The organism is Pseudomonas sp. 05L36, assembly GCF_056398125.1.
Genome location: NZ_JBFTOU010000028.1, coordinates 1 through 57,333, shown reverse-complemented (window position 1 = coordinate 57,333; position 57,333 = coordinate 1). Strand labels below are relative to the sequence as shown.

Annotated in this window: 53 protein-coding genes and 1 pseudogene (1 of these 54 only partly in view); 37 read left to right on the top strand and 17 right to left on the bottom strand. The window is 60.7% G+C overall.

Annotation, left to right across the window (positions count from 1 at the left end; translation table 11 throughout):
- The 8 genes from prmA to AC1DKH_RS24795 form a co-directional block, all read left to right on the top strand.
- Positions 1-193 carry the 3' portion of a 50S ribosomal protein L11 methyltransferase gene (gene prmA, locus AC1DKH_RS24830; protein WP_477799602.1) on the top strand. The gene continues 686 nt to the left of window position 1, outside the view, so only the last 193 of its 879 coding nucleotides appear in the window; its start codon lies beyond the left edge, outside the window; the stop codon is at positions 191-193.
- 30 nt (positions 194-223) lie between these two features.
- Positions 224-1,495, top strand: a complete 1,272-nt coding sequence (locus AC1DKH_RS24825) for a DUF3426 domain-containing protein (RefSeq protein ID WP_477799601.1) — start codon at positions 224-226, stop codon at positions 1,493-1,495.
- Positions 1,496-1,679: 184 nt separating this feature from the next.
- A complete protein-coding gene (dusB, locus tag AC1DKH_RS24820) occupies positions 1,680-2,690 on the top strand; it encodes a tRNA dihydrouridine synthase DusB (RefSeq protein ID WP_477799600.1) in 1,011 nt (336 codons plus the stop codon).
- Complete coding sequence (gene fis, locus AC1DKH_RS24815) at positions 2,687-3,007, top strand: DNA-binding transcriptional regulator Fis (protein WP_015093301.1); 321 nt, start codon at positions 2,687-2,689, stop codon at positions 3,005-3,007. The genes dusB and fis overlap by 4 nt, the downstream gene beginning before the upstream one ends.
- Before the next feature lie 81 nt (positions 3,008-3,088).
- Complete coding sequence (purH, locus tag AC1DKH_RS24810; protein ID WP_477799599.1) at positions 3,089-4,696, top strand: bifunctional phosphoribosylaminoimidazolecarboxamide formyltransferase/IMP cyclohydrolase; 1,608 nt, start codon at positions 3,089-3,091, stop codon at positions 4,694-4,696.
- Positions 4,697-4,846: 150 nt separating this feature from the next.
- Positions 4,847-6,142: a phosphoribosylamine--glycine ligase gene (gene purD / locus AC1DKH_RS24805; protein WP_477799598.1), complete on the top strand. Its 1,296-nt coding sequence runs from the start codon at positions 4,847-4,849 to the stop codon at positions 6,140-6,142.
- A 100-nt stretch (positions 6,143-6,242) separates the two neighbouring features.
- Positions 6,243-9,020 (top strand): hybrid sensor histidine kinase/response regulator, encoded by a 2,778-nt coding sequence (locus AC1DKH_RS24800; protein WP_477799597.1) that lies wholly within the window; start codon positions 6,243-6,245, stop codon positions 9,018-9,020.
- A 65-nt stretch (positions 9,021-9,085) separates the two neighbouring features.
- On the top strand, positions 9,086-9,682 hold the full coding sequence (locus AC1DKH_RS24795; protein ID WP_111284385.1) for a MarC family protein: 597 nt from the start codon (positions 9,086-9,088) through the stop codon (positions 9,680-9,682).
- 85 nt (positions 9,683-9,767) lie between these two features.
- On the opposite strand, the gene AC1DKH_RS24790 is transcribed toward AC1DKH_RS24795, so the two are convergent.
- From AC1DKH_RS24790 to cobG, 6 genes are all read right to left on the bottom strand, one after another.
- Entirely contained in the window at positions 9,768-10,418 is a 651-nt protein-coding gene (locus AC1DKH_RS24790; RefSeq protein WP_477799596.1) for a hypothetical protein, read from the bottom strand.
- Between the two features lie 57 nt (positions 10,419-10,475).
- On the bottom strand, positions 10,476-11,291 hold the full coding sequence (locus tag AC1DKH_RS24785) for a hypothetical protein (RefSeq protein ID WP_477799595.1): 816 nt from the start codon (positions 11,289-11,291) through the stop codon (positions 10,476-10,478).
- A gap of 206 nt (positions 11,292-11,497) precedes the next feature.
- Positions 11,498-13,201, bottom strand: coding sequence for a precorrin-3B C(17)-methyltransferase (gene cobJ / locus AC1DKH_RS24780; protein ID WP_477799594.1), 1,704 nt, complete (start codon positions 13,199-13,201; stop codon positions 11,498-11,500).
- Positions 13,201-13,932, bottom strand: a complete 732-nt coding sequence (locus AC1DKH_RS24775; protein ID WP_477763710.1) for a precorrin-2 C(20)-methyltransferase — start codon at positions 13,930-13,932, stop codon at positions 13,201-13,203. Before AC1DKH_RS24775 ends, cobJ begins: the two co-directional genes overlap by 1 nt.
- A complete protein-coding gene (locus tag AC1DKH_RS24770) occupies positions 13,932-14,558 on the bottom strand; it encodes a precorrin-8X methylmutase (protein WP_477753248.1) in 627 nt (208 codons plus the stop codon). Before AC1DKH_RS24770 ends, AC1DKH_RS24775 begins: the two co-directional genes overlap by 1 nt.
- Positions 14,551-15,873, bottom strand: a complete 1,323-nt coding sequence (gene cobG / locus AC1DKH_RS24765) for a precorrin-3B synthase (protein WP_477799593.1) — start codon at positions 15,871-15,873, stop codon at positions 14,551-14,553. Before cobG ends, AC1DKH_RS24770 begins: the two co-directional genes overlap by 8 nt.
- 168 nt (positions 15,874-16,041) lie before the next feature.
- On the opposite strand from cobG, the gene cbiE reads away from it, so the two are divergent.
- The 24 genes from cbiE (at position 16,042) to ureC (ending at position 38,539) form a co-directional block, all read left to right on the top strand.
- Positions 16,042-17,253 carry a precorrin-6y C5,15-methyltransferase (decarboxylating) subunit CbiE gene (cbiE, locus tag AC1DKH_RS24760; protein WP_477799592.1) on the top strand — a complete coding sequence of 404 codons (1,212 nt, stop codon included), beginning with the start codon at positions 16,042-16,044 and terminating at the stop codon, positions 17,251-17,253.
- Positions 17,246-18,343, top strand: coding sequence for a cobalt-precorrin-5B (C(1))-methyltransferase (locus AC1DKH_RS24755; protein ID WP_477799591.1), 1,098 nt, complete (start codon positions 17,246-17,248; stop codon positions 18,341-18,343). The genes cbiE and AC1DKH_RS24755 overlap by 8 nt, the downstream gene beginning before the upstream one ends.
- Entirely contained in the window at positions 18,340-19,056 is a 717-nt protein-coding gene (locus AC1DKH_RS24750; protein ID WP_477799590.1) for a cobalt-precorrin-6A reductase, read from the top strand. The genes AC1DKH_RS24755 and AC1DKH_RS24750 overlap by 4 nt, the downstream gene beginning before the upstream one ends.
- A 202-nt stretch (positions 19,057-19,258) precedes the next feature.
- On the top strand, positions 19,259-19,561 hold the full coding sequence (locus AC1DKH_RS24745) for a type II toxin-antitoxin system RelE/ParE family toxin (RefSeq protein WP_477753253.1): 303 nt from the start codon (positions 19,259-19,261) through the stop codon (positions 19,559-19,561).
- A 3-nt stretch (positions 19,562-19,564) separates the two neighbouring features.
- Positions 19,565-19,855 carry an addiction module antidote protein gene (locus AC1DKH_RS24740; protein ID WP_007994260.1) on the top strand — a complete coding sequence of 97 codons (291 nt, stop codon included), beginning with the start codon at positions 19,565-19,567 and terminating at the stop codon, positions 19,853-19,855.
- A 100-nt stretch (positions 19,856-19,955) separates the two neighbouring features.
- The gene (locus AC1DKH_RS24735) at positions 19,956-20,354 is read left to right on the top strand and encodes a DUF2946 domain-containing protein (protein ID WP_477799589.1); all 399 of its coding nucleotides are present in this window, start codon (positions 19,956-19,958) and stop codon (positions 20,352-20,354) included.
- A 47-nt stretch (positions 20,355-20,401) separates the two neighbouring features.
- A complete protein-coding gene (locus tag AC1DKH_RS24730; protein ID WP_477753255.1) occupies positions 20,402-20,881 on the top strand; it encodes a copper chaperone PCu(A)C in 480 nt (159 codons plus the stop codon).
- A 21-nt stretch (positions 20,882-20,902) separates the two neighbouring features.
- Positions 20,903-21,352, top strand: coding sequence for a DUF2946 domain-containing protein (locus AC1DKH_RS24725; RefSeq protein ID WP_477799588.1), 450 nt, complete (start codon positions 20,903-20,905; stop codon positions 21,350-21,352).
- Between the two features lie 108 nt (positions 21,353-21,460).
- The gene (locus tag AC1DKH_RS24720) at positions 21,461-23,578 is read left to right on the top strand and encodes a TonB-dependent copper receptor (RefSeq protein ID WP_477799587.1); all 2,118 of its coding nucleotides are present in this window, start codon (positions 21,461-21,463) and stop codon (positions 23,576-23,578) included.
- 130 nt (positions 23,579-23,708) lie between these two features.
- Positions 23,709-25,088, top strand: a complete 1,380-nt coding sequence (locus AC1DKH_RS24715; protein ID WP_477799586.1) for a PepSY-associated TM helix domain-containing protein — start codon at positions 23,709-23,711, stop codon at positions 25,086-25,088.
- A 156-nt stretch (positions 25,089-25,244) separates the two neighbouring features.
- Entirely contained in the window at positions 25,245-26,033 is a 789-nt protein-coding gene (locus tag AC1DKH_RS24710) for an ABC transporter ATP-binding protein (RefSeq protein WP_477799585.1), read from the top strand.
- Entirely contained in the window at positions 26,030-26,989 is a 960-nt protein-coding gene (locus tag AC1DKH_RS24705) for an ABC transporter substrate-binding protein (protein ID WP_477799584.1), read from the top strand. The genes AC1DKH_RS24710 and AC1DKH_RS24705 overlap by 4 nt, the downstream gene beginning before the upstream one ends.
- Positions 26,986-27,996, top strand: a complete 1,011-nt coding sequence (locus AC1DKH_RS24700) for a FecCD family ABC transporter permease (protein WP_477753261.1) — start codon at positions 26,986-26,988, stop codon at positions 27,994-27,996. Before AC1DKH_RS24705 ends, AC1DKH_RS24700 begins: the two co-directional genes overlap by 4 nt.
- Before the next feature lie 248 nt (positions 27,997-28,244).
- Positions 28,245-29,510 carry an urea ABC transporter substrate-binding protein gene (gene urtA / locus AC1DKH_RS24695; protein ID WP_477753262.1) on the top strand — a complete coding sequence of 422 codons (1,266 nt, stop codon included), beginning with the start codon at positions 28,245-28,247 and terminating at the stop codon, positions 29,508-29,510.
- A 148-nt stretch (positions 29,511-29,658) separates the two neighbouring features.
- Positions 29,659-31,161, top strand: coding sequence for an urea ABC transporter permease subunit UrtB (gene urtB, locus AC1DKH_RS24690; RefSeq protein ID WP_477799583.1), 1,503 nt, complete (start codon positions 29,659-29,661; stop codon positions 31,159-31,161).
- Entirely contained in the window at positions 31,161-32,240 is a 1,080-nt protein-coding gene (gene urtC, locus AC1DKH_RS24685; protein WP_477799582.1) for an urea ABC transporter permease subunit UrtC, read from the top strand. Before urtB ends, urtC begins: the two co-directional genes overlap by 1 nt.
- Positions 32,237-33,106: an urea ABC transporter ATP-binding protein UrtD gene (urtD, locus tag AC1DKH_RS24680; protein WP_477763633.1), complete on the top strand. Its 870-nt coding sequence runs from the start codon at positions 32,237-32,239 to the stop codon at positions 33,104-33,106. The genes urtC and urtD overlap by 4 nt, the downstream gene beginning before the upstream one ends.
- Positions 33,107-33,226: 120 nt before the next feature.
- Entirely contained in the window at positions 33,227-33,925 is a 699-nt protein-coding gene (gene urtE / locus AC1DKH_RS24675; RefSeq protein ID WP_477799581.1) for an urea ABC transporter ATP-binding subunit UrtE, read from the top strand.
- Between the two features lie 30 nt (positions 33,926-33,955).
- Positions 33,956-34,795 carry an urease accessory protein UreD gene (locus tag AC1DKH_RS24670; protein WP_477799580.1) on the top strand — a complete coding sequence of 280 codons (840 nt, stop codon included), beginning with the start codon at positions 33,956-33,958 and terminating at the stop codon, positions 34,793-34,795.
- Positions 34,796-34,975: 180 nt separating this feature from the next.
- On the top strand, positions 34,976-35,278 hold the full coding sequence (ureA, locus tag AC1DKH_RS24665) for an urease subunit gamma (protein WP_477753268.1): 303 nt from the start codon (positions 34,976-34,978) through the stop codon (positions 35,276-35,278).
- 9 nt (positions 35,279-35,287) lie between these two features.
- Positions 35,288-35,821 carry an N-acetyltransferase family protein gene (locus tag AC1DKH_RS24660; protein ID WP_477753269.1) on the top strand — a complete coding sequence of 178 codons (534 nt, stop codon included), beginning with the start codon at positions 35,288-35,290 and terminating at the stop codon, positions 35,819-35,821.
- 6 nt (positions 35,822-35,827) lie between these two features.
- Positions 35,828-36,361, top strand: coding sequence for a GNAT family N-acetyltransferase (locus AC1DKH_RS24655; RefSeq protein ID WP_477759993.1), 534 nt, complete (start codon positions 35,828-35,830; stop codon positions 36,359-36,361).
- Positions 36,361-36,669, top strand: a complete 309-nt coding sequence (locus AC1DKH_RS24650) for an urease subunit beta (protein ID WP_477753484.1) — start codon at positions 36,361-36,363, stop codon at positions 36,667-36,669. Before AC1DKH_RS24655 ends, AC1DKH_RS24650 begins: the two co-directional genes overlap by 1 nt.
- 169 nt (positions 36,670-36,838) lie before the next feature.
- The gene (ureC, locus tag AC1DKH_RS24645; protein ID WP_477799579.1) at positions 36,839-38,539 is read left to right on the top strand and encodes an urease subunit alpha; all 1,701 of its coding nucleotides are present in this window, start codon (positions 36,839-36,841) and stop codon (positions 38,537-38,539) included.
- Positions 38,540-38,583: 44 nt separating this feature from the next.
- Here ureC and AC1DKH_RS24640 read toward each other — a convergent pair whose 3' ends face one another.
- From AC1DKH_RS24640 to AC1DKH_RS24630, 3 genes are all read right to left on the bottom strand, one after another.
- On the bottom strand, positions 38,584-43,671 hold the full coding sequence (locus tag AC1DKH_RS24640; protein WP_477799578.1) for an NEL-type E3 ubiquitin ligase domain-containing protein: 5,088 nt from the start codon (positions 43,669-43,671) through the stop codon (positions 38,584-38,586).
- Positions 43,672-44,013: 342 nt separating this feature from the next.
- On the bottom strand, positions 44,014-44,319 hold the full coding sequence (locus AC1DKH_RS24635; protein ID WP_477799577.1) for a chaperone modulator CbpM: 306 nt from the start codon (positions 44,317-44,319) through the stop codon (positions 44,014-44,016).
- A 23-nt stretch (positions 44,320-44,342) separates the two neighbouring features.
- Positions 44,343-45,290, bottom strand: a complete 948-nt coding sequence (locus AC1DKH_RS24630; RefSeq protein WP_111284472.1) for a DnaJ C-terminal domain-containing protein — start codon at positions 45,288-45,290, stop codon at positions 44,343-44,345.
- A gap of 298 nt (positions 45,291-45,588) precedes the next feature.
- Between AC1DKH_RS24630 and AC1DKH_RS24625 the strand changes: the two genes are divergently transcribed.
- A complete protein-coding gene (locus AC1DKH_RS24625) occupies positions 45,589-46,863 on the top strand; it encodes an Hsp70 family protein (protein ID WP_477753460.1) in 1,275 nt (424 codons plus the stop codon).
- Between the two features lie 114 nt (positions 46,864-46,977).
- On the opposite strand, the gene AC1DKH_RS24620 is transcribed toward AC1DKH_RS24625, so the two are convergent.
- From AC1DKH_RS24620 to AC1DKH_RS24610, 3 genes are all read right to left on the bottom strand, one after another.
- Positions 46,978-47,991, bottom strand: coding sequence for an AI-2E family transporter (locus AC1DKH_RS24620; RefSeq protein WP_477759994.1), 1,014 nt, complete (start codon positions 47,989-47,991; stop codon positions 46,978-46,980).
- Between the two features lie 238 nt (positions 47,992-48,229).
- A complete protein-coding gene (locus AC1DKH_RS24615) occupies positions 48,230-48,538 on the bottom strand; it encodes a PsiF family protein (RefSeq protein WP_477759995.1) in 309 nt (102 codons plus the stop codon).
- Positions 48,539-48,602: 64 nt separating this feature from the next.
- Positions 48,603-49,397: an AraC family transcriptional regulator gene (locus AC1DKH_RS24610; protein WP_477799576.1), complete on the bottom strand. Its 795-nt coding sequence runs from the start codon at positions 49,395-49,397 to the stop codon at positions 48,603-48,605.
- Between the two features lie 97 nt (positions 49,398-49,494).
- Here AC1DKH_RS24610 and AC1DKH_RS24605 point away from each other — a divergent pair, with 97 nt between their 5' ends.
- Entirely contained in the window at positions 49,495-50,370 is an 876-nt protein-coding gene (locus tag AC1DKH_RS24605; protein ID WP_477799575.1) for a DMT family transporter, read from the top strand.
- A 15-nt stretch (positions 50,371-50,385) separates the two neighbouring features.
- On the opposite strand, the gene AC1DKH_RS24600 is transcribed toward AC1DKH_RS24605, so the two are convergent.
- The 3 genes from AC1DKH_RS24600 to AC1DKH_RS24590 all read right to left on the bottom strand — a co-directional run bounded on the left by AC1DKH_RS24600 (position 50,386) and on the right by AC1DKH_RS24590 (position 52,317).
- A complete protein-coding gene (locus AC1DKH_RS24600) occupies positions 50,386-51,276 on the bottom strand; it encodes an esterase/lipase family protein (protein WP_477759996.1) in 891 nt (296 codons plus the stop codon).
- A gap of 96 nt (positions 51,277-51,372) precedes the next feature.
- The gene (locus tag AC1DKH_RS24595; protein WP_477799574.1) at positions 51,373-51,678 is read right to left on the bottom strand and encodes a DMT family transporter; all 306 of its coding nucleotides are present in this window, start codon (positions 51,676-51,678) and stop codon (positions 51,373-51,375) included.
- Positions 51,679-52,317, bottom strand: coding sequence for an FMN-dependent NADH-azoreductase (locus tag AC1DKH_RS24590; RefSeq protein ID WP_477799573.1), 639 nt, complete (start codon positions 52,315-52,317; stop codon positions 51,679-51,681).
- 109 nt (positions 52,318-52,426) lie between these two features.
- Between AC1DKH_RS24590 and AC1DKH_RS24585 the strand changes: the two genes are divergently transcribed.
- Positions 52,427-53,341, top strand: coding sequence for a LysR substrate-binding domain-containing protein (locus AC1DKH_RS24585; protein ID WP_477799572.1), 915 nt, complete (start codon positions 52,427-52,429; stop codon positions 53,339-53,341).
- 131 nt (positions 53,342-53,472) lie between these two features.
- Here the strand turns inward: AC1DKH_RS24585 and AC1DKH_RS24580 are convergent, their stop codons facing one another.
- On the bottom strand, positions 53,473-55,548 hold the full coding sequence (locus AC1DKH_RS24580) for an AsmA family protein (protein WP_477799571.1): 2,076 nt from the start codon (positions 55,546-55,548) through the stop codon (positions 53,473-53,475).
- 387 nt (positions 55,549-55,935) lie between these two features.
- On the opposite strand from AC1DKH_RS24580, the gene AC1DKH_RS24575 reads away from it, so the two are divergent.
- Together AC1DKH_RS24575 and AC1DKH_RS24570 are read left to right on the top strand one after the other, a co-directional pair.
- Positions 55,936-56,364, top strand: coding sequence for a hypothetical protein (locus AC1DKH_RS24575; protein WP_477753470.1), 429 nt, complete (start codon positions 55,936-55,938; stop codon positions 56,362-56,364).
- Between the two features lie 170 nt (positions 56,365-56,534).
- A complete protein-coding gene (locus AC1DKH_RS24570) occupies positions 56,535-57,167 on the top strand; it encodes a TetR family transcriptional regulator (protein ID WP_477799570.1) in 633 nt (210 codons plus the stop codon).
- A 51-nt stretch (positions 57,168-57,218) separates the two neighbouring features.
- Here the strand turns inward: AC1DKH_RS24570 and AC1DKH_RS24565 are convergent.
- A pseudogene (locus AC1DKH_RS24565) lies at positions 57,219-57,333 on the bottom strand (IS110 family transposase); the annotation flags it as partial.

Sequence of the window (57,333 nt, the reverse complement as noted above, 5' to 3'; positions counted from 1 at the left end):
CATTCTCGCCGGCCCGCTGGTCTCCCTGGCGCCGCAGTTGTCCGGCCTGGTCAAGTCCGGCGGTCGCCTGGCGCTGTCGGGCATCCTCGCCGAACAGGGCGACGAAGTCGCAGCCGCCTACGCCAAGGACTTCGATCTGGACCCGATCGCCAATCGCGATGGCTGGGTGCGCATCACTGGCCGTCGGCGCTAGAATGGCCGTCTGCATAATCCGGATCGCCGCATGACCGATAGCTTCGTCACTCAGTGCCCGCATTGCCAAACCAGCTTCCGCGTCAGCCATGCCCAGTTGAGCGTGGCGCGTGGTGTGGTTCGCTGTGGCTCCTGCCTGCAGGTGTTCAATGCCGCCAGGCAGCTGCTTGAGCAGGCCGGCAAGGAACCACCGGCAGCGAAGCCGCTCCCGCCTGAGCAGCCTGAGCAGCCTGAGCAGCCTGCGCAGCCCCTCGAAGCAGCGCCGCCGCGCGCCATCAGCCAAAAGCAATGGAGCGCCACCGAGCTGGACCTGGACAGTCTCGACCTCGACGAAGAACTCGCCCGGCTCGAACAGAGGGAGATCCAGCCGACCACCGAGCTCGGCCGCCATCGCGACGACTCGCTGAGCGCCCGTCGTGACAGCACCGGGCAGGATGACGAGGAGCCGTGGTCCGACAGCCTGTTCAGTGAGTCGGCGGCCGATCGTGCGCAACTCGACGAACCACTCGACAGCCTTGAATCGCCAGAGCCGACGGTCGAACCGAGAAAAGCCTCGCGCACCGAACCTTCGCTGTCCCTGGAACCGGTTGATCTCGACGACGAGCAGCAACCACCCCAGCTGCGCCTGAACGACCCGCTCGATGCGCCGCTGAGCCACGAACGCCTGTCGGCCGCCGACGAGAACGAAATCGACGACGACCTGCCCTCGATCGAACCGCTGCGCAAGCGGCGTGAACGCAGCGAGCCGGGCGTGCGTGCCGAAGTGCTGCAAGATCTGACCGACGACCCGCTGCAACTGGACTGGCAAAAACGCCGCTCGCCCTGGGGCCGACGGCTGTTGTGGTTGCTGCTGGTGCTGATTGCCGCTGGCGCCCTCGCCGGCCAGTACATCGCCTACCATTTCGACGAACTGGCGCGACAGGATCAATATCGCCCGTGGTTCCAGCAACTGTGCCCGCAAATCGGCTGCACCGTGCCCTCCAAGGTCGACATAGCGAAAATCAAGAGCAGCAACCTGGTGGTGCGCAGCCATCCCGAGTTCAATGGCGCCCTGGTGGTCGATGCGATCATCTATAACCGCGCGCCCTTCTCCCAGCCCTTCCCGCTGCTGGAACTGCGCTTCGCCGATCTCAATGGCCACCTGATCGCCAGTCGCCGCTTCAAACCCGGCGAGTACCTCAATGGCGATCTCGAAGGCATGGCGGAAATGCCTCCGCAAACGCCGATCCACATCGCCCTGGACATTCTCGACCCCGGCGCCAAGGCCGTGAACTACAGTCTGAGCTTCCACTCTCCGGAGTGAAACGCTCCATCGCTCCCCGATTGACGTCGGCTTTCTGAATCCACCCGGCAAACCAAACCACGAGTAATAACAGAATAACTGTTCAGAATTTGTTCAATTCAGCCTTTATCCAGTCATCGAGAGCGGGTATCATGCCAACCCTTTTTCGAACTCCCATGATCCGGCCCCACAACAGGGAAGTCCTATGTCGGCGGTACGCATCGGTCCATACACATTACATAACAGCTTGATTCTCGCCCCCATGGCGGGCGTCACCGACCAGCCCTTTCGTCAGCTGTGCAAGCGCTTGGGCGCGGGACTAGTGGTCTCGGAAATGGTCACCAGCGACATGAGTTTGTGGAACACCCGCAAGTCGCGCATGCGCATGATCCACAAAGGTGATCCCGAGCCACGCTCGGTACAGATCGCCGGTGGGGACGCGCAGATGCTGGCGGACGCCGCCCGTGCCAACGTTGAAATGGGCGCGCAGATTATTGATATCAACATGGGCTGTCCGGCAAAAAAAGTCTGCAACAAGGCTGCCGGTTCCGCACTGTTGAAGGATGAATCCCTGGTAACCGAGATCCTGCAGGCCGTCGTGGCTGCGGTCGATGTGCCGGTTACCCTGAAGATCCGGACCGGTTGGGACCGGGACAACAAGAATGGCCTGACGGTGGCAAAGATCGCCGAGCAGGCAGGCATTACGGCGCTGGCAGTGCATGGCCGCACCCGTGCCGACCTGTACACAGGTGTTGCCGAGTACGACACCATTGCCGCGATCAAGCAGGCGGTGTCGATTCCGGTCTTCGCCAACGGCGATATCGATTCGCCGGAAAAAGCCCGGTACGTGCTCGACGCGACCGGTGCCGATGGTTTGTTGATTGGCCGGGCTGCCCAGGGGCGGCCATGGATTTTTCGCGAGATCGACCATTTCCTGCGTACCGGCGAGAAGCTCCCGGCGCTGGAACTGATCGAGGTGGAACGCATTCTGCTAGAGCATCTGGCCGCCCTGCACGCCTTCTATGGCGATGTCATGGGTGTGCGCATTGCTCGAAAGCATGTGGGCTGGTATCTCGCAACCCTGCCGGGCGCCAGGGAGTTTCGCGCCCACTTCAATCGTTTGGATGGTACGGATACACAATGCGCCAACGTTCGGGCGTTTTTCTCCGAGCGTTACAAGAGCCTGACAGGGGACGGAGAGTGGGTGGCCGCATGACGATGATGACCGAGACTTTAGTGAGTGGAACAACACCCGTGAGCGACAACGTAAATTTGAAACAGCACCTCAATACGCCAAGCGAAGAAGGCCAGACCCTTCGCGGGAGTGTCGAGAAGGCGCTGCACAATTATTTCGCCCACCTTGAGGGCGCTGCCGTCACGGATGTGTACAACCTGGTGCTCTCCGAAGTCGAGGCTCCCCTGCTCGAGTGCGTGATGAATTACGTCAAGGGCAACCAGACCAAGGCCAGCGAGATGCTCGGACTGAACCGAGGCACGCTGCGCAAGAAACTCAAGCAGTACGATTTGCTGTAAGCATTCAATCAAACCAGAAAGGCGCCCGCGTAAACCGGTCGCCTTTTTTGCTGACTTCCTTTGCTTTTGATGGAAATTGAGATGACCGACCAGACTACCCGCCTGCCGATCCGCCGCGCCTTGATCAGCGTTTCCGACAAGACCGGGATCCTCGAATTCGCCAAGGAGCTTGAAGCCCTGGGCGTCGAGATCCTCTCCACCGGCGGGACGTTCAAGCTGCTGCAGGACAACGGCGTTGCCGCAGTGGAAGTCGCTGATTACACCGGCTTTGCCGAAATGATGGACGGTCGGGTGAAGACCCTGCACCCGAAAATCCACGGCGGGATCCTCGGTCGTCGCGGTATCGACGACGCCATCATGAACGAGCACGGCATCAAGCCGATCGATCTGGTTGCGGTCAACCTGTACCCGTTCGAAGCCACCATCAACAAGCCAGGTTGCGACCTGCCGACCGCCATCGAAAACATCGACATCGGCGGCCCGACCATGGTCCGTTCCGCTGCCAAGAACCACAAGGATGTGGCCATCGTGGTCAACGCCAGCGATTACGCCCGCGTCCTGGAAAACCTCAAGGCCGGCGGCCTGACCTACGCTCAGCGTTTCGACCTGATGCTCAAGGCCTTCGAGCACACCGCCGCCTATGACGGCATGATCGCCAACTACATGGGCACCGTGAACCAGGCTGCTGACACCCTCAGCACAGAAGGTCGCAGCGAGTTCCCGCGCACCTTCAACAGCCAGTTCATCAAGGCCCAGGAAATGCGCTACGGCGAGAACCCGCACCAGAGCGCGGCGTTCTACGTGGAGGCCAAGCCTGCCGAAGTCGGCATCGCCACCGCGACCCAACTACAAGGCAAGGAACTGTCGTACAACAACGTGGCCGACACCGATGCCGCGCTGGAGTGCGTGAAGAGCTTCGTCAAGCCGGCTTGCGTGATCGTCAAGCACGCCAACCCGTGCGGCGTGGCTGTCAGCCCTGATGCCGAAGGCGGCATCCGCAAGGCCTACGACCTGGCCTACGCCACCGACACCGAATCCGCCTTCGGCGGCATCATCGCCTTCAACCGCGAACTGGACGCCGAGACCGCCAAGGCCATCGTCGAACGTCAGTTCGTCGAAGTGATCATCGCTCCATCGGTCAGCGAAGAAGCCCGCGCCATCGTCGCCGCCAAAGCCAACGTACGCCTGCTGGCCTGCGGCGAGTGGTCGGCTGACCGCGCGGCGGCCTGGGACTACAAGCGCGTCAACGGAGGCCTGCTGGTACAGAGCCGCGACATCGGCATGATCGGCGCCGACGACCTGAAAGTGGTCACCAAGCGCGCACCGTCCGAACAGGAAATCAACGACCTGATCTTCGCCTGGAAAGTCGCCAAGTACGTGAAGTCCAATGCCATCGTCTACGCCAAGAACCGCCAGACCATCGGTGTCGGCGCCGGCCAGATGAGCCGCGTGAACTCGGCACGTATCGCCGCGATCAAGGCCGAACATGCTGGCTTGCAGGTAGCCGGTTCGGTGATGGCTTCCGACGCTTTCTTCCCGTTCCGCGACGGTCTGGACAATGCGGCCAAGGCGGGCGTGACTGCCGTGATCCAACCAGGCGGCTCAATGCGTGATGCTGAAGTGATTGCTGCTGCCGACGAAGCCGGCATCGCGATGGTGTTCACTGGCATGCGCCACTTCCGTCACTGACAGCACAGCATTCCCCCTGTAGGAGCGAGCTTGCTCGCGAAGAACGACTAGACGCCACAGTGTTTCAGACACCCCGCGTTATCGTTAACCACCATCGCGAGCAAGCTCGCTCCTACAGTTCCCAGATTTGCGTCATCCGAGGTTTTTGAAATGAATGTTTTGATCATTGGCAGCGGTGGCCGTGAACACGCCCTGGCCTGGAAAGTGGCTCAGGATCCGCGCGTGCAGAAGGTGTTCGTGGCTCCGGGCAACGCCGGTACCGCCATCGAAGCCAAGTGCGAGAACGTCGCCATTGATGTACTGGCGCTTGAGCAACTGGCAGACTTTGCCGAGAAAAACGTTTCCCTGACCATCGTTGGCCCTGAAGTGCCGCTGGTTGCCGGTGTTGTGGATCTGTTCCGCAGCCGCGGCCTCGATTGCTTCGGTCCGACCGCCGGCGCTGCACAGCTGGAAGGTTCGAAAGCCTTCACCAAGGACTTCCTGGCTCGCCACAAGATCCCGACTGCCGACTACCAGAACTTCACCGAAATCGAGCCAGCCCTGGCCTACCTGCGTGAAAAAGGCGCTCCGATCGTGATCAAGGCCGACGGCCTGGCCGCCGGCAAAGGCGTGATCGTCGCCATGACCCTGGCTGAAGCCGAAGACGCCGTGCGCGACATGCTGGCGGGCAATGCCTTTGGCGATGCGGGTTCGCGCGTGGTCATCGAAGAATTCCTGGACGGCGAAGAAGCCAGCTTCATCGTCATGGTCGACGGCAAGAACGTGCTGCCGATGGCCACCAGCCAGGACCACAAACGCGTCGGTGACGGCGACACCGGTCCAAACACCGGTGGCATGGGGGCTTACTCCCCGGCACCAGTGGTCACCGCCGACGTGCACAAGCGCGTCATGGACCTGGTGATCTGGCCGACCGTGCGCGGCATGGCCGAGGAAGGCAATGTCTACACTGGCTTCCTGTACGCCGGCCTGATGATCGACAAGGCTGGTAACCCAAAAGTCATCGAATTCAACTGCCGTTTCGGCGACCCTGAGACCCAGCCGGTGATGCTGCGCTTGCAGTCGAGCCTGGTGCTGTTGGTCGAAGCGGCTCTGGCGCAGGCGCTGGACAAGGTCGAAGCGCAATGGGATCCACGTCCGAGCGTCGGTATCGTGCTGGCCGCAGGCGGCTATCCTGGTGACTACGCCAAAGGTGTGGCCATCAACGGCCTGGATGCAGCAGCTGCACTGGAAGGCAAAGTCTTCCACGCCGGTACTGCGCTCAAGGACGGTCAAGTCGTAACGGCCGGTGGTCGAGTGCTTTGTGCCACGGCCATGGGCGCCAGCGTCGACGCTGCACAGCAGCAGGCTTACAAACTGGCGGCGTCGATTGACTGGGAAGGCTATTTCTATCGCAAGGACATTGGCTACCGTGCCATTGCCCGCGAGCGTGGCGAAAATCAGGAATAAGGTAAACACCGCGCCAGGCAATGAACACGGTTTATTGCCTGGCTGTTCCGGCGTCGCGCATCGTTATATTCTGGCATCAACCTAACGAAGGGATTTCGCCGTGCGCTGGCTCAGGATTGCCATAAGCTTGACCGTCACTTTGCTGACCTTGCTCTGCATGCTACCGGCCCAGGCCACGCAAGGCAGTGGCTGGGCGGTATTGCTCGACGAACAGGGCGACTTGCAACTGAGCGACATCCGTTCCGCACGCTATACCAATCAATTCAGCCCTATCGAACTCGACCGCATTACCGCGGCCGAACCCGATGGCGCGTTATGGTTGCGATTCAGGCTTGCGCCGGGTAACCACGAACAGTTGCTGCGAGTGTTCGCGCCTGACCTGCGCCAGTTCAACATGTACGTGCTGGACGGCGACAAGCTGATCGATCAATCCAGCACGGGCAACGAACAGCCGCAATCCGAGCGACCATTGCCCAGCAGCGACTTCATGCTGGCCCTGCCGCAAAGCGACACCCCCCTCGACGTTTACCTGCGACTGACCTCCGACCACCAGTTACGCCCCTATATCACCCTGCAATCGGCGATCCTCGCGGCTGCCAACCAGAACCAGACGCTGATCTATGGCCTGCTTTTCGGTTGCATCGCCATGTTGATCCTGCACAATCTCATCCGCTACACCTACACCCGCTCGCACAGCGCCCTCTGGTTGGCGACGTGCGAAGGGTTGTTGATGCTCAGCCTGCTGCTGTTGCTGAACCTCGCTGGTCCCTGGCTGCCGGACTGGCATGCACTGCAAACGCCGGGGGCTTACCTGGCATTGTTAATGACGGCGCCCTGCGGTCTGATGCTTGCCTATCGCTTCTTCTCCCCGCTCGGGCCGCACCCGCTGAACCGGTTGCTGCTCGGAGAGATCCTGCTCATCACCATCTGCGGCCTGATGCTGCTGTTCGTCAATACCTTGCCGCTGAACTTCATTACCTACGGCCTGGTAGCCTTGGCAGGCCTGACCATGCTGTTCATCAGCGTCTATCACTGGCAAAAAGGTTATCGCCCGGCTCGCCTCTTCGTGGTGGCCATGGTGGTGTTCAACCTCGGGACACTGATCATCCTGCCCGCCCTGTTGGGGCTGACCCTGATCGAGCCCCATGGCCTGCTCACCACCTTGCTGGTGTTCATCTGCATCAGCGGCCTGCTGATGAGCATTGCATTGAGCGAGCGCCAGCGCCGCATCACCGAAGACCGTTTCAGCATCAGCCGTGACCTGGCGGCCAGCAACGCCGAGATCAACGCCAAGGCCGAGTTCCTGGCGAAAATCAGCCATGAGATCCGCACACCGATGAACGGCGTCCTCGGTATGACCGAGCTGCTGCTGGGCACGCCGCTTTCGGTCAAGCAACGCGACTATGTGCAGACGATCCACAGCGCCGGCAACGAGCTGCTGACACTGATCAACGAAATTCTCGACATTTCAAAACTCGAGTCCGGGCAGATCGAGCTGGACGATGTGCAGTTCGACCTCAACGCGCTGATCGAAGACTGCCTGAGCATCTTCCGCGCCAAGGCCGAGCAGCAAAACGTCGAGTTGATCAGCTTCATCCAGCCGCAAGTGCCGCGGGTGATCAGCGGTGACCCGACACGCTTGCGCCAGACCCTGTTGAGCCTGCTGGAAAACGCCCTGAAAAAAACCGATGAAGGCGAAATCCTGATCGTCGTGGCGCTCGACGAGCGCAACAACAAACCACGCCTGCGTATTGCCGTGCAGGACAGCGGCGAGCCCATGGACGCCGAAGAACGAGACGCCCTGATGCACGCCGAACTGCACAGCCGGCATTTCCTTTCGGCCACCCATCCGGGCGGCAACCTGGGGCTGGTGATTGCCCGCCAGCTGATCCGCTTGATGCAAGGGGAGTTCGGGATCAAGAGCGGCAGCAACCAGGGCAGCACGCTGTGGCTGACCCTGCCGCTGGACCCGGATCGCCTCGAACACCCGACCTCCGACCTCGACGGCCCTCTGCAAGGTGCGCGGGTATTGGTGGTGGACGACAATGACACCTGTCGCAAGGTACTGGTGCAGCAATGCAGCGCCTGGGGCCTGAACGTCAGCGCTGCGCCTTCCGGCAAGGAAGCGCTTGCACTGCTGCGCACCAAGGCTCATTTGCGTGATTACTTCGATGTGGTCCTGCTGGACCAGAACATGCCCGGCATGACCGGCATGCAACTGGCGGCCAAGATCAAGGAAGACCCGAGCCTGAACCACGACATCCTGCTGATCATGCTCACCGGCATCAGCAACGCACCGAGCAAGATCATTGCGCGCAATTCCGGGATCAAGCGCATCCTCGCCAAACCGGTAGCCGGCTACACCCTCAAGACCACTCTGGCCGACGAACTGACCCAACGCAACAAAGGTCTCGTCGCTACCCAGCCCGTGCCAAGCGGCCAGGTCCTGCCGGTCAAGGTCCCCTGCGACTTCCGCATTCTGGTGGCCGAAGACAACAGCATCTCGACCAAGGTGATCCGCGGCATGCTGAGCAAGCTCAACCTGCAACCGGATACTGCCTGCAACGGCGAAGAAGCCTTGCAAGCGATGAAAGCCCAGCGTTACGACCTGGTGCTGATGGACTGCGAAATGCCGATCCTCGACGGCTTCTCGGCCACCCAGCAATTGCGTGCCTGGGAAGTCAGCAACCAGCGGGGCCGAACCCCCGTGGTGGCATTGACCGCCCATATCCTGGCCGAACACAAAGAACGTGCGCGGCAGGCCGGCATGGACGGGCACATGGCCAAACCGGTGGAACTGTCGCAGCTGCGCGAACTGATCGAGCACTGGGTCGCCCAGCGTGACCAGCAGAATCGCGCAACGACCCAAACGTCCTGAGCCGACAGACTGCGCAACCCCTGATAGACTCCCCCTCGACTTCCCTCGCCAGTGAGCCCGGCACCATGCTCCATGTGTTGTTCAGCGTTTACCTGAAGATGCTGGTGCTCTACAGCCCATTCTTCGTGTTGTCCTGCTTCATCAGCCTTACCCGTGGTTATTCGCGCAAGGAACAGCGTCGACTGGCCTGGAAAGTAGCGGTCGCCACCCTGGTCTCCAGTGTTCTGCTGTACTTGTTCGGCCGAGTGATTTTCAGTGTTTTCGGCATCACCGTGGACGCATTCCGCATCGGCGCAGGCAGTGTCCTGTTCATCTCGGCACTAGGGATGGCACAAGGCAAATCGGCGGTACAGACCGACAACGTGCAGCAGGATGTGACCATTGTCCCGCTGACCATTCCGCTGACGGTCGGCCCCGGCACCATCGGTGCCTTACTCGTGATGGGCGTGAGCCAGCCGCACTGGGACGACAAACTCACCGCCATTGTCAGCATTGCCCTTGCCAGCTTCACCGTGGGGGTGGTGCTTTATCTGTCCAGCCGCATCGAACGCATTCTCGGCGATCAGGGCTTGCAGATAGTCAGCCGGTTGATGGGATTGTTTGTGTGCGCGCTGGCGGCGCAGATCATCTTCACCGGAGTCAAGGGTTACCTGGTGCCTTGAAGCGACGGCTTGTCCAACCCCGAAAACAAGGCCCTGTGCATCAATCACAGGGCCTTGCCTTTTTATTGTGTGTAAAGCCTTTCAGTCAGGACTGGAGTTTGCGCACGAACACCTTGTTCGAATAAGCTTCGATTTTTTCGTGGACCCGTTTACGGTAGTTTTCAAACACCCGTCGGTTGAACACAAACACCCCGCCATTGGGAATGATCGCCAGCTCTCGATTGAACTCGCTCCACAGGAAAAAGTCGCGTTCAATCACGGTCGCGCTGTAGCGCAAGCCAAGCAGGCAGACGACCACTTCACCCGAGGCGAGCCGCTCGCAAGGCGCGCACTTGAGGATGCCCGAGCCGCCATTGGCGACATTGCCGCGAAAGAAGTACCAGGCAAACTCATCCAGCCGCAACGCCTGATAGGTGTCCTCGAGGAGCTGGCCCAAGCTCTCCACGCCCAAGCGGCCAATCACGCTATAACTGGCGCTGAGCAATTGTCGGACACTCGTGACAAGGATCGGCTCGGCCGGAACGATGGTCTTGAGCGTGTATCCCGCCTTGAGCAATCGCCCTTGAAAATAGTCGAACCAGACCTTCCTCGACACCTGGCCCGGGTATTTCTCATTGGCCGCCAGTTCCGCGTACAACAGGCAGTCCTGTATATCCTCCTGGTCTTGCGAACTTACCCTCTGGGTAAAGGACAACAGGCAACCACCCACTACGACAGCATTAACAGACGCAGGCATATTTACCCCCTTACAGCCAGTACTTTAATCGATTACATCGATCAAAGCCTGCCCGCCTTATTGACCTGCCACCTGTTTGAAAAGACCATCGGCAAATTGATCGATATAGGCATGCAGTTTGTCTTTCATTCGCTTGAATGCTCGTCGATTGAACTTGCGCACACCGGCCCCCTGGAAAATCTGCAACCCTTGGGTCTTGTAAGTCACGAATAAAAAGTTGCCGTTGTATTCCTTGTCCACCAAGTCAAGGCCGCCCATCAACATGGACATGCCACCGCCTGGCGTCGCAATGAAGGGCACAGCCTTGAAACTGATGACCTCGTTTTTCTTGCTGCCGGCATCGACAATCTTCAGTGCCTCCTTATCGCCTTTAAGCTTGCTGAAACCCGACGCCACCAAGTTCAGGACGCTGCTCGTACCTCTGGAAATGACGGTCTCCAGTACCTGCAACACCGCCTCATTCATCGTGATGGTGAGCTGTTTGCTGACGTATTTCTTGTAGGTGAGGCTTTCCGTCACCCAACCTACCGCCATCAATGCCTCGTTGTACTTATGGTACCGCTCTTCGTTGCTGGTTCCCTTGGGCAGGCGCCGGACCACCGCCTCAGCAAACTGCTGGCAGTCCAGCGCATCCTGCATGTCTTCCTCCGAAAGCGCCTGGTCGAACACCACCAGCGAGGGCCCTACTACCGAAGTCCCAACACCTTGCGCCGGCGAATCACTCGATGCTGCGCTCAGGATCGAGGTGGAACGCTTGGTCCGCCCCCGTGGTGCGACGTTTTTCAGTTCTGCCGCAATGCCTTCGAAATACTTATCCTGCATGGCATCATCAAATGCGACTTGAGCCACTGAGTAATCTTTTACATCGACCATTTAAATCTCCATTTAATCAATAAGCCGCCTCATGCGACCTGCTGAAACTAAAGCGCAGAGTTGAATCGGTCAAAGTAAAAACACTCAGAACTTATTTCAGGAACTATTAGAAAATAAAAAGGCCCGCGACAACTTTCGTCAATCGCAGGCCCTATCGTTAGTTGTTGCCTTGAACATCAGCGACCTTCGAGCAAAGCCGCTTTCACTCAGGTGACTGGCTTGCTTGGGTACCAGCGCGGCGTGTAAACCCAATCACCGCCGCCGACCCGCGGAAAAACACAGGTCAAGGATGAGCCGATCAATACCATCGTGCGCATATCGACCTGGTCGGGGGTCAATTGGCCGAGGGTCGTAACGCGCAGTGTCTGACCCGGCCGGCCAATGTCCCGCCCCAACACGACAGGTGTTTGTGGCACCCGGTGCCGGGCGACGATGTCCAGGGCCTGGCCCAACTGCCATGGCCGCGAACGCGAGATCGGGTTGTAAAAGGCCAGGGCCAGGTCGGCTTGCGCGGCCAGGTCCAGGCGTTTCTCAATGATTGCCCATGGCTTGAGGTTATCCGACAGCGACAGCACGCAGAAGTCATGCCCCAGCGGCGCACCCGCCTGGGCGGCTGTCGCCAGCGAGGCGGAAACCCCCGGCAAAATCTCGAGATCGACGTTGTGCCAATGGACGTCGGTGGATTCGTGCAGCGCTTCCAACACCGCCGCGGCCATGGCGAAAACCCCCGGATCCCCTGAAGAAACCACCACCACCGAACGCCCTTGGGCCGCCAGTTCGAAAGCGTGACGGGCGCGCTGCATCTCTTCACGGTTGTCGGTGCAATGCAGCACCTGGTCGGCGCGAAACGGCCCGGCCATGCGTACATAGGTTTCGTAGCCCAATACATCGTTGGCGCGTGCCAGTTCAGCCTTCACTGCCGGCACCATCAGTTCAGCAGCACCTGGCCCGAGGCCGATCACCGCCAGCCGTCCACGCGGGCGGCCGATTTGCAATGGGGCCAGCGGCTGCTCTGCCACCGCAATGGCAACGGTGTCGCTACCAAGCATGGAAAGTGGCTGGCCTATGGCAGTACGCAGACGTTCGCCAAGCGCCTTCTCAGCGCCGGCAAAACGCAACGGCACGCCCAATTCAAGCGCTGCCTCACGCAACGCCGGACTGGCCATTTCCGTATCGGCGGCCAACAGACAGGCCAGCGACTGCACGGCGATTTTTCCCTGATGCAATGCCTCGCGCACCGCCGCCGCGACATTCACCAGGCCAGTATCCACAGCGACCGCCACATTGCGCGGGTAGATCAACAGTTCGTTGGCAGCAGGTGCCCGCTCGACATGACTGACATGCACCGCCAATCGGGCCTGCGCATTTTCGGGCAACTGCGCCCGCGCCAGCCAAGGGGCCTCACCCTCAATTCGCACCGCTTCCCCGGCGAGCAAATCGGAGACAAAACGCTTGCCCAGTTCCAGATCGCCCAGGGCATAGCCGCTGGGCGGGTTGAGCAGGCACGTGCCGAAACGCAACTCACCGCTGGTGGTGATCGCCGCAGAAACTTCCAGTGCGACGGCAATTTCCCGCGCCATCACATTCACCCCGCCGAGACCACCCAGCAGTGGAACCACGGCGCTGCCGTCTTCGGCCACCGCCAATACCGGTGGCTCGGCGCCTTTTTCCAGCAACAAGGGCGCCAGCGTGCGGATCACGATCCCGGCCGCGCACAGGGCAATGATCGGCGTGCCCTGTTGATAGAGCTCGCGCAGGGTCGCACCGAATTCGTGATAGACCCGATCCGCGCCTTCGACCCGTTCGGCCAGGCCATGGATCAGGGCTTCGGGGTACACCTGCTGAATGCTGCGCGCGGTTGCGAGGCTGCCATTGCCGAGAATGACAATCGCCGGAACTGGACGAGTCATCAGCCTTGCCACCTTTCACCGGGAACGATGATCAACGAGAAGTACGGTGAAGACATCGGCTCGACCTGATCCAGCGGCACGATCTTCTGATTGGCCATGGTCGCGCGCTCGACGTACAGCGCACGCTCGGCCAGGCCGAGTTCTTCCAGCACCTGGCGGACTTTGGGAAAGTTGCGCCCCAGTTTCATGATCACCGCCGCATCGGCATCGGCCAGGCGACGCTTGAGTTCGTCGTGCGGCAACACACCGGACAACACCGACAGACTCTGATTGCGATACACCAGCGGTGCACCGAGCACCGAGGCGCCGCCGAGCATCGAGCACACACCGGGCACGACTTCAGCCTGATAACGTTCGGCGAGCCGGTCGTGCAGGTACATGTAGGAGCCGTAGAAGAACGGATCACCCTCGCAGATCACCGCCACATCACGGCCTGCGTCGAGATGCGTGGCCAGTTCTTCGGCAGCGTCATCGTAGAAGTCGCTGATCACTTGTTCGTAGGACAGCGGCGCCGGCAAGGCTTCGGTGGTCACCGGGTACACCAGTGGCAACAGATTCTGTGCGTCTTGCAGGTGGGCTTCGATGATGCCGAAGGCGTTGCCCTTCTTGCCCTTGGCGACGAAGTACGCCACTACAGGCGACTCGCGCAGCAACCGTAGCGCCTTGACGGTAATCAGTTCCGGATCACCGGGGCCGACGCCGAGGCCGATCAAACGTCCAGGTTGCTGCATCATTCGATCTCCGTGGCGAGGGCATTGACGGCGGCGGCGGCCATGGCGCTACCGCCCAGGCGACCTTGCATGATGACAAAAGGCACGCCACGGCTGTCGGCCGCCAGCGCCGCCTTGGATTCGGCGGCGCCGACGAAGCCCACTGGAAAACCGAGGATCAGCGCCGGTTTCGGTGCACCGGCGTCGAGCATTTCCAGCAAATAGAACAGGGCCGTCGGTGCGTTGCCGATGACCACCACGCTGCCTTCCAGATGCGGACGCCACAACTCCAGCGCAGCGGCTGAGCGGGTATTGCCCAATTCACGGGCAAGCTCTGGAACGCTCTCATCGCGCAAGGTGCAGATCACCGCATTGTTCGCCGGCAGGCGCGCGCGGGTCACGCCTTCGGAGACCATCCGCGCATCGCACAAAATCGGCGCGCCGGCCGCCAGTGCATCGCGCCCCGCCTTGCCCGCGCCTTCGGAAAACTGCAAACCGTCGATGGCATCGACCATGCCGCAGGCGTGAATCACACGGACCGCGAGTTTCTCCAGATCAGCCGGGATTCGGTCGAGGTTGGCCTCGGTGCGAATGATCGCGAAGGAGTTGCGATAGATCTCCTGACCGTCGCGGATGTAATCAAGCATCGATGGGGCTCCGTGAGCGGGCGTCGAGCAAGGCCGCGACCGCTTCAATAGTAAGGTTGCGTGCGTGCAGCGCGCCGAAACCCGGCTGCGCTGCATCGCGTAAATAGAGATCGTAGTGACCGGGGGCCACGGCCAGCAAGGTGACGGGCGCCGTATGCGCGGCGGCGCAGGAACGCGGGCAACCGCTCAAATGTACGTTCGACGCTTGTCCGTGACGCTGCAGCAATTCGGCCAATTTCAGGGCATCACCCTTGGTCTCGGCCAACCCCTTGGCGCAACCGTTGGAACCGGTGCAGGCGATCAACCGGGACAATGGCTGATCGGCTTCGCACTGCAAGCCCAGACATTTCAATTGCCGAATGACCTCGGCGGCGTTTTTCGCGTGGACATTAGGCAGCAGCAGGCTTTGCCAGGGTGTGAAGCGCAGACTGCAATCACCGAACTCGCGTGCCAGTTGCGCCACACCCCGCAGCATCGTCGGATCGAGCCGACCCAGCGGCGGGACAGCCCCCACATAGACAACACCCGGCTCGGCCTGGGGATGGGCGCCCAAGTGCACATCACTGGAACCCGAAACCCGCTGCCAACCGACAACCGCTTGCATCGATACACGCTCAGCCAACCGAAGTAGAACGTCCTCGACCGAATACCCGACCAGCAAATGACGCATCCGCGTCTGCTCGGGGCGCGCCAGTTCCAGGAACAACTCAAGGACCGCGACCACCAGAGAGTACCCGTCAGCCAGCGCAACCGAACCGGCGGGGCTGTCCGTCGGGCATCCCGTCAGACCGAACGCCAGCCGTCGCTCGCCATCTTGTTCAAACGCCGAGAGCCACAGGTCATGGGGATGTTCGAGCATCGCCAGGTCTTCGCCGCCATCGAGTTGCACGGCGAACTTGGCACTGAGGTCGTGGAACACTTCGTGGCCTTGCAGTGTGGCGAGGATCTGCGCTGCCAGCGGGCGAGTGTCGAACAGCATGCGCAGGTCGATCCCGGCGCCGGGGCTGAGCATCAGGTTACGCACATCGTCGCCGGCCGCGTTTTGCGGCCCCAGATCGGCGGCCAGCAAGCTGTCGATCAACGCCGTTTGCTCGCTACCAATGCCGCGGATCTGCAGGTTGGCCCGGTTGGTCGCCTCGATCGCCCCGCTGGCGTACCGCTCCGCCGCAGACGCCACGGCCTCGGCCTGGACGCTGCTGATCGAACCGCCGTTCAACTTGATCCGGCAGATACCGCCATCCAGTGCCGGGACAATACGCAGTAACCCCGGGCAAGCCGAGGGGCGTAAGGCAGCGGACAGCGGACGTTGGTTCAAGGCGGACCCGTTCAGGTGGCGAGGCGATTCACGGCGAAAGTGCGCGGTATTATGCCTGCTTTACTTCGCCGCATGAAAAGACTCCGGTCGGGAAGAGAAGGCAGTCAGCTCAAGGAACCCGCGCTATCATGCCGCCCAACAACGTTTAACGCGTGATTGAGGAATGGCATGACACCCTGGCTGACGGTAGTGGGCATCGGCGAAGACGGTTTCAAGGGTCTGGGCAAGAACGCCCGGCATGCGCTGTTGCGCGCCGCGAAAATCTTCGGCGGCCAGCGGCATCTGGATTTGCTCCCGCCGTGCATACGCGGCGAGCGCCAGCCATGGCCGAGTCCCTTCTGCCTTGAGTCGCTGCTGTCATACCGTGGCGACCCCGTTTGCGTCCTGGCCAGTGGCGACCCGATGTTCTTCGGCGTCGGCGCCAGCCTCGCCCGGCAACTCCCCGCAGCCGAGATGCTGACGCTTCCCGCGCCGTCCTCCTGCTCGCTGGCCGCTGCACGAATGGGTTGGCCCTTGCAGGAGGTGGTCACACTGTCCGTGGTGGCCCGACCTTTCGCCGCACTCAACGCCCACTTGTCCAGTGGCGTGCGCTTGCTGGTGTTGAGCAACGACGGCCGCAGCCCCGCCACCATCGCGGCCCTGTTGCGCGAACGTGGCTTCGGCCCTAGCCGTCTCACCGTGCTGGAACACCTGGGCGGTGAAGCCGAGCGGCGTATCGACGGTATCGCCAGCGACTGGAACGATCCGCTGATCGCCGACTTGAATCTGATCGCCATCGAATGCGTCGCCGAGCCGAACACGCTGCGGCTGTCGCGACTGGCCGGCCTGCCGGACTCGGCCTTCCAGCACGACGGCCAACTGACCAAACGCGATGTGCGCGCCATCACCCTCGCACGCCTGGCCCCGGTCCCTGGCGAATTGTTGTGGGACGTCGGCGCCGGCAGCGGCTCGATCGGCATCGAATGGATGCGCGCTCACCCCAGTTGCCGCGCACTGGCCATCGAGGCGGATGCGGGCCGACAAACGTTGATCGAACACAACCGCGATGCGCTCGGCGTTCCCGGCCTGCAATTGGTTCGCGGCAGTGCGCCGCTGGCCCTGGCCGGGCTGGAGCGGCCGGATGCGATTTTCATCGGCGGCGGAGTCACCCGCGAAGGCGTGCTCGATACGTGCTGGGCCGAACTCAAACCCGGGGGCCGGCTGGTCGCCAACGCTGTCACCCTGCAAAGTGAAATGACCCTGATGACCTGGCGCGAGCAACACGGCGGGGAGCTGACACGCATTCATATCGCCCAGGCACAACCGCTGGGCGACTTTGACACCTGGCGCCAGGCCTTGCCGATTACCTTGCTGGACGTGACGAAACCCTTCGATGCGTGACGAAACCGCCGAACAACCCGCACCACTGCGCAGCGGCCTGACCACCGGCAGTTGCGCCACGGCCACCAGCCTCGCCGCCGCGCGTCTGCTGCTGGATGGCACATCGGCCGATGCGGTGGAAATCGTGTTGCCCAAGGGCAAACAGGTGCAGATGCGCCTGGAGTTCTGCCGCCTCACCGAGAACGGCGCCGAAGCGGGAACCCTCAAAGACGCCGGTGACGATCCGGACGTGACCCACGGTGCCCTGCTCTACTCCCAGGTGCGCCTGAGTAGCGAACCCGGGACACGCTTCAAGGCCGGTCGCGGCGTCGGCACAGTGACCCGACCCGGGCTGGTGCTGGGTGTCGGCGAACCGGCGATCAACCCGGTGCCGCGCAAAATGATCAGCGAACACCTGGCCCGGCTGGCCGACGAACTCGGCTACAGCGGCGGCTTCGAGGTCACGGTCAATGTCGAGAACGGCGAGGCACTGGCACTGAAGACCATGAACCCGCGCCTGGGCATTCTTGGCGGCCTGTCGATCCTCGGCACCAGTGGCATCGTCCGGCCGTTTTCCTGTGCGGCCTACATCGCCTCGATCCACCAGGGCATCGACGTGGCGAAAACCAACGGTTACCTGCACATCGCCGCCTGCACCGGCAACGCCAGCGAAGACACCATGCGCCGGGTCTACAACCTGCCGGAAATCGCCCTGATCGAAATGGGCGACTTCGTTGGCGCCGTGCTCAAGCACCTGCGTAAAGTACCGGTGGAAAAACTCAGCCTGTGCGGTGGTTTCGGCAAGATCAGCAAACTGGCGGCCGGGCACATGGATTTGCACAGTCGCCATTCGAGCATCGACCTGCCGCAACTGGCGCTATGGGCGGCACAGGTCGGCGCCGATGTGGCGTTGCAGCAGAGCATCCGCGAGGCCAACACCAGCCAGCAGGCATTGGCCATGGCCGCTGCAGCCGGGGTCGCCCTGGGTGATGCAGTCTGTCAGCATGCCCTGGACTTTGCCCGCAGCGTGGTGCCGGCGCAGGTTCAAGTGGAGGTCTTTGCCATCGATCGCCAGGGCGGGATCGTTGGTCATGCGGGAGCCTTTCAATGAAGCGCATTCTCCTGCTAGGCGGCGTGACCGAAGCCATGGCCATTGCCCGCACGCTGGGACCGCAGCACATCTATAGCCTGGCTGGTGTCGGTCGGGTGCCGACGGACCTGCAATGCCAGGTTCGCGTCGGCGGCTACGGCGGTGCCGAGGGCCTGGCGCAATTCATTGGCGACGAAGGCATCGATCTGCTGCTCGATGCCACTCACCCCTACGCCGCCCAAATCAGCCAGAACGCCGCGACCGCCGCGCGCTTGAGCGGCATTCCCTGCTGGGCGCTACGGCGTCCGGCCTGGCAAGCCCAGGCAGGGGATGACTGGCGGGAAGTCAGCGATTGGGCCGAACTGATCGAAGCCCTGAAACCCTTCCGTCGACCGCTGTTCACCCTCGGTCGCGAGCCCCTGCAGCACCTGGACGAAATTCCTGCGGAGCAATTCTGGACCCTGCGCGCACTGGATGTGTATCCGGGCAACGAGCGCTGTGAAGTGATCGGCGCACGTGGGCCATTCCTGATCGACGATGAACGTGAGTTGTTCGAGCGGCGAAACATCGACGTGCTGATCAGCAAGAACAGCGGCAGCACGGCGACCGAGCCGAAGCTGGAAGTGGCGCGTGAGCGTGGTGTGCCGGTGATTGTCTTGAAGCGCCCCGAATTGCCAAGTGTGGAACGGGAGTTTGGCTCAGTGGCAGATATGCTGGGTGCCCTACCAGTGTAGGACTATTCCTAAGACCTGCTAAACCTTGCGATTCCGCTGGCAGCATTCTCAGACGAAGCTGGCTATCGACTCTACGGCCTCAATCCTATAGTTCGCCTCCCCCCTGAACCAATCAAGCGCACCCAACATCCACAGGGATGAATGGTCTCGCCCAAAAGAAAGTGCCGCTTGCCACACTGTATCCCAAGGAATACGATTCAACATGATCGAATTTGAGCGATCCCAAGTATTTGCTGACTGGCTCAACTCGCTGAGGGACACCATCGGCAAAGCTCGAATAATCGCCAGACTCCGGGCAGCCGAGTATGGAAATTTTGGTGATTGTGAATCTGTAGGTGCTGCGGTTTATGAGATGCGCGTTCACTACGGCCCAGGCTACAGGATGTACTTCACTCGCAGAGATGAGGTGATTTACTTGCTGTTGATCGGGGGTGACAAGTCGACTCAAAAACGAGATATCAAACGTGCTATTCAAATGGCACACAATATCGGTAATGAGGAGTAAATCATGGCCGAACAATTTACCCGTTTTGATGCCGTCGAGTTTCTCAAAACTCCGGAGGAAATGGCGGCTTATCTGGATGCCTGCTTTGAAGAAGATGCCGGAGACGGCGTGCTGATACGTGCAGCGCTCAACGATATCGCCCGAGCAAAGGGCATGACACAAATCGCCCGTGATGCCGGTCTGGGGCGCGAGAGTCTTTACAAAGCGCTGAGCAGTAGTGGCAATCCGGAATTCGCGACTATCATGAAAGTTATGAAAGCCTTGGGTCTGCGCTTGCATGCCATCGCTGTCTGATTACGCTGCGACACCAGACCGCACGCCGCCTTTTTACTTATCGGCCCTGATCAGGCTAAATAGCCCGCGCCTGATCGCCCACCCAAATGGATTTTGTCCCATGTCCCGACAACGGCTCGCAATTGCCTGGATAGCCTGCTTCGCAGTGCTGTTCAACCTGCTCGCCATGCCGATGTCCGGAGCGATGGCGCAAACGGCAAAGTCACCTGCCGAACAGTTGTTGTGGGGCAGTTTTTGCAGCTCCAGCGGCACCAGGATGGTGGCGATTGCCATCGGGGACCTTGAGCAGAAAGCCCCGCAAAGCGACGATCATTCCAACATGCAGCATTGCTGGTGCTGCTCGGGTTCTGCGCCATTGGTGGCGTTGCCGGGGCATTCGCCACAGCTGTATTTCGCGCACTTCGAATCCAACCGAAGCCTGCCCGCCACCTCGCTCGACAGCCCGTCACCGCGCCAGCAATGGCCGAGTCTCAACCCCCGTGCGTCCCCTCTGGTGTGATTTTTTCTCGCAATTGACCTGCGTTTAAATCGTTCCGGAGAACTGCCATGTTGAACAAACTTATCGTTCTGGCCGCGTTGCTGCTGCCTGCCTGCTTTGCCAATGCCCACGAATACAAAGTCGGCGAACTGGAAATCGCGCATCCGTGGTCCCAGGAGTTGCCGCCCAACGCGCCAACCGTTGCGGCGTATTTCGTGATCAACAATGAAGGCAAGACCGCCGACCGCCTGCTCAGCGTCGACACCCCCATTGCGGGCGAAGCGCAATTGCATGAGCACGTGATGCAAGGCGACATGATGAAAATGCAGCACGTACCGAGCGTGGAAGTGCCCGCCGGTGGCGAGGTCACTTTCGCACCGATGGCCTATCACGTGATGTTGCTGGGCCTCAAGGACCGCAGCCTGCTCACTGACGGCAAGCGTTTCCCCATGACGCTGCACTTCGAGAAGTCCGGTGACGTGACGGTCGAAGTCGCGGTGCAGAAGCAGGCGCCGGACACCATGCAAGCGCACGTGCACAAGCCTTGATCGCCTGAACTGAAAACGCCCATGCGCCCGCTTAGCGCCAGGTCATCCAGGTCACGCGATCAGGCATTGAGCCTGACACGCGGCAGCTGGATCAGCCTGTTCGCCATGCTGATGATCTTTATCGGTCCGCTGATTTCTCAGTCGATGCCGATGGATTCGCGCGCCATGTCGATGACCATGCCTGCCGGTATGAGCATGGACATGGACATGTCGGCGATGGAGCATGCCGACCATGGAACGCAAGCCACTGCAGAGCATTGCCCGCCAGCCCCGGGGCACCATGCGCTATGGGAAAAGTGCGGCTATTGCAGCCTGCTGTTCAATTGCCCGGCGCTGACCGGTGGCGTGTCTTTCGCCAACTTCGTCATCTCACCCGTCAACACGTTCACCACGCCTTCCCCACGCCTGGGCCATGCCCGGCAAACCTTCTTTCCCGGCGCCCGCACCCGCGCCCCGCCCGCCATCGCGTAAACACCCACCCCGATCTCACACGGTCCGCAAGACAACCAAAGCTCGCTCCCACAGGGACAGCTTCAGGCTGCCGGCCGTGTCGTTTACGACTGTTCGATGGAAATTGTCATGTCCAGGTTTTCTGCTGTCCCGTGCTTGAGCCATGCCCAAGCCTCTTATGCCCTGAACGAATCCGGCGTTCGTTTCAGGCACGCCACTGCGATCCTGTGCGGTGCCTTGCTGGCGCCCTCTGCGCTCGCCGATGAGCATGCCGGTCACAGTGAAGAACTGAGCCCGACAGTGATTACCGCCGTTGCCCCCAGTTCGCCATTGACCGTCGTCACCAACCCCAAGGAACCGCGCCAACCGGTGCCGGCCAGCGACGGTGCCGATTACCTGAAAACCATCCCGGGCTTCGCCATGGTGCGCAATGGCGGCACCAATGGTGACCCGGTGCTGCGCGGCATGTTCGGCTCGCGGCTGAACATCCTCACCAATGGCAGCATGATGCTCGGCGCCTGCCCGGGGAGGATGGACGCCCCGACCTCCTACATCTCGCCGGAAACCTACGACAAGCTCACCGTGATCAAAGGCCCGCAAACCGTGCTGTGGGGGCCGGGCTCTTCGGCCGGCACTATCCTGTTCGACCGCGAACCGGAGCACTTCGGCGAACTCGGTACACGGGTCAATGCCAGCGTGCTGGCCGGTTCCTACGGCCGCTTCGACAAACTGGTGGACGCTGCCGCCGGTGGCCAGTCGGGTTACGTGCGGGTCATCGGCAACACCGCGCACTCCGACGACTACCAGGACGGCAACAACGATACCGTGCCGTCGCGCTATGAAAAATGGAACGGCGACGTGGCCGTGGGCTGGACGCCAAACACCGACACCTTGCTCGAACTGACCGCCGGCCGTGGCGATGGTGAAGCCCGGTACGCCGGACGCAGCATGGACGGTTCGCAGTTCTTGCGCGAAAGCCTCGGCCTGCGCTTCGAACAATCCAACATCGACGAGGTGCTGGACAAGGTCGAGGCGCAGGTCTACTACAACTACGCCGACCATGTGATGGACAACTACACCCTGCGCACGCCGTCCGGCACCGGGATGATGGCTGGCCCCATGGCCTCCAACGTCGACCGCCGTACCCTCGGCGCACGGATCAAGGCCACCTGGCGCTGGGCCGATGTGCAACTGATCAGCGGCATCGACGCGCAGACCAACGAACATCGCCAGCGCAGCGCCATGGGGGTCGACACCTACAAGGACCTGCCGTACACCAAGGATGCCGACTTCCATAACTACGGTGTGTTCGGCGAACTGACCTGGTACGCCGCCGACCGTGACCGCCTGATCAGCGGCGCGCGCCTGGACCGCGCCTCGGCCAAGGATTATCGGCAGACCACCGGCTCGGGCATGATGACCCGCCCGAATCCGACCGCCGACGACACCCGCACCGATACCCTGCCCAGCGGTTTCATCCGCTACGAGCATGACCTGGCCGACAGCCCGACCACCTTGTATGCAGGCATAGGTCACACCCAGCGATTCCCGGATTACTGGGAGCTGTTTTCACCCAAATCCGGCCCCGCCGGTTCGGTGAATGCCTTCGATTCGATCAAACCGGAAAAAACCACCCAGCTCGATTTCGGCCTGCAATACAAGACCGAAGACCTCGAAGCCTGGGCCTCGGCCTACGTCGGGCAGGTACGCGATTACATCCTGTTCAACTACACCCCGACAATGATGGGTACGACCTCGCAAGCCGAAAACATCGACGCGCGAATCATGGGCGGCGAACTGGGCGCCGCTTACAACTTCACCGAGAACTGGAACGCCGACGCGACCCTGGCCTACGCCTGGGGCAAGAACAGCAGCGATGGCAATGCATTGCCGCAGATGCCGCCGCTGGATGCCCGTTTCGGCCTGACCTACAGCGAAGACAACTGGAGCGCCGGCGCACTGTGGAGAGTGGTCGCCGCGCAAAACCGCATCGACCAGAACAAGGGCAACGTGGTCGGCAAGGATTTCGGCAAGACGCCGGGCTTCGGCGTGTTCTCCCTCAACGGTGCCTATCGGATCAACAGCAACTGGAGGGTCAGCAGCGGCGTCGACAACCTGTTCGGCAAGGCTTACGCCGAGCACTTGAACCTGGCCGGCAACGCCGGTTTCGGCTACCCCGCCAATGACCCGCAAGCCATCAAGGAACCGGGGCGCACGCTCTGGACCAAGGTGGACATGAGTTTCTAACAAAAAAAGTCAAAAGATCGCAGGCTTCGCCAGCTCCTACATTGGAGCGCGTATGCCCTGTAGGAGCTGTCGAGTGAAACGAGGCTGCGATCTTTTACAAACAATTGATTCGCCAAGCGGAGCACAACCGATGAAACAGCCCAAAGTGAACTTCTACAACCTGGCGTGGCGCTGGCATTTCTATGCCGGATTGTTCGTTGCGCCATTCATGGTGATGCTGGCCCTGACCGGCATCATCTACCTGTTCAAGCCGCAGCTCGATTCGCTGATGTACAGCAGCCTGCTCAACGTCCCGGCCGGTCATCACACCGTCCCGGCCGACGACCTTCTGACGCGGGTGAAAACAGCTTATCCACAAGGCCAGGTCACCCAGTACCTGCCCCCGGTCAACGCCGAGCGCAGCGCGCAGTTTGTCGTGCTCAACGATGGCAAGGAGCTGAACGTTTTCGTCGCCCCCTACCACGGCGACATCCTCGGTGAGCAAGACGCCAAGAAGAATCTGCAAGCCATTGCCCGAGCGATTCACGGTGAGCTGATGATCGGCACTGCTGGCGATCGGCTGATCGAACTGGCCGCCGGTTGGGGCGTAGTGCTGGTGGTGTCCGGGATTTTCCTGTGGTGGCCGCGTGGTCAGGCGGCAGGCATCTTGTGGCCGCGCCTGAACAGTCGCGGTCGCATATTGTGGCGTGACCTGCACGCCGTCACCGGGTTCTGGGGCGCGTCCCTACTGCTGGTGATGCTGCTCAGCGGCATGACCTGGACCGGCTTCTGGGGCAAGCAATACGCCGAAGTGTGGAACGTGTTCCCGGCGGCCATGTGGGATGACGTACCGAAGTCCGATGTCGAGGCGCGCAGCCTCAACACCGCGACCCGCCAGACCGTGCCGTGGGCCATGGAAAACACGCCGATGCCGATGTCCGGCGACCATGCCGAACACATGGCCCACGATGGAGCGTCGGCCGGCCCGGCCTCGCCGTTGATCCGCCTGCAGGACGTACAAAACATCGCCAGCGAACGCAAGGTCGAACCGGGTTACAGCATCACCCTGCCGACCACCGCGACCGGCGTGTTCACCATCGCCGTGTTCGCCGACGACCCGCGCAATGACGCCACGCTGCACATCGATCAATACACCGGCAAGGTCCTGGCCGATGTACGTTTCGAGCACTACGGCACCGTCGCCCGCGCCACGGAAATCGGCGTGATGCTGCACGAAGGCAAGATGTTCGGTGTGTTCAATCAGATCGTGGTGTTGCTGATCTGCCTGATGATTTTGCTCAGCGCCGTCAGTGGCGTGGTGATCTGGTGGAAGCGCCGTCCGCAAGGAAAACTCGGCGTACCGCCGCTGCGCCATGACCTGCCGAAATGGAAAACCGCGATGGTGATCATGTTCGCCCTGGCGGTGGCCTTTCCATTGGTGGGCGCTTCGCTGGTGGTAGTGTGGGTGCTGGATCGTGTACTGCTGTCGCGTTTCACCCGGCAGACTGAAAGCGCCTCATCTTCATCTTGAAACAGGCGAGATGCGCGGGGCGAAAGGCACTGTAAACTCCCCGCGCATCACCTCAGCCCCATCGCGAGCAAGCTCGCTCCCACAGGGATTGCGTAAGACCTGTGGGAGCGAGCTTGCTCGCGATGGGGCCCTTGGCATCACCTCAAGAGTCACTGCATGTCCTCGCTGAACCTCACAAACCTCACCTGGTCCCCACTGGGCCACGGCCATTGCCACCATCAGTTCCAGCTCCGTGATGCTTCGCTACACGTGGCTGCCGGTGAGTTCGTCGGGCTGATCGGCCCCAACGGCAGTGGCAAGACCAGCCTGTTGCGTTGTGCCTGGCGCTTCAGCAAACCGCAAAGCGGTGAGGTCAGACTCGATCACCACAACGTCTGGAAGCAATCCCCGCGCTGGTGCGCGCAACGCATCGCCGTGGTCTTGCAAGAGTTCCCCGACGCCTTCGGCCTGACCGTCGAGGAAGTGGTCGCCATGGGCCGCACGCCGCACAAAGGCTTGTTCGATGGCGACACCCTTGAAGACCGCGATCTTATCAATCAGGCCCTGGAATCTGTCGGTCTCAAGGGCTTCGAAAACCACGGCTTCGCCACCCTCTCCGGTGGTGAAAAACAGCGGGTCATCCTCGCCCGCGCACTGGCTCAGCAACCACAGTTGCTGATACTCGACGAGCCAACCAACCACCTCGATCCGCGTTATCAGCTTGGGCTTTTGAAGCTGGTCAAACGCTTGAACATCGGCACCCTGGCGAGCATCCACGACCTCAATCTGGCGGCGGCTTTTTGTGATCGGCTGTACGTGATCAACCATGGTCGTATCGTCGCCAGCGGCACACCGAAAGAAGTCCTGACGGCTGCGCTGCTGCGCAATGTGTTCGGCGTCGAAGCGCTGATCGATGAGCATCCACTGCACGGCTACCCACGAATCACCTGGATAACCCAACCATGACTTTGCGTTCCCTGCTGCGCTGCGGCCTCTCTCTCGTGATGCTGCTGGGCTGCACCCAGGCATTGGCCGAAGCCACCCGTTACCCGCTGACAATCAAAAGCTGCAACCGCGAGGTGACCTTCAAGCAGGCACCGCAACACGCCCTCAGCCACGACATCAACATGACCCAGATGATGCTCGCCCTCGGCCTCAAACCACAAATGGCCGGTTACAGCGGCATCAGTGGCTGGAAGGCCGTGACGCCCGAGATGCACAGCATTCTCGAAGGCCTGCCGGAGCTGGCGGCCAAGTACCCGTCGGTGGAAACCCTGCTCAATGCCAACGTCGATTTCCTCTTCGCCGGTTGGGACTACGGCATGCGCATCGGCGGCGATCTCACGCCGCAAACCCTGCAACCGCTGGGCATCAATGTGTATGAACTGACCGAGTCCTGCGCCTTCGTGATGAAGCGTCCACCGGCCAGCCTCGAAGACACCTATAACGACCTGCGAAACCTCGGCAGAATCTTCGACATACAGGACCGCGCCAATGCCCTGATCGCCAACATGCAGGCGCAAGTGGCGGACATTGGCAAAGGCCTGCCCGCGGAAAAACCGCGGGTCTTCCTGTACGACAGCGGCGAAGACCGGGCCATGACCTCAGGAAGCCTGGGCATGCCGCAAGCACTGATCGACGCCGCTGGCGGGCGCAATGTTCTGGAGGATGTCGACGCGAGCTGGACCCGGGTCAATTGGGAAACCGTGGTCGAGCGCAATCCGCAGGTGATCGTGATCGTCGACTACAGCGAAGTCACCGCAGAGCAGAAGATTCAATTTCTGCTGGACAACAAAGCCCTGCAATCGGTGGATGCGATCAAGCACCGGCGCTTCATCGTCATTCCTTACGTGCAGGCCACGCCGGGGATCGATAACGTGCTGGCGGTCGCCACCCTGGCCAAGGGTTTCCACGGCGAATGATCAACCGTCGCTACGCCCTGTTGTTGATCGCCCTCGGTGCGCTGTTGCTGGTGTCGTGCGTGGTGTCCCTGGGTTTCGGCCCGGCACGGGTGCCGGTGGACGTGGTGTGGCGCATCCTGTTGTACAAACTGTTCGGATTAGCTGTGCCGGACTGGAACCCCGGACAAGAGTATATCGTCTGGCTGATCCGCGTCCCGCGCATGCTGCTCGGCGCGCTGGTGGGCGCCGGCCTGGCATTGATCGGCGCGGTGCTGCAAGCGGTCACGCGCAACCCCTTGGCTGACCCGCATTTACTCGGCGTCACGTCCGGCGCGACGTTGGGCGCAGTGATTGTGGTGCTGCATGTCGGTGAGATCGCTGGCCGGCTGAGCTTGCCAATCGCGGCATTTATCGGTGCATTGCTGAGCATGCTGGTGGTGCTGATGATCGCCAGTCGCCACGGTCGCCTCGACAGTGATCGTTTGTTGTTATGCGGTGTGGCGGTGTCATTCGTGATGATGGCGATTGCCAATTTGCTGCTGTTCCTGGGCGACCATCGTGCCAGTTCGGCGGTGATGTTCTGGATGCTCGGCGGGCTCGGGTTGGCACGCTGGGAGCTGCTGGCGGTGCCGACAGCCAGTGTGTTGCTCGGACTGATTTTGCTGTTGGGTATGGCGCGACCGCTGAATGCGTTGATGGCCGGTGAACAGACGGCGGTGACCCTGGGCCTGAATGCGCGCACCGTGCGCCTGCGGGTGTTTTTGATTGCGTCACTGATGACCGGGGTGCTGGTGTCGATCAGCGGCTCGATCGGTTTTGTCGGGCTGATGGTGCCGCACATTGCGCGGCGTCTGGTCGGGGCCGAACACCGACGTGTGCTGCCGGTGTGCGTGGTGCTCGGCAGTGTATTCCTCGTTTGGGTCGACGTCGCCGCCCGGACACTGATCGCTCCGGAAGACCTTCCTATCGGCGTCGCCACCGCTGCGATTGGCGGGTTGTTCTTCATCGGCCTGATGCGCCGCCGCTGATTCACACAGATCAAGCCCGCCCCCACATTTGATTTGTGTTGCTCATAAAATCCGCGCCCCAATGTGACGCACCTCAGCGCACCAGACCACTGACCATGTCCTCTCATGGTGCGCTTGAGAACCGTGCAACCGCTCTGGAACGACGTTTCCCTGCCTTTTGCCGACCGGGCACAGCCCTTGCAAAACACACTTTCAGTAGTCCGCATCTGCCAACCATAAAAAACTTTAACGTTCATGGAGATCGCACAATGAAGCGTCGCAGCTTGATCAAGGCTTTCACACTCTCGGCATCCATTGCCGCGATGGGCATGACCTGGACCGTCCAGGCCGCCGAGACCATCAAGGTCGGTATTCTGCACTCGTTGTCCGGAACCATGGCGATCTCCGAAACGTCGTTGAAAGACATGGCGCTGATGACCATCGACGAGATCAATGCCAAGGGCGGCGTGAACGGCAAGATGCTCGAGCCGGTGGTGGTCGACCCGGCCTCGAACTGGCCGCTGTTCGCCGAGAAGGGTCGTCAGTTGCTGACCCAGGACAAGGTCGCCGTGGTGTTTGGTTGCTGGACTTCCGTGTCGCGCAAATCGGTACTGCCGGTGTTCGAAGAACTCAACGGCTTGCTGTTCTACCCGGTGCAATATGAAGGCGAAGAAATGTCGCCAAACGTCTTCTACACCGGCGCTGCGCCGAACCAGCAGGCGATCCCTGCCGTTGAATACCTGATGAGCGAAGAAGGCGGCAGTGCCAAACGCTACTTCCTGCTCGGCACCGATTACGTCTACCCGCGCACCACCAACAAGATCCTGCGTTCGTTCCTGCACTCCAAAGGCGTGGCCGACAAGGACATCGAAGAGGTTTACACCCCGTTCGGTCATAGCGACTACCAGACCATCGTCGCCAACATCAAAAAATTCTCGGCGGGCGGCAAGACCGCGGTTATCTCCACCGTCAACGGCGACTCCAACGTGCCGTTCTATAAAGAACTGGCCAACCAGGGCCTGAAAGCCACCGACGTTCCGGTCGTGGCGTTCTCGGTCGGCGAAGAAGAACTGCGCGGCATCGACACCAAGCCACTGGTGGGCAACCTGGCGGCGTGGAACTACTTCGAATCGGTCGAGAACCCGGTGAACAAGAAGTTCGTCGACGACTGGAAAGTCTACGCGAAGAAACACAACCTGCCGGGCGCCGACAAGGCGGTGACCAACGACCCGATGGAGGCCACTTATGTCGGCATCCACATGTGGGCGCAAGCGGCGGAAAAAGCCAAATCCACCGACGTCGACAAAGTCCGCGAAGCCCTGGCCGGCCAGACCTTTGCCGCGCCGTCCGGCTACACCCTGACCATGGACAAGACCAACCACCACCTGCACAAGCCGGTGATGATCGGCGAAATCCAGTCTGACGGTCAGTTCAACGTGGTGTGGCAGACAGAAGGGCCAATCCGCGCCCAGCCGTGGAGCCCGTTCATCCCGGGTAACGACAAGAAGCCGGAGTATGCGGTGAAGAGCAACTGAGCCATTGGGTGTCGGGCAGCACGACATTGCTCGGCCCGACACAAATCCTGTAGGAGCTGGCTTGCCAGCGAAGCCTTTGGCGTCAGTCAGTACGCCTTCGCTGGCAAGCCAGCTCCTACAAGGTCCGCGTATCACCAGGACATTTGACATGCCCACTGCCCTCTACCGTTTCCTCCTCGCCATCGCACTCTTGCTGCCGATGACCACCCACGCCGGTGACGCCGAAGACTTCGTCGCCGCCAATCCCGTGCAGCAGGCCAAGTTGCTGGAAACCTGGGCCGCGCAGCCCGACCCGGCCCGTAGCAAGTTGATCAATGCCCTGCAACAAGGCGAATTGACCATCGACGGCCAACCGAAAACCCTGCGCCTGAACAACCGCCTGCGGGGGCTGATCGACACCGCGCTGGCCAGCCATCAGTTGCTCACCGCCGACGCCAAAACTCGTCTGGTAGCGGCGCAGCATTTACAGAAAAGCGCCAAACCGGCGCAGTTGAAATTCCTCGACCAGCAGCTCGCTGGCGAACGGGATGAAGGTGTTCACGCGGCATTGAGCCTCGCCTTGGCCAACTTGCAATTGGTGGACGCAGATCCGGCCGTACGCCTCGCCGCTGTACGTCTGCTCGGCGAAACCGGCGACCCGTTGGCCCGCACCCGCCTCGAAGGTTTGCTCGATCCCGGCGTTGAAGCCGATGCCAATGTGCATACCGCCGCTGAAACCAGCCTCGCTCAAGTCAAACGCAAACTGCTGGTCGGCGAGATGCTCGGCCAGGCATTCAGCGGTATGTCGCTGGGCTCGATTCTGCTGCTCGCCGCCCTCGGTCTGGCGATCACTTTCGGCCTGCTCGGCGTGATCAACATGGCCCACGGGGAGATGCTGATGCTCGGCGCCTACTCGACCTATGTGGTGCAACTGATGTTCCAGCGCTTCGCTCCGCAGGCCATCGAGTTCTATCCGCTGATCGCGTTGCCAGTGGCATTTTTCGTCACCGCCGCCATCGGCATGGCGCTGGAGCGTACGGTGATTCGCCACCTCTATGGCCGTCCACTGGAAACCCTGCTCGCCACCTGGGGCATCAGCCTCATGCTGATCCAACTGGTTCGACTGGTGTTCGGCGCCCAGAATGTCGAAGTGGCCAACCCGGCCTGGCTGTCGGGCGGAATTCAAGTACTGCCCAATCTCGTGCTGCCCTATAACCGCATCGTCATCATTGCCTTTGCCCTGTTTGTGGTGGTGCTCACGTGGCTGTTGCTGAACAAGACTCGCCTGGGTCTCAACGTGCGCGCAGTCACCCAGAACCGCAACATGGCCGCCTGCTGCGGCGTCCCGACCGGGCGCGTGGACATGCTCGCCTTCGGCCTCGGCTCGGGTATCGCCGGCCTCGGTGGCGTGGCCCTGAGCCAGATCGGCAACGTCGGCCCGGACCTCGGCCAGAGCTACATCATCGACTCGTTCCTGGTGGTGGTGCTCGGCGGTGTCGGTCAGTTGGCCGGTAGCGTACTGGCGGCGTTTGGCTTAGGGATCGCCAACAAGATTCTCGAACCGCAGATCGGTGCCGTGCTCGGCAAGATCCTCATCCTCGCGCTGATCATTCTGTTCATCCAGAAACGTCCGCAAGGCCTCTTCGCACTCAAAGGACGGGTGATCGACTGATGAACCAGCCCCTGATGCTCAAGGCCACACAAAAGGCCGGCCCTAAAGTCACGATTGCCGTCGGTGTGGTGATCCTCGTTCTGTTGCTGGCATTGCCGCTGCTGTCGCTGTTACCGGCGGACAGTACGCTGCATGTCTCCGCCTACACGCTAACGCTGGTGGGCAAGATTCTTTGCTACGCCATCGTCGCACTGGCGCTCGATCTGGTCTGGGGTTATGCCGGCCTGCTGTCCCTCGGCCACGGCCTGTTCTTCGCCCTCGGTGGTTATGCCATGGGCATGTACCTGATGCGCCAGGCCTCGGGCGATGGCCTGCCGGCGTTCATGACCTTCCTGTCGTGGACCGAAATGCCGTGGTTCTGGACCGGCACCAGCAGCTTCCTCTGGACCCTGTGCCTGGTGGTATTGGCGCCGGGGTTGCTAGCCTTGGTGTTCGGCTTCTTCGCCTTCCGTTCGCGGATCAAAGGCGTGTACTTCTCGATCATGACCCAGGCCCTGACCTTCGCCGGCATGTTGCTGTTCTTCCGCAACGAAACCGGCTTCGGCGGCAACAACGGCTTCACCAACTTCCGCACCATTCTTGGCTTCGGCATCACGGAACCGGGCACCCGCGCGGTGCTGTTTTTCGCCACCGTGCTGTTGCTGGTGGCGAGCTTGTACATCGGCTGGCGCCTGGCGCAAAGCAAGTTCGGCCGGGTACTGACCGCGCTGCGCGATGCGGAGAACCGCCTGATGTTCTGCGGCTACGACCCGCGCGGTTTCAAGTTGTTCGTGTGGGTGTTGAGTGCGGTGTTGTGTGGCCTGGCCGGTGCGTTGTACGTGCCGCAAGTGGGGATCATCAACCCGAGCGAGATGTCGCCGACCAACTCGATCGAAGCAGCGGTGTGGGTGGCCCTTGGCGGCCGCGGCACCTTGATCGGTCCGCTGCTCGGTGCCGGCGTGGTCAACGGCATGAAAAGCTGGTTTACCGTGGCGTTCCCCGAGTACTGGCTGTTCTTCCTCGGCGCGTTGTTCATCATGGTGACCCTGTATCTACCCAAAGGCGTGATCGGTCTATTGAAGAAAAGAGGTGAGCAATGAGAGTCACTGCAACCGCTGAATTCATGCTCGAACCGGCTTTTTTTCCTGTGGAGCCCAACAAGGACGCCGGCAGCAGCCGCGATGCCATCGGCCTCGGCCAGCGTGTCGGCCCCGGCCTCAACACCCGCCACGGCACCATCCTGACCCTGGAAGACATCAGCGTCAGCTTCGACGGCTTCCGCGCGCTGAACAATCTGAACCTGTACATCGGCGTCGGCGAACTGCGCTGCATCATTGGCCCCAACGGCGCGGGCAAGACTACGCTGATGGACGTGATCACCGGCAAGACCCGTCCCAGTCACGGCAAGGCCTGGTACGGCGAAACCCTGGACCTGACGCAAATGAGCGAAGTGCAGATCGCCCAGGCGGGTATCGGCCGCAAGTTCCAGAAGCCGACGGTGTTCGAAGCCTTGAGCGTGTTTGAAAACCTTGAGCTGGCGCAGAAAGCCGACAAGTCGGTGTGGGCAAGCCTGCGGGCGCGTTTGAGCGGCGAGCAGAAAGACCGCATCGACGAAGTGCTGGAGACCATTCGCCTGACCTCTTCGGTCAATCGCCCGGCGGGTCTGTTGTCCCACGGCCAGAAGCAGTTCCTGGAGATCGGCATGTTGTTGATGCAGGACCCGCAATTGCTGCTGCTCGACGAGCCGGTGGCGGGCATGACCGATGCTGAAACCGAGTTCACCGCCGAACTGTTCAAGACCCTGGCCGGCAAGCACTCGCTGATGGTGGTGGAGCACGATATGGGCTTCGTCGGTTCGATTGCCGACCACGTTACTGTGCTGCATCAGGGCAGTGTGCTGGCCGAAGGATCACTGGAGCAGGTGCAGGACAACGAGCGGGTGATCGAGGTGTATCTCGGTCGCTGATTTGTATCCCTTGTAGGAGCTGTCGAGTGAAACGAGGCTGCGATCTTTTGATCTGTCTTTTGAAGATCAAAAGATCGCAGCCTTCGGCAGCTCCTACGGGGATTTGAGGAGTATTTGAAAATGCTGCAAGTCGACAAACTGCACCAGTATTACGGCGGAAGCCACATCCTGCGCGGCCTGACATTTGACGTGAAGGTCGGCGAAGTCACCTGCCTGCTCGGGCGTAACGGCGTAGGCAAGACCACCCTGCTCAAATGCCTGATGGGTTTGCTGCCGCCCAAGGAGGGCGCAGTGAACTGGGAAGGTAACCCGATCACTACGTTCAAGCCGCACCAGCGTGTGCATGCCGGCATCGCTTACGTACCGCAGGGCCGGGAAATCTTCGGCCGCCTGACCGTGGAAGAAAACCTGCTGATGGGGCTGTCGCGCTTTCCCGGCAGCGAAGCCAGGGAAGTCCCTGCCTTCATCTACGAACTGTTCCCGGTGCTGCTCCAAATGAAGCAACGGCGCGGCGGCGACCTGTCCGGTGGCCAGCAACAGCAACTGGCCATTGGCCGGGCGCTGGCCAGCCGCCCTCGTCTGCTGATCCTCGACGAGCCCACCGAAGGCATCCAGCCGTCGGTAATCAAGGAGATCGGTGCCGTGATCAAAAAACTCGCAGCCCGGGGCGACATGGCGATTCTGCTGGTGGAGCAGTTCTACGATTTCGCCGCCGAACTGGCTGACCAGTACCTGGTGATGTCCCGAGGCGAGATCGTGCAACAGGGTCGCGGAGAAAATATGGAAGCCGAGGGTGTGCGCGGTCTGGTTACGATCTAATCTTTAGCGACCTAACGATAATTAGAAATCATGAATTTACCTGCCCGAACAACGCTGTTCACCCCGAGCTGGCACGCCGAGCTGGAGCTGGGTTACGCCCGCTTCGGCGATAGCACACGTCCGGTCCAGCGCCGCCACTTGGGCCCGCTGCGGGTACAGAAGCATCTGTATGCCGAAGGGCCTGAAGTCTGCCAACACATCATCGTCCACCCGCCAGGCGGGATTGCCGGCGGTGATCGGCTGGATATTTCAGCCCGCGTCGAGCGCGATGCCTGGGCACAGATCACCAGCCCCGGCGCGGCCAAGTGGTATCGCGCCGCCGGCCCCGCCTATCAGCAGCTGAAGTTGAAGGTGGCAGCGGGTGCGACACTGGAATGGCTGCCCCAGGAGACGATCATTTTCAGCGCGGCCCAGGCTGAACTCAGCACCTGCATCGACCTTGAAGGCGATGCACGGCTGTTCTATTGGGACGTCGTGGCGCTGGGCCGGCCGGCCAGTGGCGAGCGCTTCGACCTTGGGCACTTCCAGGCACATCTGGATATCCGCCGCGACGGCCAGTTGCTCTGGCATGAACGCCAGCGCGTTGTCGGGGCGGACGGCTTGCTCGATTCGCCCATCGGGCTGGACGGGCAACCGGTGTTTGCGACGTTGTTGGTGACGGGTGAGATCGATAGCGAACTGCTGGAAACCTGCCGCTCGCTGCCCGACGACGTGCGCGGGGATTTGACCCAATTGCCGGGGTTGCTGGTTGCCCGATGCCTGGCCAGTGAAACTCTGTTGGCGCGGGGATGGCTGATTGAATTGTGGCGACTGCTCAGGCCGGCGTTGCTCGGTCGCGAAGCGGTCCCCCCCAGAATATGGAGCACCTGAGTATGCATACCCTGTAGGAGCTGCCGAAGGCTGCGATCTTTTGATCTTGATCTTGATCTTCAGCGGCACGGGAAAGACCGGGATCAAAAGATCCCAGCCTCGTTGCACTCGTCAGCTCCTACAGTCCTGTGGGTTGCAAGATTTGACACCTTTTTAACTGCCGATCATGGATCTCAAACGATGGACCTGACCCCACGCGAAAAAGACAAGCTGCTGATCTTCACCGCAGGCCTGGTGGCCGAGCGGCGTTTGGCTCGCGGCGTGAAACTCAATTACCCGGAAGCCATGGCCTACATCTGCGCCGCGCTGCTTGAAGGCGCACGCGACGGGCAGACGGTGGCCGAGCTGATGCACTTCGGAACCACCCTGCTGACCCGCGAACAAGTGATGGAAGGAATCCCGGAAATGATCCCGGAAGTCCAAGTCGAGGCCACCTTCCCCGACGGCACCAAACTGGTCACCGTCCACCAACCCATCGCCTGAGGCCGCGCCATGACTTACCACATCCGCGATGCCGTGCATGCCGATCTGCCGGCCATCCGCGACATCTACAACGACGCGGTGCTCAACACCACGGCGATCTGGAACGAGCACGCGGTCGACCTCGACAACCGCCAGGCCTGGTTCAACGCCCGGCAATCCCAGGCTTATCCGATTCTGGTGATCGTCGATGCCGACGACACGGTGCTCGGGTACGCCTCGTTCGGCGACTGGCGGCCCTTCGACGGTTTCCGTCACACCGTCGAGCACTCGGTCTATGTGCGCAGCGACCAGCGCGGCAACGGCCTCGGCCCGCAACTGATGCAAGCGCTGATCGAACGCGCCAAAGGCTGCGACAAGCACGTGATGGTCGCGGCTATCGAAAGCGCTAACGCTGCCTCCATTCGCTTGCATGAGCGCATCGGCTTTATCACCACCGGGCAAATGCCGCAGGTCGGCACCAAGTTCGGTCGCTGGCTGGACCTGACCTTCATGCAACTGACCCTGAATCCCGGCGCGCAGCCGCCAAGCATCAACCAGGAGTAATCCCCGATGAACGCCGCCCAACTGCGACGCGTCAACGTAGAAAGCTTTGCGCATTATCGTCAGGGCCTGATCGACCTGCTGCTCGATGCCGTCGGCTATGGCGCCAGTGTCGGCTTCATGGCTGAACTCGATGCCATCCAGGCGCGTGCGTATTTCGATGAGGTTCAGGAGAACCTGAACAAGGGCAATGTGTTGCTGTGGGTGGTGGTCAAGGACGAACAGGTCCAGGCCAGCGTGCAGTTGGGTTTGTGCCAGAAAGCCAACGGCCTGAACCGCGCCGAAGTGCAGAAGCTGCTGGTGCGCGAACATGCGCGGCGTCGCGGTCTGGGCCAGCAACTGATGAGTGCCCTGGAGGCGGCCGCCCTGCAGCACAAGCGCGGCATGCTTTACCTCGACACCGAGGCCGGTTCACCCGCCGAAGACTTCTACCAATCGCTGGGCTATACCCGCGCCGGTGAAATTCCCGATTACGCCTGCGACCCGAGCGGCCGCTATAAGCCGACTGCCCTCTACTACAAGATTCTCCAAGGAGCCCATTGATGATTCCCGGTGAATACCAGATCCAGCCAGGCGAGATCGAGCTCAACGTCGGTCGGCGCACGATCAGTCTGAAAGTGGCCAACAGTGGTGATCGGCCGATCCAGGTCGGCTCGCATTACCACTTTTTCGAAACCAACGACGCGCTGTCGTTCGACCGCAACGCCAGTCGTGGTATGCGCCTGAACATCCCGGCTGGCACGGCGGTGCGTTTCGAACCGGGGCAGACCCGTGAGGTGGAGTTGGTGGATTTGGCGGGGCATCGTCGGGTGTTCGGCTTTGCCGGGCGAATCATGGGTGACCTCGACTGACAAATGCGGTGCTCCCAAAAGATCGCAGCCTCGCTTCGCTCGACAGCTCCTACAGGGACCGGGCGCGCGAATGCTGTGTGAACACCCGTAGGAGCTGCCGAGCGCAGCGAAGCTGCGATAGCGAGTAATGCGAGCGGTCTCCAAATCAATTGAATCCCAAGGCAAGCGCATGAAAATCTCAAGACAAGCCTACGCCGACATGTTCGGTCCCACCGTCGGTGACAAGGTTCGCCTGGCCGATACCGAGTTGTGGATCGAAGTGGAACAGGACTTCACCACCTACGGCGAAGAAGTGAAATTCGGTGGCGGCAAAGTCATCCGCGACGGCCAGGGGCAGAGCCAGTTGCTGGCCGCCGAGGTGGTCGATACCCTGATCACCAACGCGCTGATCATCGATCACTGGGGCATCGTCAAGGCCGATGTCGGCCTCAAGGACGGGCGCATCGCGGCGATCGGCAAGGCCGGCAACCCGGACATCCAGCCCAACGTCAACATCGCCATTGGCGCCAGCACTGAAGTGATCGCCGGTGAAGGCATGATCCTCACCGCCGGCGGCATCGATACCCACATCCACTTCATCTGCCCACAGCAGATCGAAGAGGCGTTGATGAGCGGCGTTACCACCATGATCGGCGGCGGCACCGGGCCGGCCACCGGCACCAATGCGACCACGTGCACCTCCGGGCCATGGCACCTGGCGCGCATGCTTCAGGCTGCCGACGCGTTCCCGATGAACATCGGCCTGACCGGCAAGGGTAACGCCAGCCTGCCGGAGCCGTTGATCGAACAGGTCAAGGCCGGCGCCATCGGCCTCAAGCTCCACGAAGACTGGGGCACCACGCCGGCGAGCATCGACAATTGCCTGAGCGTGGCCGATCAGTACGATGTGCAGGTGGCGATCCACACCGACACCCTCAACGAGTCGGGCTTCGTCGAAACCACCCTCGCCGCCTTCAAGGGCCGCACCATTCACACCTATCACACCGAAGGTGCCGGTGGCGGTCACGCGCCGGACATCATCAAGGCCTGCGGTTTTGCCAACGTACTACCGAGCTCCACCAACCCGACCCGGCCGTTCACCCGCAACACCATCGACGAACACCTCGACATGCTGATGGTCTGCCACCACCTCGACCCGAGCATTGCCGAAGACGTGGCCTTCGCCGAAAGCCGCATTCGTCGCGAGACGATTGCCGCCGAAGACATCCTCCACGACCTCGGCGCGTTCTCGATGATCAGCTCCGACAGCCAGGCCATGGGCCGCGTCGGCGAGGTCATCACGCGCACCTGGCAGACCGCCGACAAAATGAAAAAGCAGCGTGGCCCATTGCCCGCTGACGGCGAAGGCAACGACAACTTCCGCGCCAGGCGCTACATCGCCAAATACACCATCAACCCGGCGATCACCCACGGCATCAGCCATGAAGTGGGCTCGGTGGAAGTGGGTAAATGGGCCGATCTGGTGCTCTGGCGCCCGGCGTTTTTCGGTGTAAAACCGACGTTGATTCTCAAGGGCGGTGCCATTGCGGCCAGCCTGATGGGCGATGCCAACGCTTCGATCCCGACGCCGCAACCGGTGCACTACCGCCCGATGTTCGCCAGCTACGGCGGCTCGCTGCACGCCACCAGCCTGACCTTCATCAGCCAGGCTGCACAGGAGGCCGGACTGCCTGAAGCCTTGGGTTTGAAGAAAAAAATCGCCGTGGTCAAAGGTTGCCGCGACGTGCAGAAAACCGACCTGATCCACAACGACTACCTGCCGAATATTGACGTCGATCCGCAGACCTATCAGGTCAAGGCCGACGGCGTATTGCTGTGGTGTGAGCCGGCGGAAACCCTGCCAATGGCCCAGCGCTATTTCCTGTTCTGAGCAATGCAAGAAGCCCCGGACGCCAGGCGTTCGGGGCTTGCGGGTCAGCTACCGATTTTGGTGTTCATCTTGTCCAGTTTGGCTCGGCCCAGAGCCTGCTGGGTCAACGTTTTTTCGAGCGCCTTGATGGCCTGAAATATGTCTTCATCCTCAGCGTTTTCCAGCCTCAGCTTGAGGGCATCGAATTCCTGCCGATAGGTCGTTTCCATGAAGGTTTGCCAGATCGGTTGCTCAAGAATCAGCTGAGTCAGCAAGCCCCCTTCTTCCAGAGCCAGCACACGCTGACAGGCCGCCTCGATCATCTCCTTGCTCACCTTGGAAATAGCCCGAAACTGCATGCCTCGCGCTTGCCATGGCAGATCCAGGCGCTCCGCCAGATCCGTCATGTAAGCCAAATGCACCTCGACTTCATCGATGGTTCCACCTTCAGCTCCAGGGCGATAAAAAGTTTCTCCGGCCCGCAAGCGCTCAGCGACACGCTCGCGGGCAATCCTGCCCAGTTCGTCCAGACGCGCCTTGCCCCTCGCCAGCTGCAGCAGCTCGGCTTCCACCAGCCCCGGATTGGCCAATGAACGAGCCTCGTGCACTAATACCTCGACGCCCATGGCATTGAACAACTGAGTGCCGCCATCGACACAGTTTGTGGTGCTGGTCGCCTCGGCAAACAGCTTTTCCCGTAACTCGGTTCTTTCGGCCATGGCTTCTAGCATGCGCCACACTTTGGCGGTGAGTCCGATACGATAGCTTTTGTCGTCGGCCTTGAAATCATAGGACTCGGTCAGCCGCCGGATTTCATTGAAAAACGGCAGCGAGCCATACTCGTCTTCGACGCTGTCCCAGATCTCCTGTTTCGCATTCCATTCTGCGTTGCTCAGCCCTTCCCCCCATTCGGAACTGTCGAGAACACCGCGTGGGGGATAGGCTCGATCAGGGTCCAGACCGATAGATTCGATGTACGTGCGCACCCGTTCAAGGTTCTCGGGCGAAATCCAGCCCTCCTCACGAGTAAAGAATGTGCGCGCCAGCAACTCCGCGCGGAAGGAACCGGGCGCCATTTCGGGAATTTGCGTGAGCACGTTGAACTCAAGGTTCAGATAAATGCTGCGCGGGCGATTCCGGCCAAAGTAACCCGTGGGCCAGGTATTGAGCTGGCAATGTTCAAGGGTTATCGCCTGCAAGCTGGGCATACGACTGACATCAGGCGGCAAGCGCAACGGGTTGTTGTCCAGACGCAACAGGCGCAAGCGGGTCAGTCCCCTGAGGTGGGCGATTCCCTCGCTGTCCAGGGAGATGTTGTTATCGCTGAGCACCAGATGAGTCAGCCAGCGCATGTTGCCGATCTCTGGAGGAAACAAGGTCAAACGGTTTTGCGTCATGTTCAACTGGCGCAATTGCCGGAATGGCCGCAGGAATCCGACCTGTTCATTACGCAGTCGTACGTTGTTCAGACTGAGTTCGGTTACGTGATCAAAACTGGCCGCCAGTTCAGGCATCGTCGCCAAATGCCTGTCCAGAGGGAAACCATCCAGATTCAATGCTTGCGGCGCCACGATACCGGGGGCCTCAACGCCCGCCGGTCCGGTGCGTTGCCAGCAGCGGCGGAGTTTCGCGTAGAGATCGGTTCTGGATTGCCACTCCGCGGCTCCGTCGGCTGTAAGGCGCCAGGATTGGGTAGGTTGGTTGACCCAACGACGCATTGAATCATTGAAGCGGTTGAACTCGGTTTCCAACGCAGTCAGTCGCTGGTTGGCCCAATCACCAAAATCGTTCAGAAGCGCCTGTACCTGACTGTCATCCAGGCCTGGATAGAGTGATCTTGTACGAACTCGCAAAAGATCCGGATCTTGTGAGCGCACCCTGTAAATGCGCATTCCGCCACGCAAACGCATGATCTGCGGGTCGTAAGCAGGCTTGCGTATCGGATGATCCAGCAGGGTTTTCGAGAACGTGTCGTGTGACAGCGGCGATTGTTTAACAGCCTGACGCAGTTGCGCCCCCTGATTGATCTCAAACCCCAGCGTTTTGCGGTCGGCATCGGGCAAGGCATGCAGCAATGCCCCGTGCAGATCGTCCGCTCCATGCAGATGGCCACCCTCATGGTCGTAAGCTTCATAGCGCCCGTCTTCGCGCATGACCAACACCTTGCGCACCGAGGCATCGACCGGACCAACGCTGTCTTGAAGTGCACCGGTGAAGGAAAAATCGCGGACTTCGATGCGCATATCCTTTGGCCATTTCGGCCAGTTTGCCAGGGTATGCAGCGCCAGCCGGTCGGTGTCGGCATTACTCAATCCGTCTAGATAAAGCCCTTCATAGGCGCGACTCAAACGCAAGCCGAACACAGACTTGCGCGCCATTTCGCGCAAGCGCAACGGGATCCGTCTGTTTCGTGTCAATTTCAACAACTCGGCTTCAGCGGCATCGTCCAGCAGGGCTTGTGCGGCGGCGTTCGACAGCTCCGGAAAATCCCGCTTCAGCAGGTTTATCCGTGCATCGCTGGTGGTTTCCCGGGCCTCGTACAACGTATCGAACAGTGTTTTTTTGCTGTCTTGCGCTTGGCGAGCGATGCGTTTTTGCAGCTCGGCAATACGCGCCGAGCGTTCTTTCGCAACTTCACTGCCGAACCAGTCCTGCAATTGCGCCTCGCTGAGAGCGTCAACCACTCGTGTCGGCAGTCGGCCTTCGCAAACATCAGCCCGGGAAATGTTGAGGGTATTTTCAGGCGTAGCCTCAGCTGCACCGAAATTCAGTGATGGTCGGCCCGAAGCGGCATCGGCTTCCAGCACCAGGGCCCTGGATTCTGGCCAGCCATGTAACGCAGTAACAAACCCCGTCACTTTCTCCGACAGTTCCTGCGGCACCTGACCATTCAGGATTTGCGCACTGAGCTTGTCGGCGTCCGCGTAAGCCTTGAAGCGCTTCAGCGTGTCCATGAGCAAGGGCGCCGGTGGATCATTTTCGACATGCATACGACGTAGTACGCCTTCCTCGACACCGCTGACATGCCGCACCTGCTCCAGCACTTCGTCACTGATCCCATCCACTGATGGACCGAGACGCCGCAACAGCTTGCCCTTGTCCCATTCCATCGGTTGTTCGAACTCCGTGTGCCAGGCGCCAGCACCGTTGTGTTCGATGTTCGGCTGATAGGCATCCGGCCGCCTGGGATGTTGCAGTCGAGGCTGTCCGGTGAGCGGATCCTCCTTGAGCACGAATTGCTTGCCCTCGAGCGGCAGCACTTTGCGCCCGTCATGCTCGATGACGCCGAGGTCATCGGGTGTTGCGGTTTCGGGCAGCGTCAGGCGGTGCGCATAAGGTGCATGATCGGGTTTGATCAGACGCGTTTTTCCGTTGGACAGTTCCACCGGTTTAAGGCTGTCGATCAGGGGTGATGGTCTGATCGGCGTGGGGCCTTTGGGCAGCACGTACCCCATGAACATCAGGGCCAATTGCGCACCGTTGATCAAGAAACTGTTGATATGCGCCGCGCCCTCTTCGACGTCACCCTTGCTCCAGTCTTCAATGCCCTCGACCAGCTCCGTCAGCAATTGCGCAGCCATCAGGCCCAGCATGGCCGGCCCCAGCACTGGCACCAGCATTGCGCCAAAGTTGAACAGGTTCCAGGCGATGTCCAGATAGCCGCTCAGGCGTTTCCAGCGAGCATTGGCGTCTTCGTCATCGGTCGGCACCGCGATCAATCGGGCATCGGCGATGGCTTTGTCGCGGCGCTCACGAAACAGACGGTCCCACAGGTCGTCGCTGATCAGATGAGTGACAGGTTCCGCATCAGGGTTTTCGACCGGCGTTTCTCGCCACCATGGCCCCATGTCCAGCGGTTCGCGCTGTTGCCAGGTGATGGTCTTGAGCCGTTCATTGACCCGGCTGAAAAAAATCGCCTTGTCTTTCTGCGCGACAAAACGACTGAAAAAACCCTGGTAGTCACTTTCACGCAGTTGGCCAATCAGCGTTTTCATGAAGTCGGTGAGCGAGGCATATTCCTTCAGCGGATGATCCGGGTCATCCGGTACCCAGGCGATCAAATGCCCGCTCAGCCGATTCTGGCTGTAGATTTCGTCCTTGCGCAGCATCTCTTCCACCACGCCTTTCGGGCCGTTGGCGAAAAAAGCCTTGAGCAGGCGAAAGGTATCGAAGCCATTGGGTAGCGAGGAAGTTGCCCGTCGGGAGAAATCAAGCCATTGCTTGCGTGCATCGGGCGTCAGCTCATCAATGGCGCTTTTGACCGCCGTTGGTTCGGCCACCGCGCTGAACAGCACAACGCCGGTCATCTGGCAGCCCATAAGCGACAAACGATGACTTTGCAACGGACGGCCATACCACTGGATATCAGACTTGCCGTCGATCAATCCGCCGATCGTTGCGTAACCGTGCAGGCCGATATCGCCCTTGAGATACGCCGTCGTCGACGCCAGTTTGAGGGCCGCTTTGTCACTGGCGATCGAATGCTCCTTGAGCAGGCGAGCGGCATTGGCATCTGCGGGGGTGAGCAATGACTTGATGTGGGTCTGGTATTGCCCGCCAATGTCGAGGCGCCGACACAGCGTCGCAAATTTTTGCGGGGTGATGACCTTGATCTCGCGCAGGTCGCCACGAAAGTCCTTGCGTAACACCGCGGAGCCGCTGCGAAACGCATCATCACGGGTTTCATCCTCTTCGAAGTTGTGCAGCGCTGCTTCGAGCAGCGAGGAGCGACGGATGGTACTGGCCTGGGTATCGATTACACCGGCGATTTTGTTCGGCACATACAGGCGCAATTGCAGGTCATTCGGATTGCCATGCTCGTTGAAGTTCGAGAGCAACAGGGTTTTGAGCAACGGCTCGGCAAAGGCCTTGATGTCGTGCTGCAAATCGCCGAGCAATTCATCCAGCCGCCCTTGCAGGCGCCAGCGCTCGTCGATGAGTTGCTTGAGATAGTCGCGGTCCACCGGTCGGGCTTTCAGATACCAGGCAGGGAACGTCGGCGGTACATCCACCGCCGTCAGGAGCCTGGCCCGTGGTGCTTCGGTAATCGCCTTGGGGATCAACGGTTTTATCCGTTGGTGATGAACCCCGTTGTCTTCCTTTGTTGCCGGACTTGACGGCCCTGTTGGATTGCTTCCTTGCAATTCAGGCATGTCTTGAACACCTTCAAACCATTGATTGGGGCCCTATCGTTATGCGTTTGTCCCGTGAACAAAAGCGCAAATAATCGTTGGTTCAATGTACAAAAACAGCCCTGTGCATTCGAAAATCCAGGTGCCGAAAATATCTATTTACCGCACCACACAACCACGAATGTGCCTGCTTTTATCGGCGGTGGTGTTCCCCAGGACAATATGAGGCAGGGGGACCGCGTTATCGTTCATCGCGAGCAAGCTCGCTCCTGCAATGGATCGTGCTGTTCACAAATCCTGTGTTCACAGCAATCACCTGCTTGCGAAAGCAACCTGGCAGCCAACACAAAAACACCAGAATTCTTACTCGATCAGCAGCCGCCCCAACCGCTGTTTGAGCATTCGATTCTCCGCCCGCAGCTGCTGGACCTCTTCAAGCAGGTCCAGCGCCAGGGCGACGCCTTCCCATTCCAGCTCCAGATCGCACCGCAGCTTGACGGCGCGTTTGGCCAGGGTCAGCTCATAATCGTTGAATCGCCAGTCCTTGGGCAGGGCGCCCTGAGGTTCGAGGATGCCGTGTTCGACGATTTCGATCACATGGACGTCCGACAAATCGGCCGCCTCACAGAATTCTGCCAGGTTCAGTTGAACGATCAGGGGGCTGCTCATGACGGGCTACTCCATGTCTGGGTTCAGAAGTGTTCTCTCGGATCGAACGCGGCTTTTTTCGCCAGTTCCTGCCACAGGGCCTTGATGTCATCGTCGGACTTCTTGGGCATGACAGCCTTCAGTTGTACGAACAGGTAACCGCGCTCACCGGCCTTGTTCATCAGGCCATGGCCCTTGGCGCGCATGCGCTGGCCGTTCTGGCTGCCCGCCGGTACCTTGAGGTTGATCTTGCCGGTCAGGGTCGGCACGGCGACTTCGGCACCCAGTGCCAGTTCCCACGGTGCCAGCGGCAAGGTGATGATCAGGTTCTCGCCTTCGACATCGAATTTCGGGTGCGGGGCAAAACGGATCGTCAGGTACAGGTCGCCATTTGCGCCGCCACCCACGCCCGGAGCGCCCTGCCCCTTGAGGCGAATGCGCTCGCCGTCGCTCACGCCGGCGGGGATCTTCACGTTCAGGCTTTTGCTGGTGTTGCTCACATGCTGGCCGGCCGCGTTGTACTGCGGTACCTGGAAGGTGACCTTCTTCGACTCGGTCGACAGTGTTTCTTCGAGAAAAACCCCAAGCTCCATTTCCACGTCTTGCCCTCGGCGTCCGGTGCTGCGACGCGACTGTCCACCACCACCAAAGCCTGGCCCACGATTACCGAATATCGAACTGAAAAAGTCCGAAAAATCGCCCGTGTCCTGGCCGCCACCACCGAAACCGCCACGGCTCTGCCAGCCCGGTGGCCCCTGGAATGGCTGGCCGTGCTGGCCATAGCGGCGCAAATCATCGTATTCGGCGCGTTTATCGGCGCTTTTCAGCGCTTCATAGGCTTCCGAGGCGTCCTTGAACTTGGCCTCGGCGTCCTTTTCCTTGCTGACGTCGGGGTGGTATTTGCGCGCCAGCTTGCGATAGGCGGCCTTGATCGCCTTGTCGTCTGCGGTCGGCTCCACACCGAGAATCTTGTAATAGTCTTTGAAGTCCATCGAAGGAATCACCATCCGTTATCAGAATCGCGCCACAGGCCACAGCATGCGCTTGTTTGCAGCCATTGGTTTGACCGATCTCAAATTTGTGACCGGGCAGCGCAGCAGAAGTTTATCGGCAGCAGGCGGGGCTTCTTGCGAGCACTCCCGCGGCTGTCCGGTTGATGCAGGGTAGTTTGGGGGGGATGCCCCATCTTTCAAGGCATTGTCTGCGAAGAATTAGCAGATAACCGGCCTTCGAATCTGGCGCGCTCTGACATACACTGCGCGGCCGTTTTTTAACCGGAACCTGAAAGACATGAACAACGCATCTCCAGCCTGTGCCTTGGGTATCGACTTTGGCACGTCCAACTCCACTGTCGGCTGGCTGCGCCCCGGCGTGGAAACGCTGATCGCGCTGGAGGACGACAAGATCACCCTGCCGTCGGTGGTCTTCTTCAATATCGAGGAGCGTCGCCCGGTGTACGGCCGGCTGGCGCTGCACGAGTACCTGGAAGGCTACGAAGGCCGCCTGATGCGCTCGCTCAAGAGCCTGCTGGGTTCCAAGCTGATCAAGCACGACACCAGCGTCCTGGGCACGGCGATGCCGTTCAAGGACCTGCTCGGGCTGTTCATCGGCCAGCTCAAGAGCCGCGCCGAAGCCGCCGCCGGTCGGGAATTCGAAGAAGTGGTACTGGGTCGGCCGGTGTTTTTTGTCGACGATGACCCGATGGCCGACAAGGAAGCCGAAGACACCCTGGTCGACGTGGCGCGCAAGATCGGTTTCAAGGAAGTCTCGTTCCAGTACGAGCCGATTGCCGCCGCGTTCGACTACGAGTCGACCATCGAGAAAGAAGAGCTGGTACTGATCGTCGACATCGGCGGTGGTACCTCCGACTTCTCGCTGGTGCGCCTGTCGCCGGAGCGTCGGGGTGTGGATAACCGTCACGAGGACATCCTCGCCACCGGCGGTGTGCACATCGGCGGAACCGACTTCGACAAACAGCTCAGCCTGCAAGGCCTGATGCCGCTGTTCGGCTACGGCAGCCGCATGAAGAGCGGCGCCTACATGCCCACCAGCCACCACATGAACCTGGCGACCTGGCACACCATCAACTCGGTTTACTCGCAGAAGTCGCAACTGGCCCTGGGCAGCATGCGCTACGACATCGAGGACACCGGCGGCATCGATCGCCTGTTCAAGCTGATCGAACAGCGCGCCGGGCACTGGCTGGCCATGGAAGTGGAAGAAACCAAGATCCAGCTGACCCACGCCGACAACCGTCACGTGCCACTGGATCGCATTGAAGCGGGCCTGAGCGTGGACTTGAGCCGTGCACTGTTCGAGTCGGCCATCGACAGCCTGCTGGAGCGGGTGCGCAACAGCGTCACCCAACTGCTGGCAGACGCCGATGTGCGGGTCGATCAGGTCGATACGGTGTTCTTCACCGGTGGCTCGAGCGGGATTCCGGCGCTGCGCAACAGTGTTTCGGCGATGTTGCCGAATGCGCGGCATGTGGAAGGGAATATCTTTGGCAGTATCGGCAGTGGTCTGGCGATTGAAGCGGCCAAGCGTTACGGCTCGATGGACTGATCCAGATTCAGTGGTTCCCCCTTCGCTGGCAAGCCAGCTCCTACAGGATTGCGTCGCCCTTGCAGGAGCTGGCTTGCCAGCGAAAGCGTCAGACCAGAGCCTGCATCTTTCGGATCAAACCATCCCCACCTGCTTCAACTCACTCTTCAGATACGCGTAGTAAATCGGCCCCGCCACCACTCCCGGCAGGCCGAACGCGGCCTCGAACACCAGCATCGCCAGCAGCAACTCCCACGACTTGGCACTGATCTGCCCGCCGACGATGCGCGCGTTGAGGAAGTATTCGAGCTTGTGGATAAAAATCAGATAACCCAGCGCCGCCACGGCAACCCAGATCGACAGCGACAGGCCGACGATGGTGATCAGGGTGTTCGACATCAGGTTGCCGATCACCGGCAGCAGGCCGAGCAGGAACGTCAGCACGATCAGGGTTTTGGTCAGCGGCAGCTTGATGCCGAACAGCGGCAGGATCACCGCCAGGAAAATCCCGGTGAAGACGGTGTTGAGCAGGGAGATCTTGATCTGGGCGAACACGATGTTGCGAAACGCCTGGACCAACAGGTGCAGGCGATCGAACAGTGCCGCCGCCAGCGGTTTGCGTTTGGTCAGATCCGGCACGCGCTGCAAGGCGATGATCGCGCCGAGCACCATGCCGATCAGCAGCGTCACGAACATGTGCGCCGCGTCCTTGCCCACCAGTTGCAAATCACTGAGGTGCTTGCTCACCCACTCGCCAATCGCCACTCGAAACTCCGCGGCACTGGCCGGCAGGTAAGCGTCGATGAACGGTGGCAGTTGTCCGCGCGCGCGGTCGACCACGCCCATGAATTTATCGAGGGAAGCGCCGGGGTTCTCTGCTTCGTGCAGCAGGAAGCTGATGGCACCGGCGAAGATCAGCGTCAGCACACTGACGATCAACGTCCCCAATAAGGCCACCGCCAGCCAGCGCGCGCGCCGGCCTTCGATCAGCCGTTGCAGTTGCGGGGTGAGCATGTTGACCAGTTCGAACACCAGCAACCCGGCGAGCAGGCTGGGCAGCAATCGCAGCGGGATGACCAGCAGCAGCCCGCCAAAAATGATGACCCAGCTGATGACCAGCAAAACTTGACGCTGAGAAAACGTTGGCATACAGCCTCAAAAACGAACGGCATAAAAAGGATTGGCAGTCTGCCAGCGATCCGGTGCGAGCACTAGGGATTGTGTGGGGCGACCTTGGTCGGGGGTTGTCCGGTATTTTGCTGCGTCCCCTCCGGCCCCTTCGCGAGCAGGCTCGCTCCCACATTTGTCCTGTGCACTCAGTTCCACTGTGGGAGCGAGCCTGCTCGCGATGAGGTCAGCACTGCCCACACACATCCAAGGCCAATACTTACTTTTTCTTCAGGCAATCACTCATGAACGCCTTGCGTTCGTCACCCTTGAGGGCTTTGGTGGCGGCGTCGGCGTTGCAGGTCTTCATTTTCTCTTGCTGCGGGGTCAAGGCCTTGCCGGCATCGTTTGCCGCCGGAGTCGCCTTCAGGCAGGTGCTCATGAAGGCTTTGCGCTCGTCGCCCTTGAGGCTTTTGGCCGTGGCGTCGGCGTTGCAGGTAGTCATCTTTTCCTGTTGGGCTGTGGCGGCGAAGCCCTGGGAACAGAGCAGCAAACCGATCATCAACAACGGGACATGCAACATCTTCATAGAGTTTTCTCCCTGTCGCCGCGCCGAGGAGCGCGGCTTTGTTCTGTAGTGTAGACAACCCCTGTTACACCTTCCTGTTCTCCAGATGGCTGCGGCGATACTGTTCTGGCGTACACCCGGCCTGGCGCTGGAACATCGCGATAAACGCCGAGCCGGTGCTGTAGCCCATGTCGAAGGCGATTTCTTGAACACTTCGCGGGCTATCCAGCGCTTCGATCGCCGCCAGAAAACGCAGGCGCTGGCGCCACTCACCGAAACTCATGCCCAGTTCCCGCACGAACTGCCGCGCCAGGGTGCGCTCGCTGACATGGATGCGTGCAGCCCATTCCCACAGGGGGCGGTTATCTCCCGGCTCGGCCTGCAACGCTTCCAGGATCCCGAGTAACCCGGGGCTGCTGGCATAGGGCAGGTAGCACTCGTGCACCGGGGCTTGTTGCAGTTGATCCACCAATACCTGGGCCAGACGCTGGTCGGCGGCCTGCTCGGGGATTTTCACGTCACGGGCGGCGAAGTCCTTGAGGATCGCCTTGAGGATGTCGCTGATGGCCAGGGTGCAGGCTCGCGGCGGCAGATCGGCGCACACCTTGGGGGCCAGGCACACGGCGCGGTAGTTGACCGGTTGGTGACTGTAGAAACTGTGCTCGATCTGCGGCGGCACCCACACCGCGTATTGCGGCGGTGACATGAAGCGGCTGCCCTCGACGTCCATGTGCAGCACGCCGTGGGCTGCGTATTCCAGCGTCCCCCAGGGATGTCGGTGGGGCGCGGCGTATTCGTGGGCGTCGAAATCGGCGTAGCGGAAGTACACCGCCGACGGCAGTTCGCTGAAATCCAGCAGGTCGATGTGTTTACTGCTCATGCTGTCCGTCATCAGGGGCGGGTTGTCTGGATCGAAGTATAGGCTTGCATCCAGACAAGCGGATAATTGCCCTTCATTAACGTTCTGGTTTTTCCCGATGCAATACGCTTATCCCCTGCTGGCCATTCTTATCTGGGCCGGCAATACCGTGATCACCAAAATGTCGGCCGGGGCGATTTTCCCCGCCGAGATCGGTTTCTACCGCTGGCTGCTGGCCGGGTTGCTGTTCACGCCCTTCATGCTCAAACCGGTGCTCGCCCATTGGCCGCTGATCCGCCCGAAACTGGGCAAGATCTTTGTCCTCGGTATTCTCGGCATGGCGGTCTATCAAAGCCTGGCGTACTTCGCCGCGAGCCTGACCTCGGCCACCAACATGGGCATCATCCTGTCGCTGATGCCATTGATGTCGCTCGCCATGGCGATCATCAGCCTCGGCCAGCGCCTGACCATGGGTGCCTTGGCCGGTGCGGTGCTGTCGTTCGCCGGTGTCCTGGTGGTGGTGTCGTCCGGCAGCCTTGGCGCATTGCTCGAACACGGGGTCAACCTGGGTGACGCGATGATGTTGATCGCCACCCTGGCCTACGCGGTCTACAGCACCCTGTTGAAAAAATGGCAGCTGAAACTGCCGCCGCTGGTGCTCCTGTATCTGCAGGTGCTGGTAGCCGTGTTGGTGCTGTTTCCGCTGTTCCTCGCCTCACCGAAAGTCGGCCCGACCCTGCAGAACATTCCGCTGGTGCTGTACGCCTGCCTGCTGGCTTCGATGGTCGCGCCGCTGGCGTGGATGCAGGCCGTGGTACGTTTGGGGCCAAGCCGGACCACGCAGTTTTTCAATTTGCTGCCGTTGATTACCGCATTGATTGCGGCGGTGGTGCTGCATGAACAACTGGCGATGTATCACTTGGTCGGTGGGGTGCTGACCTTGGGTGGGGTGATTGTTTCCGAGCGCTGGACGACGGTGTTGGGTCGCACCTAGCTTTTTTGTGGCGGTCTAAAGCCCTACCGCGCTCAGCCGCGCCGCGTGCTCGACAAACAACCGAATCGGTTCGGCCCCCTTGCCCACCAGCCCCAGCGACTGGTTGACGATATCGAAGTGATCCAGCGGATACTCATCGCCAATCACCGTCCCCAGGTGCGAGCTGTAGCGCCCGACCATGCCGTCGCAATGCCCGGCTTCGCGGACGAAGGTTTTAGCGAACAGCCGGCAACTGCGGTTGGTGCCGTCCAGCAGATTGCGCCCGCGATCGGTAATCCCCGGTTGCAAGGTGCCGGACCAGGAGTAATAGCGCACGCCGTTGACCTCTTCGGCACCGTGACCGCCCCAGGTTTCAGGCAAGCCCTGTGGATAACACTGGTTGAACAGCGCCACGCCAGCGGTAGTGAGGGAGTGATGGGATGCAGGGATATCCACCGGCAGCTTCGGCCCGCGGTAACCGGTATCCAGCAAAGCCATCAACGCGCCAACCATCCGCAGAAAAAAGCACAGCAAACGACCACGGACGCTGTCATGGGGATAATGCCTGTGCAGATAATCGGCGAGCTCCGAGCCGTGGTTCGGCCCCGCCACCGAGGTCACCGATGCCACCAGGTCAGGACGCTTGGCGGCGGCATAACGGGCGGTCAGCGAGCCCTGGCTATGGCCGATCAGGTTGACCTTGTCGGCCCCGGTCTCCCGCAGAATTTCGTCGATACGTACCAGCAGTTGCTCGCCGCGCACTTCGTTCGAGTTCAGCGGCGAGACCTGCACCGCGAACACCACGGCACCACCACGGCGCAACGCCTCGACGATCCCGTACCAGTAGGGATAAAGCACCAGGCGGATGAACCCGAGCATTCCCGGGACCAACACCAACGGGTAGCGCGGGGCAGAACCTTGCGACATGGGCGGACATCCTGGTGGTCGGGTGGTGACGCAAGGCGGGATGCAAGACATCCGCCAAGCTACGCCCGCGAAGATGACAAGTCTATGTCATCCGCCCTACTTCAACCCCGCCACGCCCGCCACGATCAGCCCGACCGAGACCAGCTTGATCACGGTCAGGCTTTCGCCCAGCAGCGCGAAACCGAGAAACACCGTGCCCAGCGAACCGATGGCGGTCCAGATCGGGTACGCAATGCTCACCGGCAACTCGCGCATGGCCAGGGTCAGGAAGTAGATCCCGCCCACAGCGGCCACCACGGTGATCAGCGAAGGCCAGAGCCGGGTGAAGCCCTCGGCGTACTTCATGCCCATGGCGAAGGTGACTTCGAACCCGGCGGCGACCAGCAGAAACAGCCAGGCCATCTAGAACTCCCGGGCCAGGTCGAGCAATCGCTGCTCGGCCTCGGCCACTGACACCGCGAAGGTGCGTTCGGCGGATTCCTCGCCCTCGGCCGCCACCACCGTGACGTCGTTGATGCCGATGAAACCCAACGCCGTGCGCAGCCATGGATCAGCGTGGTTAAGCGCTTCAAGCTCGCCGCCCGGGCCGAAACCGAAACCGCCGCGACTGGTGACGATCAGCGCTTTCTTGCCCTGCAACAGCGGCGTGTATTGGGCGATGCCATTGTCCAGCGTGTGATCGAATGTCAGGCCCAACCGCACAATCTGATCGACCCAGGCCTTGAGGCCGCTGGGCACGTTGAAGTTGTACATCGGCGTAGAGATCAGCAGCAGGTCGTGATCGAACAACTCGTTGACCAGTTGATCGCTGAGCGCCAGATCCGCCTGCATCGACAGCGGCCGCGTTTCGGGTTCCGGGTAAAACGCCGCCGCAATGAACGCTTCGTTGACCGCCGGGATCATCGCCCGGCCGACTTCGCGACGAGTGACCTGAGCCGGCGGGTGGCGAACTTGCCAGGCGCTGAGAAAACTTTCCGCCAGGCGACGCGAATGGGAACGGTCACCCCGTGGACTGGCGTGTATTGCAAGAATTTTACTCATCTGTACTTCCTCCGGACTAGAATCAAACGGCTTGTTGCTTGCAGCTTGAAGCTCGCAGCTGTCCATCTTCAAATGAGCAAAAGTAAGTCAGGATGAGTTTATTTCATCTGTGGAGATTTCAATGTTTGCCTCGCTGCCCTTGACCGCCCTGCGCGCCTTCGAATCCGCCTCACGCCTGTTGAGCTTCAAGGCTGCCGCCGAAGAACTGTCAGTCACCCCGACGGCGGTGTCCCATCAGATCCGCTCTCTGGAGACCTGGCTCGGCGTGCCGCTGTTTGAGCGCCTGCCACGCCAGGTGCGCCTGACCGAATGCGGCGAACGGCTGTTCCAGAGCCTGCACGGGGCTTTTCTGGAAGTCGCGCAAAGTGTCGATACCCTGCGCCCGCAACGCAGCGGCGCCAGCCTGACGGTCTCCACCACCGCCGCCTTCGCCGCGCTGTGGCTGGTACCACGGTTGGGACGCTTCTACGCCCGTCACCCGAACATCAACGTGCGCCTCGATACCCACTGCGAAGTCATCGATCTGCATCAGGACGCCAGTGTCGATCTGGTGCTGCGCTACAGCCTCGACAGTTACCCCAACCTGTACGGCCAGTGCCTGTTCGATGAAACCTTCGGCGTCTACGGTTCGCCCGAACAAGTGGCCCTGGCGTCGAGTCGCGCCCCGACGCTGATCAGCGTGCGCTGGTACAACTCAAAGCTTTATGCCCACGGCTGGGAAGCCTGGTGCGCTCGCTCAGGCGAAACCTGGCTGAGCAGCCGGCCAGCGGTACGCGAATACGACGAAGAGCACTACGCCCTGCAAGCAGCGATTGCCGGGCAAGGCCTGGTATTGGCAAGCAATATTCTGGTGTCGGAAAGCGTGGCCAGTGGTCTGTTGTTGCCGTACCGGGGGGAAATCCAGGTCGATGGCGCCGGCTACAGTGCCCTGTGCGTGCCGGGACGCGAACGGCACCCACCGGTTCGGGCGTTTTTTGCATGGCTGCGTGAAGAGGCATTGGCGTCGGGACATGCTCTGACGTGAGAATTGCTGCGACTACCAGACCGCCATCGCGAGCAAGCTCGCTCCCACAATGATCTGTAAACGCAGGACCAATGTGGGAGCGAGCTTGCTCCGGGCGGCGCTCCGACGATGGCTCTGTCACGGGCGCCCGATTATCTGGGCGGCTTGACGGTGACAGGCACCTTGCCCGCCTTCATCCGCTCCAGCAACGGCGCACACTGGTTCGGCTCACCTGCGCTCGGCGCCACCAGCGCCAGCAACCCTGCCGCCGGTGCAGCGATCACGCCCAGCGCCACCATCCCGGCTCCGCGCAGCATCAACGGCACGGCCTTGACCCCGGCATCGGGCTTGATGAACTTGCCGCGCACATACAGCGGCGAACGCAATGATATCAGGCGCCAACCCTTGGATTCCGGGGTGATGGTCAGGTCCAGCTGTTCAGTCGCCATGTTCGCGGTGCCGTCGATGTAGACGATGGCGTTCTCGGTGTCGAATACAAACAAGCGGGTACTCGCCAAGCCGGACTGGATGCCGAAGTCGGCGGCTGCGCAGTTGATCTTCACTTCCTTGTCGCCAAAGATCTTGCCGACCACATAGTTGCCGACATTCAGGCCCGCCAGCTCCATCAATTCGCGACTGATGGCGCCATCGTTGATGAGCATTTTCAGGCTGCCATTGGCACTGCCCAGCAGCTTGGCCACCGAATTGCCGCGTCCGCTGATATCAGCATCGCCGTTGAGTTCGCCAAAACTGGTTTTCATCGGTTCAAAGCCGGGGAACAACTGCTTGAGTTTGAAGCCCCGCGCCGTGAGCCTGGCCTGGCCTTCCAGTGGATCGGTGTGGCCGTTCAGGCGAATCTGCGCATCCAGCTTGCCGTCGGCCACGCCGAAGCGCAGCGGCTCGAAGCTAAGCACGCCATCGGTGAGTACCAGATGGGTATAGAGGTCGTTGAACGGCAATTTTTCGCTGTGCACGATGCGCTTGCCGGTGAACTCGACATCGGCGTCCATATCGCGCCAGCGATCGGTCTTGAACTCTTCGACCGGCAGCACTTTGTCCGTCGGTTGTTTGCTGTCGCCGCCTCGCTCCTTCTGTTTGGCGTTGGAGTCGGCACCAATCAGCGGCGCCAGATCGGCGAACAGCAATTGATTGGACAACAGCGAGCCGCTGAGTTTTGGCCGTGGCTGGCTGGCCACATAAGTCAGATTGCCATGGATGTCGCTTTCGCCGATCTTGCCGTTGAATTCTTCGTAGCGGAACACCGCGCCACCCGCCTCGTGCAACTTGGCGACCAGGTGGCCGTCGGTGGCATAGGGTGGCGTGTCCGGCAGGGTCACGCCGGTCAGCGGGTAGAGGTTGCCCAGGCTGGTGCCGGCCAGTTTCAGGCGCAGGTCCAGGGCGCCGAGATTGAGTGGGTCGGTCAGGGTCCCGGCCAATTCGACGCTTGAGTCGGCGATCTTCACCTGTGCCTGAAGCGGAAACGGCCGTGCCGCGTCCTGCAGCGCCAACAGCCCGCCAATCTTGCCCTGGCCCGCGAGTTTCTGGCCGTGGTACTGGCCGTTGACCTTGAGGGCGAACGCATAATCCTGGGGTGACGAGCCTTTTTCCTGCGCGGCTTTCGCCGCTTTGTCGCCAACGATATCGCTGAACGGAACCGGTTTGCCCAATGGATCGATCAGCACGTCGAGTTGAGTCTTCAGGCTCTGGTCGTCGAGGGTAACGTGGCTCTTGTCGAAGCCGATCGCGCCGATATCCACCACCCAGCTCGAAGGCTCGGCGTTGGGGTCTTTTGGGTCGAATTTGAAGGTCCAGTTGGCGCGCCCGTCAGCCAGGCGTTGCAGCTCGGCATTCGGCTCGGTGAGATCGATGCGCGGGATCACCACCCGCTGCGCCAGCAACGCCAGGGGTGAAATACGCAGTTCTACCCGCTTGAGGGTGACCATCTGCGGTTGCTTCGACCAGTCCGGGTTGCCCAGGCTGAGGTCCTCGGCTACTACATGGGGCCACGGCACCCAGGCGCGCCAGCCGCTTTCATCGGGTTCGGGCTGCCAGACCACCGACAGATTGCCGTTGATGGCGAAAGCGCGATGCAGCTCTTCGGAAACTTTGGCGTTGAGCGGCGGTTTGATCCGGTTCCAGTCGAAGAACACGATGATCAGCACCAGTACCATCAACAAGGTAAGGAAGGTGGAAAGGGTCCAGACAATCGTCTTTTGAGTGCGCGTCATTGCACAGGGCTCCTGATACGACTGAGCGCCCCGACTGCGACGCACATGTGAAACGGTGAGCCGCAAACGACCCGCCATGAATTCTACGACTGATAAAAACCCGGCAGGTTTAATCGATAGGCCGAATTCGCCGAATTCGCCAAGTCAAATACTGACCAATCAGTCATTCAGCGTTACCACCTCCGCACTTTTGCATGTCAGAGATGGGTCGAAAATACCCACTCCGGTGCAAAACCATCCGTGGGAAGCGCCCGTTCTAGAGCCTCCGCAGCAAACAATCAATTCCGTTGATTATTACCATTGCGTTTATGAACTTTCATATCGACTTATCGAGAGTAGCATTGCTTTCGTACCCACTTATTCGCCCTCCCAAGGAGCAGAACAATCATGAAACGCCAATTACTGCTTAGCCTTACCCTCTCGATGCTGGCCAGTACTGCTTTTGCCCTGCCAGCCGCTGACCAGGCCACGCCACAAGTGAAACAAAACCACTCGGTGTTCAGCCAGACCGTCGCCGCTGATGGTTCCGACCGTACTCCACAAGGCCAGACCCTTGCCGAAGGCGGTAATGATCGCCTGAAAGAAAAAGGCCTGATCACTCAGGATGGCTCGGACCGTACCCCACAAGGTCAGACCCTCGCTGCTGACGGTTCGGACCGCACCCCACAAGGTCAGACCCTCGCTGCTGACGGTTCGGACCGCACCCCACAAGGCCAGACCCTGGCTGCCGACGGTTCCGATCGTACTCCACAAGGTCAAACCCTCGCTGAAGGCGGTGGTGACCGTGTGATCGAACGCAACAGCGATCTGAGCTAAGCCTCATGGCCGCCCTGAAAAAAAGCCCAATCCCCGGATTGGGCTTTTGACTTTTCAGCGATCCGCTTGATAAATGCGGCACTTCCCTGCTTGATCCCCCACAGTCGTTCGACGCCGGCAAAGCCGATTTGCTAGAGTGCGCGCGTCCCTGTCCAGAAAACACCCCTGCGATGCTGCCCCGCGCCGAACAGAAACAACAAACCCGTAACGCCCTGATGGACGCTGCCCGGCGCCTGATGGATGGCGGCCGAGGATTCGGCAGCCTGAGCCTGCGCGAAGTCGCGAAAACCGCTGGCATCGTACCGACCGGTTTCTACCGCCATTTTGTCGATATGGATGAACTGGGCCTGGTGCTGGTCAGCGAAGTCGGCCAGACATTCCGCGAAACCATTCGCCTGGTACGACACAACGAATTCGTGATGGGCGGCATCATCGATGCCTCGGTGCGGATCTTTCTCGACGTGGTCAGCGCCAACCGTTCGCAGTTCCTGTTTCTCGCCCGTGAGCAATACGGCGGTTCGCTGCCGGTGCGCCAGGCCATCGGCCGTTTGCGTGAAGACATCAGTTCGGACCTCGCGGCGGACTTGTCACTGATGCCGAAGCTGCAGCATCTGGACATCGCCGACCTGAGTGTCATGGCGGATCTGATCGTCAAAAGCGTGTTCGCCACCCTGCCGGACATCATCGATCCGCCAGCCGAAGCCTTGCCCGAGCACCTGACGCCCCAGGCGAAAATCACCCAGCAACTGCGGTTTATCTTTATCGGCCTCAAGCATTGGCAAGGGCTTGGCAGCACCGAGTAACTTTCTGTGCGTGAAATCCCTGTGGGAGATTCTATGGTTGAGGGGAACCCCTCAACCTGCTTTCGGTTGGTATTCGCCTTGCCCTTTCAGCAGTGCAAATACGATCCGGGCAAGTTTGCGGGCCAAGATCACCAGTGCCYGCGTGGTGCTGAACCCTTTGGCTCTT

Bases quoted from the DNA above. Each gene is read 5' to 3' on its own strand.
- AC1DKH_RS24610 (WP_477799576.1), bottom strand. From the start codon at position 49,397: ATGAGCAGTAAACACATCGACCTGCTGGATTTCAGCGAACTGCCGTCG.
- AC1DKH_RS24795 (WP_111284385.1), top strand. From the start codon at position 9,086: ATGCTCCATGTGTTGTTCAGCGTTTACCTGAAGATGCTGGTGCTCTAC.
- urtC (WP_477799582.1), top strand. From the start codon at position 31,161: ATGAACCAGCCCCTGATGCTCAAGGCCACACAAAAGGCCGGCCCTAAA.
- AC1DKH_RS24670 (WP_477799580.1), top strand. From the start codon at position 33,956: ATGAATTTACCTGCCCGAACAACGCTGTTCACCCCGAGCTGGCACGCC.
- AC1DKH_RS24825 (WP_477799601.1), top strand. From the start codon at position 224: ATGACCGATAGCTTCGTCACTCAGTGCCCGCATTGCCAAACCAGCTTC.
- AC1DKH_RS24640 (WP_477799578.1), bottom strand. From the start codon at position 43,671: ATGCCTGAATTGCAAGGAAGCAATCCAACAGGGCCGTCAAGTCCGGCA.
- ureA (WP_477753268.1), top strand. From the start codon at position 34,976: ATGGACCTGACCCCACGCGAAAAAGACAAGCTGCTGATCTTCACCGCA.
- AC1DKH_RS24750 (WP_477799590.1), top strand. From the start codon at position 18,340: ATGAAGCGCATTCTCCTGCTAGGCGGCGTGACCGAAGCCATGGCCATT.
- AC1DKH_RS24650 (WP_477753484.1), top strand. From the start codon at position 36,361: ATGATTCCCGGTGAATACCAGATCCAGCCAGGCGAGATCGAGCTCAAC.
- AC1DKH_RS24635 (WP_477799577.1), bottom strand. From the start codon at position 44,319: ATGAGCAGCCCCCTGATCGTTCAACTGAACCTGGCAGAATTCTGTGAG.
- AC1DKH_RS24655 (WP_477759993.1), top strand. From the start codon at position 35,828: ATGAACGCCGCCCAACTGCGACGCGTCAACGTAGAAAGCTTTGCGCAT.
- AC1DKH_RS24720 (WP_477799587.1), top strand. From the start codon at position 21,461: ATGTCCAGGTTTTCTGCTGTCCCGTGCTTGAGCCATGCCCAAGCCTCT.
- AC1DKH_RS24605 (WP_477799575.1), top strand. From the start codon at position 49,495: ATGCAATACGCTTATCCCCTGCTGGCCATTCTTATCTGGGCCGGCAAT.
- dusB (WP_477799600.1), top strand. From the start codon at position 1,680: ATGTCGGCGGTACGCATCGGTCCATACACATTACATAACAGCTTGATT.
- cobJ (WP_477799594.1), bottom strand. From the start codon at position 13,201: ATGACTCGTCCAGTTCCGGCGATTGTCATTCTCGGCAATGGCAGCCTC.
- AC1DKH_RS24735 (WP_477799589.1), top strand. From the start codon at position 19,956: ATGTCCCGACAACGGCTCGCAATTGCCTGGATAGCCTGCTTCGCAGTG.
- AC1DKH_RS24590 (WP_477799573.1), bottom strand. From the start codon at position 52,317: ATGAGTAAAATTCTTGCAATACACGCCAGTCCACGGGGTGACCGTTCC.
- urtA (WP_477753262.1), top strand. From the start codon at position 28,245: ATGAAGCGTCGCAGCTTGATCAAGGCTTTCACACTCTCGGCATCCATT.
- ureC (WP_477799579.1), top strand. From the start codon at position 36,839: ATGAAAATCTCAAGACAAGCCTACGCCGACATGTTCGGTCCCACCGTC.
- fis (WP_015093301.1), top strand. From the start codon at position 2,687: ATGACGATGATGACCGAGACTTTAGTGAGTGGAACAACACCCGTGAGC.
- urtE (WP_477799581.1), top strand. From the start codon at position 33,227: ATGCTGCAAGTCGACAAACTGCACCAGTATTACGGCGGAAGCCACATC.
- urtD (WP_477763633.1), top strand. From the start codon at position 32,237: ATGAGAGTCACTGCAACCGCTGAATTCATGCTCGAACCGGCTTTTTTT.
- AC1DKH_RS24630 (WP_111284472.1), bottom strand. From the start codon at position 45,290: ATGGACTTCAAAGACTATTACAAGATTCTCGGTGTGGAGCCGACCGCA.
- AC1DKH_RS24745 (WP_477753253.1), top strand. From the start codon at position 19,259: ATGATCGAATTTGAGCGATCCCAAGTATTTGCTGACTGGCTCAACTCG.
- AC1DKH_RS24580 (WP_477799571.1), bottom strand. From the start codon at position 55,548: ATGACGCGCACTCAAAAGACGATTGTCTGGACCCTTTCCACCTTCCTT.
- AC1DKH_RS24785 (WP_477799595.1), bottom strand. From the start codon at position 11,291: ATGGTCGATGTAAAAGATTACTCAGTGGCTCAAGTCGCATTTGATGAT.
- AC1DKH_RS24615 (WP_477759995.1), bottom strand. From the start codon at position 48,538: ATGAAGATGTTGCATGTCCCGTTGTTGATGATCGGTTTGCTGCTCTGT.
- AC1DKH_RS24715 (WP_477799586.1), top strand. From the start codon at position 23,709: ATGAAACAGCCCAAAGTGAACTTCTACAACCTGGCGTGGCGCTGGCAT.
- AC1DKH_RS24790 (WP_477799596.1), bottom strand. From the start codon at position 10,418: ATGCCTGCGTCTGTTAATGCTGTCGTAGTGGGTGGTTGCCTGTTGTCC.
- AC1DKH_RS24740 (WP_007994260.1), top strand. From the start codon at position 19,565: ATGGCCGAACAATTTACCCGTTTTGATGCCGTCGAGTTTCTCAAAACT.
- cbiE (WP_477799592.1), top strand. From the start codon at position 16,042: ATGACACCCTGGCTGACGGTAGTGGGCATCGGCGAAGACGGTTTCAAG.
- AC1DKH_RS24660 (WP_477753269.1), top strand. From the start codon at position 35,288: ATGACTTACCACATCCGCGATGCCGTGCATGCCGATCTGCCGGCCATC.
- AC1DKH_RS24620 (WP_477759994.1), bottom strand. From the start codon at position 47,991: ATGCCAACGTTTTCTCAGCGTCAAGTTTTGCTGGTCATCAGCTGGGTC.
- AC1DKH_RS24775 (WP_477763710.1), bottom strand. From the start codon at position 13,932: ATGCAGCAACCTGGACGTTTGATCGGCCTCGGCGTCGGCCCCGGTGAT.
- AC1DKH_RS24570 (WP_477799570.1), top strand. From the start codon at position 56,535: ATGCTGCCCCGCGCCGAACAGAAACAACAAACCCGTAACGCCCTGATG.
- AC1DKH_RS24730 (WP_477753255.1), top strand. From the start codon at position 20,402: ATGTTGAACAAACTTATCGTTCTGGCCGCGTTGCTGCTGCCTGCCTGC.
- purD (WP_477799598.1), top strand. From the start codon at position 4,847: ATGAATGTTTTGATCATTGGCAGCGGTGGCCGTGAACACGCCCTGGCC.
- AC1DKH_RS24700 (WP_477753261.1), top strand. From the start codon at position 26,986: ATGATCAACCGTCGCTACGCCCTGTTGTTGATCGCCCTCGGTGCGCTG.
- AC1DKH_RS24705 (WP_477799584.1), top strand. From the start codon at position 26,030: ATGACTTTGCGTTCCCTGCTGCGCTGCGGCCTCTCTCTCGTGATGCTG.
- AC1DKH_RS24625 (WP_477753460.1), top strand. From the start codon at position 45,589: ATGAACAACGCATCTCCAGCCTGTGCCTTGGGTATCGACTTTGGCACG.
- AC1DKH_RS24600 (WP_477759996.1), bottom strand. From the start codon at position 51,276: ATGTCGCAAGGTTCTGCCCCGCGCTACCCGTTGGTGTTGGTCCCGGGA.
- AC1DKH_RS24755 (WP_477799591.1), top strand. From the start codon at position 17,246: ATGCGTGACGAAACCGCCGAACAACCCGCACCACTGCGCAGCGGCCTG.
- AC1DKH_RS24770 (WP_477753248.1), bottom strand. From the start codon at position 14,558: ATGCTTGATTACATCCGCGACGGTCAGGAGATCTATCGCAACTCCTTC.
- AC1DKH_RS24710 (WP_477799585.1), top strand. From the start codon at position 25,245: ATGTCCTCGCTGAACCTCACAAACCTCACCTGGTCCCCACTGGGCCAC.
- purH (WP_477799599.1), top strand. From the start codon at position 3,089: ATGACCGACCAGACTACCCGCCTGCCGATCCGCCGCGCCTTGATCAGC.
- urtB (WP_477799583.1), top strand. From the start codon at position 29,659: ATGCCCACTGCCCTCTACCGTTTCCTCCTCGCCATCGCACTCTTGCTG.
- AC1DKH_RS24725 (WP_477799588.1), top strand. From the start codon at position 20,903: ATGCGCCCGCTTAGCGCCAGGTCATCCAGGTCACGCGATCAGGCATTG.
- AC1DKH_RS24595 (WP_477799574.1), bottom strand. From the start codon at position 51,678: ATGGCCTGGCTGTTTCTGCTGGTCGCCGCCGGGTTCGAAGTCACCTTC.
- AC1DKH_RS24575 (WP_477753470.1), top strand. From the start codon at position 55,936: ATGAAACGCCAATTACTGCTTAGCCTTACCCTCTCGATGCTGGCCAGT.